This is a genomic window from Streptomyces sp. NPDC034086 (assembly GCF_055575515.1).
Window position 1 is genome coordinate 1 of the sequence record NZ_JBVISM010000018.1, and the last position, 56,891, is coordinate 56,891.

A 56,891-nucleotide genomic window follows, 5' to 3' on the forward strand; every position below is an offset into this window, starting at 1 on the left:
GGTCACACCAGCGCCCACCGCGCAGACCGGCGGCGGGCAGATGCGGCTCAAGCCGCACCCACTCCGCATTCGTCAGATCACCCCGCCCCATGCCCCACCTAACGACCGGACAAGCAGACAGTCACAAGATCCGCCGGACAGGACCTAGGGTGACGTGCTGATCTCAGCGAATCCAGAGCGGGCCTGCACAGTTCAGTAGCAGGCCCTGCTCCTGGAGCTGCCCGTAGCCGGGCAGGAGGGGGCTTCGCCTTGCACGGGCGAGGTCGAGCTGTGAGTCCACACCGTGGTGATGAGGTCAAGGTCGAGTCGAACCGGTAGGGGATTGCGATCTTGCCCGCGACGGTGGCTACACCGTGCAGAAACATCCGCAACGGAGGTGGGGTCAGCGGTGCTCAGTTGAGCTTCTTCAGCTGGGCCGCCACGACCTCGGACGGCCTTTCCGCCGTTCCGGAGGTGCTGCGCGCGGTGAAGGTCACGAGGGTCGTGCCCTTGCGTACAAGGGCCACCTCGATCGGCGTCTTCTTGCCGTTCAGGTCCTGTTCCGCACTGAAGGACGCGCTTTCGTCACCGGCAGTGGGGGCTGCGCCGGGCACGATGTTGGTGAGTGTCATCTTCTCGGCGCCGTTCACGACGTTGATGGCGCCCGTGCATGCCCGGCCGGCGCCCTTGATATCGGCGAGCAGGGTCGCTGCCTTCGTCCCGTACCAAGAGTGCAGCGACACCTTGGTCGTGGTCGTGCCCTTAGTGGCCTGGATATGCACCTGGCCGCCGGTGCCGGTCATGGCGCCGCCGAGGAGTGCGGTGGCCAGGTCCCGGCACTCGGGCCGATCCGTGGAGATGACCGGCCCCTGAAACCCTTCCTCGACCTTGTGGCCAGGAAGATCCTGCGGGGTCAAGGCCAGGTCGGTGAGCTGCTCTTCGCTCAGGGGCTTCGGCGCTGGCGCCGCAGTCGCAGGTGACGGCGGGGCGTCGCTGTGGGGAGTCTCTTCTCCGGCGCTGCACGAGGTGACCAGGAGGGCCGCGGAGACGGCTGCGACGGCATGGCGGACAAGACGTGGGGGCATGGGGGTTCTCCCTGGATGGAAGTGCTGTAGTTCGGGCCCCCGTGGAAGGGGCCCGAGGACGAGTGCCGGCCGGAGTTGTCCGGCCGGGCACTCGTTGGTGGAGCGGGTGCTGGGTCAGCCGATGGCGCGGGCGGTGGCCCAGTCGTCTTCTTCTACGCGCCAGCTGGTGGTGGCGGTGGTGCGGCCTCCGTGGATGAGGTGGAGGGTGCCGTCGTTGCGGGTGGCGTAGAAGTCGGGGATCTGGTCGTTGTTGACGTCGGGGGTGCCTCGCAGGAGGGGCCAGGTGGTGCTGTCCCATCCGGTGGTGGCGTAGGTGAGGTCCTTTCCGTCGGCGGAGTTGACAGCGAGGGCGAGGGAGTTGATGTCGGTGCCGCCGCCGGTGCCGGGCTTGCCCCGGCGCAGGGCCAGGCCGCGGTCGGGGGTGGTGTCGTCGCGGAAGAGGAGGTCGGGGACGTTGTCGCCGGTGATGTCGCGGATATCGATGATGTCGCGCCTGCTCCAGCTGGTGGCGGACAGCTGGCGGGCTTCGGTGACGGTGGCGCCGCTGTAGCCGGTGAGGATCCACAAGGCGTCGCCGGCGGTGGCGAAGACGTCCTCCATCTTGTCGCCGTTCATGTCGGGGACGACGACGATCTGGGAGAGCGTGGCGGGGTCGGGTGCACCGGGCGGGAGGAGGATTTCGGTGCGGCGGCTGATGTCGAAGCGGCCGTTGCCGTCGCCCTGGTAGACGTAGAGCCTGCCGTCGGGCATGCGGGCGATGAGGTCGGTGATGCCGTCGCCGGGGTACCAGTCGTGGGAGTGCGCGATCAGTGCGCTCTTGCCGGCGGCGTCCTTCCAGTAGCCGGCCGGGACGGGCTTGCCGTTGTCGGTGGCTGCCGGCATCCAGGCGTCGAGGTCACCGATCTGGTCGGCGGGGTAGACGCGCAGGTCGCCTGCCGCGTCGATGGCCAGGAGGTCGGCCTTGCCGTCACCGGTGGTGTCGCCGGGGCCGTCGAGGCCGGGGCGGGGGCGGACGTAGAAGGTATAGGTGACGGGGTTGGAGGGGTTGCCGGCCTTGTTGACGACGCGGACGTAGAAGAGGTTGGGTCCGGCGTTGTCGGGGTTGACGTCGACGGTCACCGTGTCCGACCCGGCGGCGGGGACGGCCTTCTTGTCGTAGACCGGGTGGTTGAGGGACCACTGGAACTCGGTGATGTCCGCGGGATTGGTTCCGCCCGCGATCACCGTGATCTTGCCGGGGCCGAGGGTGTTCTTGCTCCACTCGGCGCCATCGGGGCCGGGGGCCGGGAAGTCTTCGGAGCGGATGGTGGGCGGTGTGGGCTGGGTGTGGTCGACGGTGAAGCTGCACCAGCCGCCACCGCCGGAGTCCATCGGGCCACTGCCGGACCACTGTCCGTCCCAGTCGATGGCCTGGGCGAGCCAGTAGTACGTCTTGCCGGGGGTGAATTTCTCCCACGGGATCACCACGTTCGCGACGCCGTCACTGTTGGTGTCGCGGAGTTCGTCGGCCACGGGCTGGGAGCCGTCGGCGGCCCAGATCCGGAAGTTCAGCCGGCGCAGGTTGCCGTCGCCGTCCGAAGCCTTGGTACGGAAGTCCACATCCGTCTTGCCGATCTTGGTGAACGGCTGCCCGGTGACGCACGCACCGCCCGGGGAGGTGCTCATGTTCGCCATGACCGGGGTGTCGGGAACCTTGCTGTACTCGACCTCGATGTACGGGGCGCTTTCGCCGTTGGCGAGGAACTTCTTCCAATAGCTGGCGTCGTTCTCGTTCGGCGAGCGCAGGCCCAGCGTCAGGTTCTGCCAGGCGCCGCGGGCGCCTTCCTCGACCTTCGCCTTGATGTCGATGCCGACCCAGGCGTCAGGGCAGGAGCTGTTGTAGCCGTGACCGGTGGACGCGCCCGCGATCCGGTTGCTCCAGAACGCGCTGGTGTTGGTGTTGTTCCAGGTGCTGGAGCTGGTGATCAGCGGGGTGTGGTAGACGTCGAAGGCCCTGGCGTCACAGCCCCAGGAGTAGGTCTGCAGCATCCGCAGGTTCGCCGAACGGATCTGGCTGCCGTGGATCTGCGTGCCGAAGTCGAAGATGAACGCCGCCCGCGACGTGCCGTAGGTCGTCGTCTCATATCCGACACGGGCCTCGGGAGTACCCGATCCGCTGTTGTAGTTCTGCCCGTTCCAGAAGCTCGAGCCGCCCTCGGTCTTGTAGAACGCTGTCCAGTTCTGCTTGTGACCCTTGAACGAGGGGTCGATGAAGACCGGATAGACGGTGTCCGCGTCCTCCAGCAGCTGCCTGCTGGGCGTCACCGTCAGGATGTTCTCCGGTGAGAGGGCCGCACTGGCGACCTTCGCGTGGTTGCCTTCCGCACCGTTGAGCCCGGGCAGCGCAAGCGTCGGGTGGTCCTTCGCCTCCGGAGCCGGCGCCGGCTGCGCCTCGCCCTCGGTCACGGCCACCTTGCCCGCCGAATCCCACATGTAGGGGGTCGGCGAACCGGCGATCTCCACGCCCTTGGAGTCCTTCGCGCTCACCGAACGCGAAGCCTCGTCCAGGTGGAAGGTCAGATCCGGGGAGGAAAGGCGATAGTTCAGCTGCCCCAGCAGCGGGTCGGCAGCGGCCTGCTTGTCCTTCACGACCAGGACGTGCGTGTAACCGGCATCCTGCGCCGTCATCACCAGGTCGATGCCCGGGCGGACGTTCTCGTACAGGGCACGCGGACCGGAGATGACCGGGGCGGGCAGCTGTCCCGGCCAGGCCACGACCACGTCGTGCCCCTCCGTCGTGAGCCGTACCAGCTCGCTCCACACAGGGGCGGGACCGTCCACCGTCACTGCGGCGGGGCGGGCCAGGGCCACACGGGAAATGCCACGCGAGGCTCGCTCACCGCCCCCACCGTCGGCGGGCTGTGGCTTCGAGCCCGCGCTGAACACCACGCGACCGTTGACGGCCTTCGGTGCGAAGCCGCCCTCTACCCGTTCCAGCGTCGTGTCGACCGGCTTCCAATCGTTGCCGACCTTGGCCCGGGTCGCCAGGCTGGAGACCCTCAGCTTGAAGGTACCGCTCGGCTGCGCCCACGTGGTGGTGTGCGCCGTCGTCTCAGCGGTGACCTCTACCTCTTTCCTGAGCTCGGCGGCTTCCCGGCGCGCCTCGGCCGCAGTCACGGGCGCGCCCGCCTTGCGCGTCGGCTTGGCTTCCACATGCGGCTGACGGTCGTCCCCCGTGAGACTCACCCCGACAGGGAGCGCGACGGCCACGGCCAGCAGCGCGGCCAAGCCGCCCACGTTCCGGCGGCGTTGGAACCAGCGGCGCGGTGGGTCACCAGCGTCTGCCAGCAGCGTTCTTTCGGCTACCGCTGGCGAATTCTCTCCGGCGGGTTGATTTTCGGACACAGCGAATTCTCCCCCCTCGGGCATGCGCTATCCGCCACCCCTGGGTGTTCTCAAGTAATAGGCCCGCCTGACGGGCAGCACGAAGGGGCCGGCTTCCCCTCCGGCGTTCGCGTAAGAAATGTGCGAGCTGAGCATGCCGCATTCGGTGGCGGAGGTCACCTGCGAAGTCCCTGAGATGGCGCCCGATTTGCAACGATTGCACCAACCTACGCATTACGTAAGTGATTAATTCCACACCGGATAACGGTCTATGGATTTCATCCCCGTCAGGCCGCAGAATCAGCGCACTATTTGTCAGTTCCCTGCCACACGTGTATCTCACATCGTGGGCAGATCGTGGGGGGTCCACATGTCGCCGTTCTCGGCGCATAATTTCCGCCTGCCCGGAAACAGAAGGGCGCGAGCGAGACGCACGCGCCTGGCCGGGCGTACCGGCATCACGCTGTCCGTGGCTCTTATGGCGACTTTGCTTCCTGTCCAGGCCTGGGCGGCACCACCGGGTTCCCGGGACGGCGTGCAGCTGCCGGGTCTGCAGCAGGACATCAAGGCCAAGCTCGACCAAGTCGAAGCGGCCAAACTCGAAGGATGGGCGGGCGCACCGGTCCCGTCTCCGCCTGAGTACGAACCGTCGAAGGTGGCGCCGCCGGCCGGGGGTGCCGCCAGCGTTGCACTGTCTGGTGACCAGATGGTGCAGGCCGGCAGCCTTCCGGTGAGTATCGGCAAGGCATCTCCGACGGAGGCCAACCCAACCCCACCCGCCCCCTCGGGCACGTGGTCGGTGGCGGTTGAGACGCGCTCGGCGACGGAAGCGGCCCAGGTCGACGGAGCCCTCATCAAGGTCACTCCGCCGGCCGAGGGGTCGACCCCCGTGGATGTCCAGCTGGACTACAAGAAGTTCAAGGACCTCTACGGTACCGAGTGGGCAACGCGCCTGGAGCTCAAGCAGCTGCCGGAGTGCTTCCTGACCACGCCGGAACTGCCGGAGTGCTCCGTCGCCCAAGACGTCCTGAGCACCAACGACCCGGCCACGGGCACCGTCCGCGCCACCATCGACCCGGCCACCGCGCCCGGTCAGGGGATGCGCACCATGGCCGGCGGCAGCGGCGGACCGACCGTCCTCGCAGCCACCGACGGCGCATCCGGCGCGGGCGGCACGTACAAGGCCACCTCCCTGTCCCCCACCGGTTCCTGGACCGCAGGCGGCAGCGGCGGCGGCTTCTCATGGTCGTACCCGCTGACCGTGCCCGCGCCGCCGGCAGGCCCCGCGCCCCAGATCGGCTTCTCCTATTCCTCCCAGGCTGTCGACGGCAAGACGTCGGTGGCCAACGGTCAGGCGTCCTGGATCGGTGACGGCTGGGGGTACGAGCCCGGCTTCATCGAGCGCCGCTACCGCTCTTGCTCGGAAGACCGCAAGGCGAGTCCGTCGGCTCCGAACAATGACAACGCCTCCGACAAGAAGAAAAGCGACCTGTGCTGGGCCGGCGACAGCCTCGTCATGTCGCTGGGCGGATCGACAGCCGAGCTCGTTCACGACGCTGCCACCGGGCAGTGGATTCCGGCCTCGGACAACGGCTCCCGTATCGAGCGCAAGACGGACTCGGCGGTCGCGAACGGAGCGAAGGACGGCGAGTACTGGGTCGTCACCACGCGCGACGGCACGCGCTACTTCTTCGGCCGCCATGATGTCGACGGCGCGGGCAGCCGGCCCGTGACCAACTCGGTCCTGACCGTCCCGGTCTTCGGCAACCATCCTGGCGAGCCCTGCTATCAGAGCTCCTACGCGGCTTCGTCGTGTCAGCAGGCGTGGCGTTGGAACCTCGACTATGTCGAGGACGTCCACGGCAACGCCATGATCATTGACTGGGCCAAGGAGACCAACCGCTACGCGAAGAACCGGAAGTTCCAGGAAGCGGTCTCCTACGACCGTGCCGGCTACCCCACCCAGATCACCTACGGTCTGCGCAGCGACAACCTCTCCGGGCCTCCGGCCGCCAAGGTCGAGTTCACCGTTGCCGAACGCTGCATCAAGGAAGGCACCACCCAGTGCTCGGACACGGAGTTCGAGGGCAACAACTACGGTGACAAGCAGCCCTGGTGGGACACTCCGTCCACCCTGCACTGCAAGACGGGCGCCAAGGACTGCTATGTCCCCTCGCCGACCTTCTGGACGCGTAAGCGCCTGACCGCGGTCACCACCTCCAGCCAGCGCGCCGAGGGATCCACCGCTCTGTCCCTGGTGGACCGGTGGACGCTGGCGCAGTCCTTCCCCAGGCAGCGCACGGACACCCACCCGCCGCTGTGGCTGGAGTCGATCACCCGCACCGGGTACGGCACGGCCAAGGACGAGGCGGGAAACCAGCAGAGCATCTCGCTCCCGCCGGTCTCCTTCGTGGCCAACGTCCAGGACATGCCCAACCGCGTCGCCACGAGCGCCACCGACGCCACGCCCGACTTCGACCGTCTGCGTGTAGAGACCATACGCACCGAGACGGGCGGTGAGATCTCGGTCGGCTACTCCGCTCCCTGCTCCGTTGGCGGGACGCACCCGAAGCCGGAAGAGAACACGACCCGCTGCTTCCCTGTCCACTGGTCTCCGGACAGCGAGCTGGAGAAGCCCCCGCTTGAGTGGTTCAACAAGTACGTGGTCGACAAGGTCACCGAGAAGGACCGCGTCTCCCGCCAGCCCGACGTCACCACCTCCTACACCTACGAAGGCGACGCCGCCTGGGCCAAGGACAGCGACGAGTTCTCCAAGCCTGAGCTGCGCACCTACAGCCAGTGGCGCGGTTACGCCAGCGTCCTGGTGAACAAGGGTGTCACCGCCAACACGGGCAAGCCCGACGCCACCGAGCAGTCCCAGACCCGCACCCGCTTCTTCCGCGGCATGTCCGGCGACGCCGGCCGCCCCAGGATCACGGTCAAGGACTCCACCGGCACGGAGGACCTGGGTGAGGACGTCCTCCAGCTCCAGGGCCAAGCGGCGGAAACCATCACGTACACCAAGGCCGGGGGTGCGGTCTTCTCACGGGTGCTGAACTGGCCGTGGCTGCAGAAGACAGCCTCCCGGCCCCGGGACGGCACCACACCCCTGGAGGCCTTCCGCACCGGCACAGCCCGTACCGATTCCTTGCAGACGGTCAGCGGCGGCCGCCTTCAGATGCTCCGCACCCAGCACACGTTCGACCCGACGTACGGGCTTCCGCAGACAGCACAGGCAGAGGTCCTGACGCCGAACGGCACCGGGTGGACTTCGTCGAGCCAGCAGTGTGTGACCACCGCGTACGTACACAACACCGCCAAGCACCTCATCGGATTGACGCAGCGCACCCGTACTACTGCGGGAGATTGCACCAAGACAGCGACCGGCCAGGTCCTGTCCGATACGCGCGCCTCCTACGATGCCCTGAACGCCTTCGGCGCGACACCGGACAAGGGTCTCCCCGTTCAGGGCGACACCCTTGACGCCACGGGTACGGGCTGGGTCACCCAGACGCGCACCGAGTACGACGCGCTCGGCCGCCCGACCAAGAACTACGATGCGGCCGGCAACGCCACGGCGACGAGTTACAGCCCCGGCACGGGTGCGGTCTTCGCCACGACGGTCACCAACGCGCTCGGCCATGCAGTGACGGCCAAGTCCGATCCGGGCCGCGGGAGTGTCCTGGAGAGTGTCGACGCCAACAGCCGCAAGGTTTCGATGGCCTACGACGCCCTCGGTCGTACGACCGGAGTGTGGACCCCTTCGCGGAAGCAGGGCACCGACAAGGCCGCCTACACCTTCGCCTACCAGATCGCGGAGCATGAGCCTTCGACCGTCACCAGCAACACGCTCAAGGACGACGGCACCTACAGCCAGGCCGTAACGATCTATGACGGCCTGCTGCGTCCGCGCCAGACCCAGGGCGAGGCCCTGGGTGGGGGGCGTCTGATCACCGACACCCTGTACAACGCGAACGGCACTGTCCGCCAGAGCAACAACAGCTACTACGCCGAGGGCACACCGGCGAAGAAGATCTTCGTTCCGGAGAGCGTCTTCCACGTCCCGAACTCCACCAAGACCGCGTACGACGGCCTCGGTCGGACCATCCAGTCCACGACCTTCTACGCGGACGTTGCGCAGCACTCCTCCACCACCCAGTACGGGGGTGACTACACCCTCACCCGCTCGGCCATGTCCGTTGACGGAAGCACCCCCCTCAAGGGCAGCCGCGCCGCCAAGACGTGGACCGACCCCCTGGGACGGACCTCGGCGGTCGAGCACGCCACCTCGAGCGACCTCACCACCTGGAACCGCACCTCCTACACCTACGACGCACGCAACCTCCTGGCCTCCGTCACCGACGCGGCCAGCAACAAGTGGTCCTACGGCTACGACGCACGCGGGCGGAAGACCTACTCCGAGGACCCCGACACCGGGCGCACTGAGTTCGGCTACAACAACCTCGACCAGCAGATCTGGAGCAAGGACTCCAGCGGCCGTACCCAGTACACGACCTACGACGCCCTCGGCCGCACGACCGAGCTGCGCGACAACGCCGCCAACGGACCGCTGATCGCCTCGTGGTCGTTCGACTCCCTCCTGGGCGCGAAGGGCCAGCCTGTCGCCTCGACCCGATACGAAGGCGGAGCCGCCTACACCAGCGAGGTCATCGGCTACGACGTCGAGTACCGGCCGACCGGATCGAAGATCACGATCCCGGACGTACCAGCCGCGAAGGGCCTGGCCGGAACCTACGCGTACAGCACGACGTACACCCCCACCGGCAAGGTTCAGTCCAGCACCCTGCCTGCCACCCCGGGCGGCCTGGCCCCGGAGAAGCTGGTCACCCGCTACGACGGCGACGGCATGCCCAAGAGCATGTCCGGCCTTGCCTGGTACACCGCCGACATCAAGTACAGCCCCTTCGGCGATGTCCTGCGCACCGCGTCCGGCAACGCCCCGAACCGGGTCTGGACCACCACGCAGTACAACCCGAACACCGGGCAGGTCACCAACCAGATCAGCGACCGCGAAACCGGACCGAACCGGATCAGCGACGTCTCCTACGCCTACGACCCCGCAGGCAACATCACCTCCATCACCGACACCCGCCCGGGCGGCCTGGAAGACCGCACCTGTTACACCTACGACCACATCGGCCAGCTCACCAAGGCCTGGACCGGCAAGACCGCAGCCTGCACCGGCCCGACTCTGGCGGACGTCACCCTGGGTCCGGATGGTGACGGCTTCTGGCAGGAATACCAGTTCGACGCCCTCGGCAACCGGACCAAGCTGGTCAACCGCGACCTGACCAACAGCGCGCTGGACGACGAAACCACCTACGCCTACGGCGTCACCCTCGCCGGCGGCGCCCAGCCGCCGGTCAAGACCCAGCCCCACGCCCTCGCCAAGACCGAAAAAACCACCCGTACCCCGGGCTCCACGGTCACCTCGCTCACCGACTACACCTACGACGCCTCCGGCAACACCACCAGCCGGCGCATCGACGGAGACACCCAGACCCTGAACTGGGACCGCCGTGGCAAGCTCACCTCCGCCACCAGCCCGGGTCTCGGAGCCGTGTCCGTCATCGGAGCCTCGGGCAAGTGCATCGACGTCGAAAGCGGCGGCACCGCCGACGGCACCCCGGTGCAGATCTACCCCTGCAACGAAACCAAGGCGCAGCAGTGGCGCCTGACCGGCAACACCGTCCGTGCCCTGGACAAGTGCCTCACCACCAGCGGCACCAAGCTGGTCCTCGCCACCTGCGACGGCAGCGACAAGCAGAAGTTCGTCTACCGCGCCGGCGACAAGTCCCTGAACAACCCGGCCACCAACCAGTGCGTCGACGTCCCCAACAACGCCGCCGACGGCACCGACCTCCAGCTGTGGTCCTGCAACGCCACCGGACCCCAGCAGTTCACCTTCGACAACACCACCACCTACATCTACGACGCCGGCGGCAACCGCCTCATCGAGGAAACCGGCAGCAGCCGCACCCTCTACCTCGGCGAAGCCGAGATCACCGTCAACAAGGCCGGCCAGGCCCTCGACGCCGTCCGCTACTACAGCGGCGCCGACACCACCACCCTCCGCCGCACCAGCGGCAAGGCAACCAACCACCAGCTGACCGTCCAGCTCGCCGACCACCACGGCACCGCCACCACCACCATCGACCTCGCGGCCGGCCAGAACATCACCCGCCGCAAGTCCGACCCCTACGGCAACCCCCGCGGCACCCAGCCCGGCAACTGGCCCGGCAACCGCGGCTTCCTCGGCAGCGGCATCGACGACACCAACACAGGCCTGACCCACATAGGCGCCCGCGAGTACGAGCCCACGACCGGCCGGTTCATCTCCGTCGACCCCATCATCGACATCACCAACCCGCTCCAGATGAACGGGTACACCTACGCCAACGGCAACCCCATCGGCGGATCCGACCCCTCCGGCCTCTTCTGCGACGGCTGCAGCGTCAACAACCCCGACAGCGTCTGGAGCCCAGACCACCTCGGCCAGACCCGCGACTGGGACTTCACAGACACGACATGGGACTACGGAAGCAAGGGTGCCAAGCCCAGAGACAAGAGCAACAACAAGTACTTCTACACCGGCAGCCGCGGCGACGGACCCAAGGCACCCAAGGACACCAACGGCACCGTCAAAATCTACCTGATCAATCGATACGTTCCGACTCAAGACGAACTGGTCGCACGGAACGTCTTGCATTACTCACCCAAGAAGAGCTACGAGCAGAACCTCAGCCTTTGGATAAACGATTTTTGCCAGACGGGATACATCGGCACCGATAAGCAATTCTGCCAAGGAGCTAAGGCTGTTGGGCTTATCAACCCGAGCGGCGATTGGATGGAAGTCCTAGGAATCCGCAACATCTACGAATGCAGCAAAGACTTCGGCTGGAACAAGAGCTGCGGCATGGCTGCAGTCGACATCGTCATCACGGTCGCCGGGGGAGCTATCGGAAGAGCCGCAAAGGGCACCAGGGCCGCAAAGGTTGCCATAGCGGAGGAAGGAACAGCCGCTAAACTCATCGCCCACTGCGACAGCTTTACCGCCGGCACGCTCATATTGATGTCCAATGGAACTGTAAAGAATATCGAGGACGTCAGGACCGGAGAAGAAGTTGTAGCCACAGATCCAGAGAGCGGCGAAACCGCATCGAAGACGGTTACGTCGGAGATCTTCACTGAAGACGACAAAGATTACATAGATCTGAAGGTGGAGGGCGAAAATCGCCCCATTACAACCACAGCACATCACCCGTTCTGGTCCACCTCTGCCGAATCGTGGGTTGACGCCGGCGAGCTGAAGCCTGGGGCGACGCTTCGCACAGACGAAGGCACCCTCGCCCTGGTCGCCAGTGTTCACCGCTTTAGAGCCGATCGGCAGACGTACAATCTGACGGTCTCCGACCTCCACACGTACTATGTGCTGGCGGGGCAGACTCCGGTCCTTGTCCATAACTGCAACAAGAATCAGGGTGTGTACGAGTTTCCCGATCAGTGGAACCCCGGGAAGACATACGTCGGCAAGACGCTGAACTTCAAGAACAGGCTCAAGGATCACCTTGACAGTGGGCGGTTGAAGAGCCTCGATGACGTCAAGTGCACGCACGTATGCGGCACAGAGGACGACGTTTTCATCGCTGAGCACCTCCGCATGGAGGAGTTGAAGCGCCAAGGGGTTCAGTTGGGTAACGACATAACTTCGCCTGGTAAGAAGAAGCTGCAACAAAGAGGGTTCCAGCAATTGGAGCTCTGGTGAGGGTGGATCGCGTGACCGACTTCTGGAGCATCATCGGGTCGAATCCTGCTCAGTCGGGAGACGATGTGCGATCAGCTCTCGATCGGGTCTCTGGGCGACTTGATGGGCTGGATGCGACCGATTTGGTCAAGTTTTCCGAAGAGCTGCGCGAGGCTCTTTATAGGATTGACAGGCGGGAGCTAGCGGAGATCCCGGTGGTGTTGGCGGTTGGCTTGGAGCTGCCGCAAACAAGTGACCACTTCCTGTATGCGCGTTGCGCGTGCATCTTGGGTGGCAGGGATGCGTACGATGCTGTCTTGGGGTCGACCTCAGAGTTTACGTGTTTCGTCAGGCCATTCTTCCAGGCCGCCGAGGGGCTTCTCTATCTCGCTCCTAGCGTTTACAAGAAGAAATTCGGCAGTGAAATGGGGGCGGTCGGCGGATTCCCCATTGAATCAATGTCGAATACGCAGGGCTGGGCGGAATAGGCCTACTGTGAACAGCGTGCTACGCAAACGCGCCAGTGGTCTTCTGGCATTGCGCCAGCGGTCCTCTGAGCTGCTTTGACGGCAACGCTGACGGCAACGCAGCCGGACGTCGACGGCCCCACGAGTTTTCTCGTGGGGCCGTCGGCCGTTCTGGATGAGTTCAGTGCTACTGGCTGGCAGCCTTGCTACCGAGGACGCTGCCCAAGGTGTCGATGGCTTGGCGTTGGAGGCGGAGTCGGACGTGGGCGTAGACGGCAGCGGTAACGCCAATGTGGGCGTGGCCGAGGAGTTCCTTGATGACGACGAGGTCGACGCCTTGCTCCAGGAGCAGGGTGGCGGTCGAGTGGCGGAGGTCGTGGAAGCGGATGCGGCGGAGTCCGGCCCGGTTGAGGAAGCTGCGGAAGCGGCGGGTGAGGTTAGCCGGGTCGAGAGGCCCGCCGGTCGGGGTGGTGAAGACGAGGATGCTGTCCTGCCAGGTTGACCCAGCGGTCTCCCGCTCCCTGTCCTGCCGTTCCTTGTGCTCCTTGAGGGAGTGGAGGCATTCGGTCGGGAGGGCGATGCGGCGTTCGGACGCCCGGGTTTTGGTGGGTAGGTGGGTGAGGCCGCCGGTTCGGGTGCGCTGGAGCGAGCGGCGGATGCTGGCCGTTCCGGTGCTGAGGTCGAGGTCTTCCCAGTGGAGGCTGAGGAGTTCGCCCTTGCGGAGTCCGGTGCGGAGGGCGAGTTCGTACAGCGCGTGGAGCCGATCGGTGCGGGCCGCGTCGAGGAACTGACGGGCCTCTGCCGCAGTGAGCGGACGGAAGCGCCTGGGCTGGTGCGTGGTGGTCTTGACGTCGCGAGCGACGTTGCGCGGCAGCTCGTCTTCGCGGACGGCGTGTTCCAGTGCCGACTTGAGTACCGAGTGCACGTAGGTCACGGTCAAAGCGGACAGCTGCTTCTGGCAGCACTCGCCGATGGCGCAGCACCTCTTCCGTTCGGTGTCCAGGCCTTGGGCACAGCACTGGCAGGTGGTGTGGAGCCGGTCGAGGAAGGTGCGGACGTCCTTGGCTGTGAGGCGGGCGACCTTCTTGGTGCCGAGGCCGGGGATGAGGTGGAGGCGGACGCAGGCGGCGTATCGGGTGTGGGTGTTTTCGCGGAGCCGGTGGACGGCGACGCCGTTCAGCCAGTAGGTGAGGTAGTCACCGACGGTGCTGTCTGCAGTGGCGACGGGCAGGCCGCGGTTGCTGTCGGCGATCTTCTCGGCGAGTTTGTCGGCGGCTTCTCTCCGGGTGCTGCCGTAGACGCGGACGCGTTTGCGGTTGCTGTCAGCGGCGAGGACGTAGCCGGCGGCTTCCCAGCGGCCGTCCTTGCGCTGGTAGAGGGTGCCTTCGCCGTTGGCGCGGGCCTTCTTGCGCTTGGGGGCGGTCATCGGGCGGTCTCTTCCAGGTGGCGCTGAACGTAGTCAGCGAGGGCGAGGGCGTGGGCGGGGATGCGGCGGGCGCGGCCGATGGTCAGGGAGGCGAGGCGGCGGGTGCGTAGGAGGTCGTAGAGGGCGGAGCGGCCGATCTTGAGGCGGGTCATGGCCTCGGGGACGGTGAGGAGTTCGTCGTCACGCACCGGCTGTCACCGCCTGTTCGCGTGTCGGGCCGCCGTGTATGAGTGCGGCGAGGCGTTCGAGGTCGGGGGTGAGGCCGGTGCCGTCGTAGGCCCAATGGGCGAGGACGAGGGTGGTCGGGGAGGGCGGAGGGGTGTGGCGGCGGTGCCAGGCGGCTCGGGCGTTGCGGAGTGCGCCGAGGGTGGTGGAGTAGGTGCGGGTCTTGGTGGAGAAGTGGCCGCGGAAGCCGAGCATGTGGGCCCACTTGCGCAGGTTCAGGTGCTTGAGGTCGTCGCGGGCGCCGAGGGTCCAGGCGGTGCGGATCATGCGGGCGGCGTGCTCGGGTACGGACTCGAACCAGAGGTCGGTGATTCTCTTCAGCCGGTGGTCGAGGGTGCCGGTGGCGGCTTCGGTGCCCTTGGTGGCGTACTTGGCGACGTATCCGGCGACCTTGCCCTCGGTGATCGTGGTCCCGGCCTGGAAGGCTGTGGATCGGATGATCCGGGTGTCGATCTGCTGGCCGAAGGCGAAGGAGTGGGCTCGGCCGTTGGCCTCCGGCCCGTCGATGCGGGCGCGGGTGGCCGAGATTCGGATGGCATCGGCCAGCAGGTCGGGTGTGGCCCAGGCGGGTGGCGGGGTGTAGGGGCCTGTGGGGCGGTCGAGGCGGATGACAGCGTGGAAGTGGATCAGCCCGCGCTGCTGGTACTCCGCGACCTTCGCGTACGAGACCCGGACGACCTTGGAGAGCAGGCGTTGCGGGACGCCGGCAACGGCGGCGATGGTGCGACGCAGGTGGAGCATGAAGCGGGCCCACAGGGCGGGGGCGTGGGCGTTCCACAGCACGGCGCCGGTGTAGTCGTACCGCTCCGGGTCGAGAGGGGTGCCGAGGAGCGGGTCGCTCTTGGTGTGGGTGCGTCCGCAGCGGCAGCGGGCAGAGCCGCCCACGCGTCGCCCGTGGACGGGGCCGTACGAGGGTGCGGTGAGGGTGGCGAAGACGCGGGGGTGGGTGGCGACCTGGTCTGGGATGGTCTTGCCGCCGCGCAGGCCGGCGGCGATGAGGTGGTAGGTGTCCTGGCGGTAGAGCTCGGCGCAGGAGGGGCAGCGGGTGGTGCGGCGGTTGCCGCAGCGGACCAGGAGGTGCCCGGCGGGAAGTTCCTTGGACTTCAGTTCACGCAGGATCTCGCCGGTGAAGGCGTCGACATCGATGCGCTGGACTTCGAGGCGGACCGGCTGCGCGCAGCTACCCAGGGAGGACAGCTGCCGTACCAGGCCGAACGGCGTACCGCCGAAGCGGGATGCGTCCAAACTTTCTCTACGTCTTCAAGGCGACCCGCTGACGCGGGTCGCGCGCGGCACGGCCGCCCACCCGGCCCGCTCTCGGCTCCGCCACCGCGGGCCGGCCAGCGACCAGGCCGCGCAGAAACGCGTAGCCGACCACCGGAAGCGCTGAAGAAGCCGGACGCGCCCGCACGCGAACGCCAGGCCGACGGCGAGGCGACGGCGGGGAGTTGGCGGGGCGAAGGCCCGGAGATGGGGCCGGACGGCTCCGTGGGCTTTACCCACCTCCCCGGGCCGGGGCCCGCGTCGGGCAAGGCCAGGGGGCCACTCGTTCAAATTCCGGGCAGGATCACGACCTGCCCGAGTTGCCGGGCCAGCGTACGGCCCCCTGACCATGCCCGACCCCAACCCGGGCAGGACACCGGCCAAAGCCCACTCCACCGCCCTCACGCGCGCAGCCGTCTGACGGCAACGCCGACGGCAACAGGGGCGCACAGCACGGCACTTCCACGCACACCTACGGACCGGCCGGAATTCGCTGACCAGTGAAAATGCAGGTGACGGCCGCCCGGCGAGCACACGTACTATGTGCTCGCAGGTGCTACACCGGTCCTGGTTCACAACTGCAATACTGGCGATCCGTTGGTGGACCACGCCAATCAGATTCGCAATCAAACTGGTGTGAAGTTCGTATCGGAGTACACGTCTCCTTCGGGTCAGAAGTACTACGGACGCAACAAGCATGGTCAGCAGGCGAGCGGCCCCCTGAAGACGGCTCTGGACGAGGTAGGCCATCATGGAGGTTGCGCCGAGGTTCATTGCCTAATTCAGGCTCAGGCAGCTGAGGGTCCTGCTGCTATCAGGGGAGGTACAATGCGTACAGTGCAGTCGAGAAACAACTCCATGCCGACGTCAAATACGACTGGACACGGTGAACCAGCCAGCCCTTGTGGTCGCTGCGGGCGACTGCTGGATTACCTTGGTATTGGATAGCCGTCGTGATCAGATTTGATTCGTTGCGGCCCGATCTGCTGCAAGCTCTTCGTGACGCTGGCTGGCACCCTCGAAGGAGGGTTAGCGTCAGCCCTTGGCTCGACTCCTTGCAGCAGGAAGGGTACCTGCCGAATCCGCAGGCCGAAGAAATCCTTGCCGCGCTGGGTGGGCTAGTCATTGAGCCAATAAATCAGTCTGGCCCAAACTTCAGCAACGACGAACCGTTCAATTTCGATCCCATCTCGGCTGGGTCGGGCCAGCGGGGCCTGGCGTCGGAGATTGAGGGAGTCCTGGGTGGGCAGTACTTTCCGATCGGCGAATGGCTCAGTTATTCGAGCGTTTTCATTGAAGCCGATGGGAAGGTGGTAGCCGCCGGGCTCGGATGGATCTGGGAAATGGGCTCCACCTTCGAAGATGCTTTGGAGTTGGCGATCTGTGCAGATCGCCCCCTAGTGTGCCTGTACTCCGACCCGGGGCTAGAACCGTGGCCTCACTGACTTCACGTCAGTAAATCGAAGCCCCGCCAGGCGCGTGCTGGCGGGGCTTCTGCGTTGGGTGACGGCAGCAGTTGACGGCAACGTCAGCGGATGAAGGTGTGACAGGGTGGCGGTTCGTCGTCGCCGCCGTTGGGCGTCTCGATGGTCTCCGGGCTTCCGAGGGCGGTGCTGAGGGCGTCGATGGCGTCGCGCTGGAGACGGAGCCTTACGTGGGCGTAAACGGTGGCGGTGACGACGATGTGGGCGTGGCCGAGGAGTTCCTTGATCACGACGAGTTCGATGCCCTGTTCCAGGAGCAGGGTGGCGGTCGAGTGGCGGAGGTCGTGGAAGCGGATGCGGCGGAGGCCGGCCTTGCGGAGGAGCGTGAGGAAGGCGCGGGTGAGGTTGGTCGGGTCGATCGGTCGGCCCTGCGCAGTGGTGAACACGTGCCCGTCGTGCCGCCACGTGGTGCCCGCGGCCTCTTGCTCGCGCTGCTGCTGTTCGTGGTGGAGCTTCAGCGACTGGACGCAGCGGGTGGGAAGGGCGATGCGGCGCTCGGAGGCCCGCGTCTTGGTGGGCAGCGTGGTGAGCCCGCCTGCGGCGGTTCGCTGAAGGGTGCGGCGGACGGCGGCGGTGCCCGCGCGAGTTCGAACATCGCGTGCAGCCGGTGATCCTGGGCGGCGGTGAGAAACTGCCGGGCTTCTTCGGCGGTGAGGGGTTCGAAGCGTCGGGGCCGTGGGGTGCCGATGCGGACGTTACGGGCGACGTTGCGCGGGATCTCTTCCTCCCGTACGGCGTGCTCCAGGGCGGACTTGAGCACGGAGTGGATGTAGGTGAGCGTCAGCGGGGAAAGCAGCTTGTGGCAGCACCGGCCGGCGGCACAGCAGCGGGGCTCATTGCGCCGGGCGTCGAGGCCGCGCGTGCAGCACTGGCAGGTGGTGCGGAGCTGGTTGAGCCAGGTACGGACGTCCTTGGCGGTGAGCTTGGCGAGCTTCTTCTTGACCAGGCCGGGGACGAGGTACCGGTTGACGCAGGCGGTGTAGCGGGGTGTGGGTGGTTTCGCGCAGGTGGTGGAGGGCGACGTTCTCCAGCCAGTACGTCAGGTACGCGGCCACGCTGCCCGCCGCGGACGGGACGGGGACGCCGCGGTTGCTGGCGGCGATCTTCTTGGTGAGCTTGGCCAGAGCTTCCTTGCGAGTGGTGCCGTAGACGCGCACGCGCTTGCGGGTGTTGCCGGGGGCGAGGACGTATCCGGCGGCTTCCCAGCGGCCGTCCTCGCGCTGGTAGACGGTGCCGTCGCCGTTGGCGCGGACGCGGCGGGAGGCGGGAATGTCTCGGGGTGTGGTCATCAGGCGGCGGCTTCCTGTTCGAGGCGGGTGCGGATGAAGTCGGTCAGCGCCTGGGCGGGGATGCGGCGGGCGCGGCCGAGGGTGACCGAGGCGAGCTGGCGGCTGCGGAGCAGGTCGTAGACGGCGGAACGACCGAGCTGGAGGTGGGCCATGACCTGCGGCACCGTCAACAGGTCATCCGGCGTGCTGGGACCCTGGAGGGGCGCGGCGGGTGCCTGCGCCGTCATCAGCAGCCCCCTTCCGCGATGAACCGGCGTTTCAGCTCTCTGCGATGCCAGACGGCGGCGGCGAGGAGTCCGGCGGCACCGGGGCTGTAGCGGCAGACACCACGGCCGGCCACCACCGGGCCCGTTCCCACCCCGCTCCCGCACCACCCTCACCAGCTTCACGAACCGGTCCATCCGCAAGCCCGTGAACGTCTCCACCCACACCGGCTCAGCCCTCAACACCCCACCCATACAGAAAAAATTCCCGGCGATGAGCCTTCTGCAACACCCTTTAGACGCTGCCCGGCCCAGTCACTCGCAACTCGCCACCTGGCAGCACTACGTAAACGAACCTGCCCGTCGCCTCGTGCAGATCCGAGGAGCCAGACCGGCGGCATCACTCACGCCATCGCCGCCATGAACGCCCTCCCGCCGTACAAGGACAGCGTCACCCTGCGCATGCTGGTCAACGGGTCAACGTCTGACTCCACCACCCGCTTCCAGCACGAGTGCGGCAGTGGCGGAGGATGGTGCAGGAGATCAGGCTCGCGCGGCAGAGCGGGCCCTTCGATACCGGTGGCAGGAGCGTCCAGACCAGTGCCCGCACATCCCATACGGCCCGATCGCACCGGCTCCGCGTCCGACGTGGGGGTAGGGGTGCTGATGTTCAAGCCTGCCCTCGTCAGGGCGGTGTTCAGGGACGTCACCACGCTTCACCTCTCGCGGTCGGCCGCCCATGCTGCCTCGTCGGTGACGCAGACCGTACTGACGGGCATCATCGACGGCGCGCTGGAAGGAGCCCGCGAAGGGGGACGCAAGAAGCTGCTTCCTGAGGACCTCGTGACGGCCATCGGCCGCGATGTCGAGTTGGAGGTGGGCGGCAGGTGGTATGAACACAGTCCTACGTTCAAGGGGTTGAGCGGGGTCGTGTACGACGCTTCGGGTACCGCCGTAACCGCTCCCAGGCGCAGCAGGTCGCGTAAGGCGAGTGCGGTGGTGGGCGCCCACAGGTTCGAGGCCGGGGTCAGGAGGCTGCTGCGCAGCCGGGACGCGGCGGCTGGGTTGGGGGTGGTCCGCGATCTGGACGGGCTCGCGAGCGGGTTCCTGACGGACCTCGCGCGGGACGCGGCCATGATCGTCCGGGAAGGCGGGATCAAGCGGTTCGGCACGGTCAGCGTGATGACGCCGGGCTGTCCGGTTGGTGCGCCTGCGCCCCTGCCGGAGTCCGCCCTGGCCCTGTCCACCAGGTCGGGGGACAGGCGGACCATCGGCGGGGACGACGTGCTGGCCGCCACCACGATCCAGCTGTTCGGCGAAGTCAGGCGGCGGGCCCTCGCCACGGCGCGCGAGGCGGCCGAAGGCGGTCAGGGCGGCTGAGCGGGGACCGGTCGCCACCGGGCCTGGACGCCGACGACCAGTGCGTGCGCCTGTGGCTGGTCGACGAAGACGGCCGGAGGGGAGAGCCGCTGCTGTTGTGGCCGAGTGGGACCAGGGCCCGGGGGGACCCCGCCTTCACCGGCTTCGCGGACTTCCGGAATCCCTTGCCGTCCGGGCCGCAGGCCGGCCCCTGCGAGAGCGGCGCTCGCCGCCGGCGCCGCGGGGCGGCTATTGTCCCGGGCCTGCGGAGTCGGGGCTGACGGCCGCCTGGCTGCCGGCGGTCAGCTCGGTGAAGGCAGCCGCCGCGCCGGTCAGCGGGACGCGGGAGAACACCGCCAGAGGGCGGTGCCACGGCGGGTCGAGGGAGAGCAGAAGACAGTCCTCGCCGACCGCGCCCCGGACCATGTGAGCGGGGGCCATGACGGTGCCCACCCCGGCGGCCGCCATCCGCACGGCCGTGGAGGTGTGTTCCGTACGCAGCACCGTGCGCGGGGTGAAACCCGCCGCCCCGCAGGCCCGGTCCAGGACCGGCTGCCCCTCCACCAGCGGTTCCATCGCGCAGCGGATCCAGTCGCGGTCGGCGAGCTCGGCGAGGCGGACGGCCCGGCGCCCCGCGAGGGGGTCGTCGAAGGGGACGACGATGACCAGCTCCTCGCGGCCCACCCGCACCAGGGGGCCCGTCCAGTCCTTGGGTTCGGGGCCCACGGCGAGGTCGGCGGCCCCGCGCTCCAGCTGCTCCTCCAGGTCGTCCGTGGAACCGTACTCGCGCAGCACCAGGGAGACCCCGGGGTGCAGGGCCCGCCAGCGGGCGGTGATGCCCGGGAGCATCCCGACGGCGACGGCGTGCACGGTGGCGATGTGCAGTTCGCCGCCGGCCACCCCGGCCGCCGCCCGGGCGGCCCGCTCCGCCTGGCGGGCGCTGCGCACGGCGAGCTGCGCGTGCGGCAGGAAGGCGCGACCCATGGCGGTGAGTCGGATCCCCCGCGGCATGCGCTCCAGCAGCGCGCCGCCCACGGCCGTCTCCAGCGCCTTGACCTGGTGGGAGAGGGCGGGCTGGGTGACGTGCAGGGTGTCGGCGGCCCGGGTGAAGGAGGACTCCTCCACGACGGCGAGGAAGTACTCCATCTGACGCAGACTCATGATCGGCAAGCATAAGGAACCTGCATGGAGTCCAGAACATCTTTGCCTTGGACTGCGGGGAACGGCCGGTACAGGCTCGGTACATGAGCAACGACAGCAACAGCTTCGGCGACGGCACGGCGGACGTGATCGTGATCGGTGGTGGCACCGGGGGCTACAGCACCGCCCTGCGCGCCTCGGCCCTCGGACTGACCGTGCTGCTCGCGGAGCGCGACAAGGTGGGCGGGACCTGTCTGCACCGCGGCTGCATCCCCAGCAAGGCCATGTTGCACGCGGCCGAACTCGTCGACGGCATGACCGAGGCGCGAGAGCGCTGGGGCGTACGGGCGAGCGTGGAGTCGGTGGACTGGGCGGCACTCCGCGCGACCCGGGACGACATCGTCGGTCGCAACCACAAGGGGGTGGAAGGCCACTTGGAGCACGCCGGGGTGCGGGTGCTGCGCAGCGGCGCCCGGCTGACCGGCCCGCGGTCCATCCGGACCGAGGACGGGCGGGAGTACACCGCCACCCGGGGGCTCGTGCTGGCCACCGGGTCCCGGCCGCGCACGCTGCCCGGGCTGGAGCCCGACGGGCAGACGGTGGTCACCAGCGACGACGCCCTGTTCGCGCCCGGACTGCCGGCTTCGGTAGTCGTGCTGGGCGGTGGGGCCATCGGCGTGGAGTACGCCTCCTTCCACCGTTCCATGGGGGCCGAGGTCACCTTGGTCGAAGCGGCGGACCGGCTGGTGCCGCTGGAGGACGCGGACGTGTCCCGGCACCTGGCGCGGGGCCTGAAGAAGCGCGGCGTCGACGTGCAGACGGGCGCCCGTCTGGAGGGTGCGGTGGTGGCGGACGGGGTCGTCCGGGCCACCGTGCGGACCGCGCGCGGGGAGCTGTGCGAGCTGAAGGCGGAGCGGTTGCTCGTGGCGGTCGGCCGGGTCCCGGTCACCGAAGGGCTCGGCCTCGCGGCGGCCGGGCTGTCCACCGACGAACGGGGGTTCGTGGCGCCGGCCGACTGGTCCCGGCTGGAGACGGCCGTCCCCGGCGTCCACGTGGTCGGCGACCTCCTGCCGCCGCCCTCCCTGGGACTGGCCCACGCGTCCTTCGCGGAGGGGCTGCTCGTCGCCGAGACACTGGCCGGGGTGGCGAGTGCGCCGGTGGACTACGCGGCGGTGCCGCGGGTCACCTACTCGGCGCCGCAGACCGCCGCCGTGGGGCTGACGGAGGCGCAGGCGCGCGAGGCGGCGTACGACGTGGTGGTGAACACGATGCCGCTGACCGCGGTGGCGAAGGGGATGGTGCACGGGCAGGGCGGGACGGTGAAGGTCGTCGCGGAGCGGGGCGGACGGGTGCTGGGGGTGCACATGGTCGGGCCGCACGTGTCGGAGATGATCGCGGAGAGCCAGCTGATCGTGGGGTGGGACGCCGAGCCGTCCGACGTGGCCCGCCACGTCCATCCCCACCCGACGCTGTCGGAGGCGGTGGGCGAAGCCTTCCTCACGCTCGCCGGCCGAGGGCTCCACCAGCAGTGACCGCCCGCCCAGCCGGCGGGCCAACGCCGTCATGGCCCGCCGGCAGGCGAGGGACAACGGGCTCGCCACCACCGGTGAGCGCATGAGCCGCACGCCGGTGATCGGGCTGGCCACGCGTCCACTTCGCCGTCGGATCCGAGCTGGTCACCCGGATCCTCACGACCGCAGGCGTCCCGCAGGAAGGTCCGGCCCCGCCGGCCGCCGACCAACGGCGGGCCGCCCCTCGGCCGCGTCAACGGCCCTGCGGGTCGATTGACCTAGAGCCAGCCGCGCTTCGTGGCGTTCACGCCGGCCTGGAATCTGCTGGCGGCGTCCAGTCTTTCCATCAGGCTCGACATCATGCGGCTGACGGTGCGGGCCGAGATGCCGAGGTTGCGGGCCGCGGCCTCGTCGGTGTCGCCCGCGGCGACCATGTCCAGCAGGGCGCGTTCGATCGGGGTGCAGCCGTTGTCGTTGGCGGCGGGTTGTTCGCCGAAGGAGGTGCCGGCCGACCAGCACAGCTCGAACAGGGCGCACAGGGCGGTGATGACACCGGCGCTGCGTACCTCGATGGCGCCCTTGCGGGGGTCCTGCGGGTCCAGGGGCAGGATCGCGGCCCGCCGGTCGACGATGATCATCTGGATGGGCACGGTGGGTACGGTGCGCATCTGGCCGCCGTGCTCGATGAGCCAGCGGGCGTAGGCGAGGGTGTCGGGGTCGTTGCGGAAGCTGTCGCGGCAGACGGCCCGGATGTTCACGCCGCGTTGCAGGGCCGCCTCGTTGAGGGGGGTGGCGGCGTTGCGGGCGTCGGGGCGGTGGGCTCCGCCGGGGTTGAGGGAGAGGCATTCGGTCTCGGTGGTCCGCTGGAGTTCCTCCAGCCGGATGCGGACGGCGTCGAGGCCTTCGAGTCGTGTGGCGCTGTCGGACGTGCGCGTGTCGAGGTGTTCGGCGGTGATCGCCGCGATCTCGGCGCGGGCGGTCTCCACTTGGGCCAGGCGGGTGGCGATGTCGGCTTCGGCGGAGGCCAGCAGGGTGGTGAGGCCGACTTCCGGGCTGACGGGGCGCAGTCTTCCTCCGCGCTGGTCGGAGGGCTTGAGGAGGGCGAGGGCGGCGAGTTCGTCGAAGGCGGCGCGGATCGCCTTCTCCTGGAGTCCGGTGTCCGCCATCAGGTCGGTGATGCCGTGGTCGGGGTGGAGCAGGGTGGCCCTGTAGACGGTCTCGGCGTGGGGTGAGAGTCCGAGTAACTGCAGCATGCGGTCTGCCTTCGGTCAGGTCCTGGTCTGGGGGGGGCGGGATCGGTCATGGGTGCAACCTCCCTCATGACCGGGCGGGGTTCAAGGCCGCGGGGGGTGGAGGTGGCGTCTCCCCGCCTGGCGTGTTGGCGCCCGTCTGCGGCTAGTGACACCGCTGTGGTTGTGGGACAGGCTTGTGCCATCGAACGCAACACCCCATAGAACGGGGTGAACGCGACAAGCAAGGCAGAGAAGCTGATTCTGAAGGGTGGAGCCTCCATGTCCCGGGTCGCCGCAGTCCTGCTCGCATCCGCCGCTCTCGTCGTGGCCGTCGGAACCTCCGCAGCCGTCTCCCAGGAGGCTCCGGCCGCCGGGCGGACCTCCGCCGGTGACGGGTTCGGCTGGGGCAAGGGGCGGCAGGTCGTGGCCGACGACGGGTTCGGCTGGCGCGGTCCGCGCAGCGGCGCCCGCCTGCCGGTCGCCTGACGCGGGTCCCTTGCGGAGGCCGACGGTGCCGGTTCACACGAGGGCTCCATGTACATGATCACCATGCGGCTGGTCGGTTCCCCCGGGACGTGTGCGGCGCCCGACGACCTCAGGGAACTCCTGACCGCCCACTTCGACCCCGCGGACCGGATCGAGCACCTGTGGACACGCGCGGACGGGGAACGGATCGACCTGGTCCTGTTCGTCCTGGCCGCGTGCGAGGCCGAGGCCCTGCTCACCGCCCGCGCCGCGTGCCTGCGGGCCGTCGCCCGCACGCCGCCGCTGGTGGCCTGGCGGCTGTCCGACACCGCGGACGCCGGTGACGCCGGTGGCGGCCGCGAGTACCGCTGACGGCACCGGACACCGGCCCGTCCGACGACCCGTCCGTGCGGGGGTCCGTCCGTGAGCGGCTCTCCCCCGCCGTTCCCCTCACGCCCCCCGGCCCGCGCGTCGGCCACCACCACGAAGGCAAGAGAGAGGAATCCACCATGCTCGAAACCGCTGGCGCAGGGCCGCGCACGGCGCTCGACCGCACCACCGAACGCCGCCACATCGGTACCTTCCGGGTGCCCGACGACGTCACCTCGATGGAGTTCCGCCTGCCGGGAGCGCGGCTGGAGACCACGAACGTGACCGAGGGCGACGGCACGAACGGTGTCGTGCGGGTGACCCGCATCTCCAACGGGCCGGGCATCACCGACTACGTCACCCACGAGAAGGACTTCGCCTACTCCGCCTACGGCATCCACGTCGGCCAGGACGACCGGCTCACCTTCTTCGGCGAGGGCCAGCGCATCACCGTGCACCTGATCGACTGCCGTGAGGACTCGCCGCAGCTCGGCGACGAGATCACCATCGAGATGGCCGTCTCGCCCTACCGGGTCCTGATCATCCCCAAGGGCGTCGCCCACACCCTCGACGGTCTGGGCGGAGTGGTGACCCGCGACGAGCCGGTCTGGTACGCCGACCAGAACCCCGACTGGGAACCCGACAACGACCTGGTCTCCTTCCTGCGCTCCTCGCAGCAGGCGCCCGTGGTGCGCACCAACCGCCACGAACTGCCCGTCGCCGCGCACCTGCTGCTCTCCCGGATGTCGCAGCAGACCAACGCCCAGGACCAGGGCGCCTACGCCGCCCGGTACCGCGTCTCCATCGGCGGCAGCACCACCTACGCCACGCTCAGGCCGGCGTGGCGGGCCGCGGAGACCGGCGCGGACGCCCACCCGTGGTCCTCCCGCAACAACTTCGTGCTGACGGGCCCGGAGTCCTTCACCGTCGTGCCCTCCACCGACAGCTGCACCTCCGACGTCCTCGAAGTGGACCTCGACGGCAGCCGCGCGGAAGAGCCCGACGGGGCCGGCAGCGGCACCGGCCGGTTCGTCCGCCACGCATACTCCCGCCGCCGCCTGACGTGGCTGGCGGGCAGCACGGACGCGCGGATCGAGGTGGTGACCGCGGACGGCGAGCACTGCGTGATCCGCCTCGGGGACCCCACCATCGGGGTCCGCGTCCCCCCTGGTACCTGGTACCGGTTCACCGGAAGCGGCCGTGTCTGGCTCCGCTCCGAGATGGAGCTCCTGGACCTCGAACCCTGGGCCCTGGACCACCCCCTCGGCCGCGACGTCACCACCTCCGCCCTCTCCGGGGCCGTCACCAGCAGGCCCGAGCAGGACGGCGACCGCTACCTGCCCGGACCGGCTCTCCACGCGCTGGCGCGCATGGAGGCCAAGGCAATATCGCTCACCCGCTGAAATCCGACCGCAGAACCCACCGAAGGGAACTCATCATGTCGATCACCAGTGCCGAGACCGCCGCCTGGAAGACCGAGCTCGCCGCCATGTCCGGTGACGTCACCGACCCCGCCGCCCGCGCCGCGCTGGAGAGCCTGAGCTCCGCGCTGGAGCCGTACTTCGAGACCCCGGAGTACTTCCGCAGCATCCTCGGCAAGATCGCCTCGCGGATGATCGACGCCGACACCGAGGAGCAGATCACCTCGCGTTCCTTCGGTGACCTGGCGGAGTTCAAGGCGGCCCTGCCCGAGGGCGTCGTGGTCACCACCGTCTGATCGGCCGGCAGTCGTTGGGGGCGGGTGCACCGGTCCGGTGCACCCGCCCCAGGCGCTTGCGGCTGCTTCCCCGCCCGCTCCGCAGAGAGGAACGCCGTCCATGTCCGCCCTCCCCAAGCCGCACCTGATCATGACCAAGACCCGTACGACGGGTGAGGAATCCGGTCTCCCGGGAGCGCGGCACATCCGGTCCTCCCGCAACGACCGGCCGTACCACTACATGGTGCACAGCCCGCACTTCGCGTACGAGGAGTACGCGGTGCACCTCGGGCAGTACGACCGGCTGTCCTTCTACGGGCCGGCGGGCACCGGGCCCGTCACCGTCCACATGTACGACTGCCGGGAGGACTCGCCGGAGTACGACCGCAAGCTGGTGATCGACGTCCCGGCGGACGGGTCGTGCGTGCTGGCGGTCCCGCCCGGCTACGCGCACTGGTTCGAACGGCTGGAGAACGTGACCACCCGCAACGACTACTCCCTGCACGCCCCGCGGGACCCCGCCCCGCAGGGTCCCGCCTCGCGGTGGTCCCCGTTCGACGACAACGCCACGTACTCCGTCGCCGACATGGACCGTGCGCGGCCGCGGGCCGTCGCCAACACCGTCGAGCTGCCGACGGCCGCCCAGTTCCTGATCTCCAAGGTGGTCTCCCGCAGCTGGCTCGGCGGCGCGACCGAACAGGGCGTCGTGGCCTCCGCGGAGATCGGCGGCGAGCTGCACCGCTACTTCATCGACCGGGACCTCGCCGGGCAGCAGCCCGTCCTGCCCGTGTCCGAACTCGCCACCGTCACCGCCGGGGTGGGCTCCTACCAGTCCATCCGGGACGACTCGTACGGCATCGGCTCCAACGTCGAGAACGGGCTCGCCGACACGATGGTCCACGACCTTCCGGACACCTGGCCGGGGTATTTCAGCGCCCATCCGCACCTGACGCTGAAGCTGTCCCCGCTGCTGTACGACAATCCCGAGATGGAACTGCAACTCATTGACCGCCGCACGGACTCGCCCACCTTCGGGGCCTGCCAGGTCCTCCCCTTCCCGCGGGACCCGCGGGTCGTCCTGACGATCGAGCCGGGGGTGCTCATGCGGGCCCGGGGCAGCGGGACGCTCCACTACCGGGTGGAGTACGAGGTCCACGACTCGCGCGGCGCGGACCTGCCCGAGCTGTTCGTGGCCGTGCCCGCCGACGGGTTACGGCCCGCTTTCGACGCGCCCGGTTCCGCGCTCGCGGGCGACGTCGTACGAGAGCTGGCGTACCGGTGAGCGCGACCGAGGAGAAGCCGCGGACGGGCCGTGCCGTGCTGAACTCCGCGCCGCGGTGGCTGACGCTGCTCCTGGTGGTCTTCGCGGTGCTGGTGCTGTCGCGTTCCCTGAGCGAGGGCATCTACGACATCGCGTTCGCCAACCTCGCCCTGGACCTGTCCGGGCTGGTCAGCACGGTCGGCCTGGTGTACTGCGTGGGATACGGGGTGGAGGTCGTCGCCTCGGTCGCGGCCGGACCGCTGCTGGACCGGGGCAACCCGAGGGCCGTCCTGGTCGCGGCGTACCTCGTCAAGATCGGTGTGTTCGTCCTCATCGGCATCGGCTCGTCGTTCCTGTCGTCGCACCTGTGGGCGATCGTCGTCGCGGCGGCCACGGTGGACCTCGTCCATCACATCGGGGAGATGGCGCTGTTCGTGCTCCTGCCGCGGATCCTCGACGCCAAGACCCTCGTACGGGTCCAGGGCATCGGCGGGACCATCCGCTCGGCCTGCGAGCTGCTCTCCCCCGTCGTCGCGGGCCTGGTCATCGCGCTGATGCCCGGGTCCCGGGCCCTGCTGGTCGCCGCGGGGCTGCAGGTGATCGCCCTCGCCGTGTTCGCCGCGTTCGTCGCCGTCGTGGCCCGCCGGCCGCGGTCCGCGGATCCGGCGTCCGCCCGGGAGCAGGACTCGGGCGAGGAGGCTTCCGGGGGCGCGGCACCGGAGGGGCCGAAGGGGCCGGCCGTCCTGCCGTCGCGTCGCGTGGTGGCCAGGACGCTGGCCGCCAGCCCGGCCTGGCGCCGCTTCCTGACCTTCCACGCCCTGACCGTGCTCGCCCTCTCCACCGTCATCCTCTCCCTGCTGTCGCTGATGAGGGAGACCTTCGAGATGTCGCCGGCCCGCGCCGGCTCCTTCCTGGCGTTCTCCACCATCGGGGCCGTCATCGGCGGCCTGGTCGTCGCCAAGGCCGGCCCGGAGGGCATCTACTCCAGCCTGCGCTGGGCCACCGCCCTCGCGGGCGCCGGCACGCTGGCGGCGGCGCTGCTCGGCGGAACGCAGTGGATCCTCGCGGCCGCGCTGGTCCTCTTCGGCCTGGGCTTCACCGTGTACCTCAGGTCCGCGGGCCTCCTGGTCCAGCTCCGGGCGCCCGCCGCGCTGCTGGGCACCTGGCACGGGCTCCTCGACGCCGTCATCCGCATCGTCAGCGCCGGGGCGATCCTCGCCACCGGCTTCCTCTTCGACCGCTTCGGGGGCAGGCCGGTCTACCTCTTCTTCGGTGCGCTCCTGCTGCTGACGGCGGTCCTGTGGTCCACCTTCGGCGCCCGGGACCGCCAGGGCCTCGGCAGCACCGCCCTGCACCCCGCACCGGCCGACGCGGCCTCCTGAGAACCGGCCGCCGGGCGCGGAACGGGGAACGGGGACGGGGCGCCGGCCCCGGCGGTCCTCACGCGTCCGGTGCCGGGACTGCTTCCGCGCGCCGCGGCCAGGGCGGCCCGGGTGACCGCCGGCGCGGAGCGGGCGGACCCCCGTGCCGGGTCAGTCCAGGATCGTGGCGGCACCACGGCGCCGAAGGTCGGCCAGCGCATCCTGCATGGCCTTGATCTGCTCGGCGGAATGACCGGTCCAGCCTTTGAGTTCCGACACGACGCGGACAGGATCGCTCGTGCGATAGGAGCGGGTCGGATTGCCCGGGAACTTCTTGTCGGTGACGTTGGGATCGTCTTCCACAGCGCCGGTCGGCTCGACCACGTAGATCCGCCCCGGTCCGTCACCGGCTGCGAGCTCCGCGCCCCAGACGGCGGCATCCAGGGTCTCGGAGAAGTAGACGTTGCGGGACACCCGTCCGTCCTCGAAGTTGGACGCGTAGCCGGGGACGAGCAGATCTCCCGGAACGAGGTCCGCCTTCGTGCCGTGCAGGTACGTTCCTGCCTCATACACCTGGAAGGGAACAGGGGCGCTGCTGGTCATGGACTGCTCCTTCGGCTCGGGCGTTCGACTACAGACTACGTACCACCGCCGGGGTGGACCGGGATCGGAGAAGAGACCCGGTCTGCCGGTCATCTCGTGGAACCTGCCGGGACGGCGCCTCTTAGGATGCGGGAAAGTCCGCTGATCAGCTCGGAGACGTCATGCCCTTGCAGATGAAGTTGAGCGCGATAACGCTGGATTGCCCTGATCCACTCGCGCTGGCGTCGTTCTATCAGCAGGCCACCGGGCTTGAGCCCCACCCGAAGTCGGACGCCGACTTTGCCGGTCTCCACCGTGAGGACGGACTCCTCATCGGCTTTCAACGGGTCGACGACCACCGGCCGCCGAGCTGGCCCGGTCAGGCCGTTCCCCAGCAGCTTCACCTCTGCTTTGACGTAGCGGACCTGGACGAGGCGGAGGCCCGGCTGCTGGAGCTGGGCGCGGGCAAGACGGACCACCAGCCGCACGAGGACACATGGCGGGTCCTCACCGACCCAGCTGGGCATCCCTTCTGCATCGTCAGGAGCTGACTCCCTTCCCCTTGGCCGGTGTTTTCGGCCGGACGGGCTGACGTCCCCCGAGGGGTGCAGTCCCGGCGACCGCGACGTGCGTGGCGGTGCGGACCGCCCGGGAGAAGCCGGGTCAGGGCGGGCCGCCACACCGTCGGGTGACGTGACTCGGCCGGGCGAGTGACTGCGGGGACCTCCGGCTGCTGACGGGCCGACCGGTGTTCCAGGATCGGTGCCGTCGCCGGCATCGGCGAATGGGGTGCCGACCGTGTCCGTGCCGGCTGTTCGAGGAGTTCCGTCCCATGCGTTCACGAGTCATCGCCCTCATGGCCGCCGCCGTCGCGGCCACCACGGCGTTCGCACAGCCCGCCCAGGCCGCGCCGCTCCTCGACGGGGTCTACCGGTTCGCGGCGCTCGCGGACGGCAAGTGCCTGGTCTGGCCCAAGATGAACGCACCCATCGGCACCGTGTCACTGGGCGACTGCGCGGACAGCGCCCACACCTCCGCGAACTGGCACGTACAGCAACGGCCCAACGGGACGATGAACGTCTCCGTGCCGGACTCGGCCCCCACCGGCTGCCTCAGGCTGACCGACGACCACAAGGTGGGGATCAGCGACCGCTGCGACAAGTACGCCGAGTGGACCGTCTCCTACGGTTCCGCCGGGCCCGGCGCGACCGTGTGGGCCGACATCCAACACACCCCCGGCGACCGGTCCACCTCGTGGGGGAACCTCATCGACGATCCCGGCGTCACCGCCCGACTCGTCGTCAGGCCGGTCCCCATCGAACCGCACTACTGGGCCCTCCAGCCGGCCGGCTAGGGGGATGGACGCGCCTTCGGCGTGGACTCCCCGCCCGTGACGGCCGCGCGGGGCTCCGGCCCGCGGGTCAGTCCTGCGGGGCGGGCGGTTCCTCCGCCGCGTACAGTCCCGTGAGCTCGGCGGCGATCCGGGCCAGCCACTGGCGTACCTCCGGCGGCTCCAGCACCTCGATGCCGGCTCCCAGGCCGGCCAGGTGCCCGGCCAGGGCCTTGGCGGCCGGGCCGTCGACCCGTACTTCGGTCCAGCCGTCGGGCAGCGGACGGCCGACACGGACGCGGCCGCCGAGGAGCCGTTGCAGCAGGGGCAGCGTGTCGGGGCGGACGCGGGCCCGGGCGGTCACCGCGTACATGCCGTCCTGGAAAGCCCCGGACAGTGTCCGCCACGCCGCGGCGAGGTCGAAGTCGGGCGGCCGGACCACCGGTTCGCCGGTCGGCTCGACGGAGGTGACCCGGCTGAGCCGGAAGGTGCGCAGGCCCTTGTCCGTACCGGCGACCAGGTAGTCCACGCCCGCCTTGGCCACCAGACCGAGGGGGTCGACGGTGCGTTCGCCGGCTGGTTTGCCGACGCCGGCGTACCCGAGGCGGACGCGGGTCCCATCCACGACGGCGTCCTGGAGCGCGGAGCGGTGGGCAGCGTCGGCGGTGACGGCGTTGCGGGACCAGTCGGTGGCGTCGACGACTCCCGCGCGGGCCGCGGCTCGGGCCTGGACGCGCAGGGCCGGTGGCAGGGCCCGGACCAGCTTGCGCAGGGTGGTGCGCAGTTCGGGGGTGGCCGACAGGGGGCCGGTGACGAGGAAGAGCGCCCGGATCTCGTCGGCGGTCAGCCCGGTGAGGTCGGTGCGGGCCCCGCCGACGAGGGACCAGCCGCCGCCGCGGCCGCGCTGTGAGTAGACGGGGATGCCGGCCGCGGCCAGGGCCTCCAGGTCCCGGCGTGCGGTGCGCTCGGACACCTCCAGTTCGGCGGCCACTTCGGGGACGGTGGCGCGGCCGCGTTCTTGGAGGAAGAGCAGGGTGGCCACCAGCCGGTCGGCTCTCATGGGCTCTTGTCCTCCTTCGGGGGTGCGGTGCTGGGGTGCGGTGCCGTCGTCTTTGCATTCTCTCCGGAGAACTGGCCAGGAGATGGCCACTTTCACTTGCAGGATGAACCCATGAACCAGACCGAGAAGTCGACCGGGAGCCCGTCGGACTCCACCGGTGCCGTCGCCGCGCCCTCTTCGTTCGATCCGCGGAGCGACCTCGCCGCGGCCGTCGAGCTGGCGGGCCGTACGCTGGCCGCCGTCCGGCCCGAGCAGTACGACGCCCCGACCCCCTGCGAGGAGTTCGACGTACGGCGGCTGTCGAGCCACCTCGTCGCCGTCGTGCGCCGGATCTCCGTGATCGGGCGCGGTGAGGATCCGTTCAGCGTCCCGTCCTTCGCCGATGAGGTCGCCGACGGCGCCTGGGCGGCGGCCTGGGGGCCGGGCGCCCGTGAGGTCGCCGAGGTGTGGGCGGATCCGGGCATCCTCGGCCGGCAGCTGCGCCTGCCGATGGGCGTCCTGCCGGGCGCGGCGGCCGCGGCCGTCTACACGCACGAACTCACCGTGCACACCTGGGACCTGGCCAGGGCGACCGGACAGGACCCGGACTGGGACCCGGCCCTCATCGAGCGGGTGATCGGCGTCGTGCGCCGCGCGTTGCCGGCCGAGACCCGGGGCGGACGGATCCCCTTCGCAGAGGTGGTGGCCGTGGACCCCGGGGCTCCGGCCATCGACCGGCTGGTGGCCTGGGCCGGACGCCGGCCCTGAGGGCCCGGGCGGCGGCGGGCCCGGGCCTCGGGCCCGCCGCCCGCTACGGCGTCGGGCGAGTGCTACGCCCGGCCGGGGCACCGCTCAGGCGTTCCACCACCCGTCGGTGCCGCATCCGGCCTCGCAGTGCCACCATCCCTGGGACTTTTCCTGTGCCAGGAGTCTCTTGAGCCCGGCGAGATCCGTGCCTGCCGGCACGGTGGAGGACCCCAGGGGGAAGTCTCGCCGAAGACCTCGCCTCCGAGCCCCAAGGGCGAGGGGCGTTGACGGACCGCTCGGGGGCTTCTCCCGAGCTGGCCCGCGGGGAGGGGCACGGCCCGCCCCGGCGCTGAGCGGCAGGCTGCTGGGGAGGGCCTCGGCGCGGTCAGCCGGCGACGTTCGCGCAGACGATGTAGAAGGTCACGGTCTCCGTCTGGTCCCCCTCGTTGTCCACGGCGACCTCCCAGCGCGTTCCGTCAGCGTTCGGACCGGACCAGTCCACTTCCAGGCCGGAGGTGCCGCTCGTGGTGGGGACGACACCGCCGCTCAGGGCGCGCTTGCCGGTGGGGCAGGTGGCCCCCCGAGCCGCCGACGAGTTGGGCTCCAGCGTGACCGTGTCGATGGGGATCACCTCGTACCCGGTGATCCCGCCGCCGTTGGGGGGTGCCGGCGTCCCGGTCTGTTCGCAGGTCCCCCCTTGGGCGACCTGGTTGTCGTTGCCGTTCACGTTGGTCTGGAGGCCGCACACCACGGGCGACAGGACGCCGGACAGGAGCCCCCCGTCGGCGTGCGCGGTGCTGACGCTCGCGCCGCCGATCGCGACTGAGGCCGCCAGTGCCGCCATGAACCGCACAGTCCGCATCACACACTCCCGCGTTCGCTCCAGGTCAACCGATTCGTCCCGAATGTAGGGGTCGGGGGTGGCGGGAGGTGAGACCGACACCGCCCGCTCAGTCTTTCGGCTCGCTCGGCGGGAGACCCGCGAGGAGGCGGTCCCGCCGCCGCGTGGTCGCGGCACGCGAGGGCGTCCGGTCTTCTGACCGTCACGGCGCGCCGGGCGGTCCGGGCTTCTCCGGGTGGGGGCGTGGTCCTCGGGCGAGGGCGCCGGGCCACCAGCTGCGCGGGCCGATGTCGAGCACCAGTGCCGGGACCAGGAGGGACCGTACGACGAGGGTGTCGAGGAGGACGCCGAAGGCGACGATGAAGGCGATCTGCACGAGGAAGGCGAGCGGGATGACCATGAGCGCCGCGAAGGTGGCCGCGAGGACCACGCCGGCCGAGGTGATGACGCCGCCGGTGGTGGTCAGGCCGCGCAGCACCCCGCGGCGCACTCCGTGGACGAGGGACTCCTCGCGGACGCGGGACATGAGGAAGATGTTGTAGTCGACGCCGAGCGCCACGAGGAAGACGAAGCCGTACAGGGGGACGGAGGCGTCCGTGCCGCTGAAGCCGAGCAGGTGCTCGAAGACGAGTGCGGAGACGCCCAGGGTGGCCAGGAAGTTCAGGGCCACGGTGGTGACGAGCAGCAGCGGGACCAGGAGGGAGCGCAGGAGGAGGACGAGGATCAGCAGGATGATGCCGAGGACGACGGGGACGATGAGCGTGCGGTCGCGGGCCGCGGTCCGTTCGGTGTCGTGCTTCTGGGCGGTGTAGCCGCCGACGAGGGCGTGCGCGGCCGGTACCGCGTGCAGGCGTGAGCGCAGCTCGGTGACCGTCTTCTTCGCGGCGTCGCTGTCGGCGGCGGCCCGGAGGGTGGCGTCGATGCGGACGCGGCCGTCGACGACCGCGGGCTCGCCGCCGGGCCGCCCCGAGGCGGTCACGGGTGCCGCGGAGGCGACGCCGTCCGTGGCCCGGGCCGCCGCCTGGACCTCGGTCGCCTTCGCGGCGTCCGCGATGATCACCGCGGGCTGGCCCGCTCCGCCGGGGAAGTGCCGGCTGAGGGTGTGCTGGGCGGCGACGGAGGGGGCGTCCTTGACGAAGATCTCGTCCAGCGGCACGCCCTTGGAGGACAGGCCCGGCGAGAACGCGGCCAGGGCGAGCAGGAGCAGCGTGGTCGACACCCAGACCCGGCGGGGTGACCGGTCGATGACGGCGGCGACGCGGTGCCACAGCCGGTGGCCTTCCGCCGTGGCGTCGTCGGCCTTGGGCGTGGCGGGCCAGAACGCGGCCCGGCCGAGCAGGACGAGCACGGCGGGCAGGAAGGTGAGGGTGGCGAGGACGGAGCAGACGATGCCGATGGCGCCGACCGGGCCGAGGGCCCGGTTGTTGGTCAGGTCGCCGGCGAGCAGGGCGAGCAGGCCGAGGGCCACGGTGGCCGCGCTGGCGGTGATCGCGCCTGCCGAGCGTCGGACGGCGGCCAGCGCCGCGGCCGTCCGGTCGCCGCGCGCCGCCAGTTCCTCCCTGAACCGTGCGGCCAGCAGCAGCGCGTAGTCGGTCGCCGCGCCGATGACCAGGATGGACAGGATGCCCTGCACCTGTCCGTCGACGCGCAGGGTGCCGCGGTCGGCCAGGGCGTAGACGACGGCGCAGGCCAGGCCGAGGGCGAAGACCGCGCTGATGATGATCACGAGGGGGAGCAGCAGGCTCCGGTAGACCAGCAGCAGGATCAGGAGCACGGCGCCGAGTGCCACGCCCAGCAGCAGGCCGTCGATGCCGGAGAAGGCGTCCGCGAGGTCGGCCTGTGTGGCCGCCGGCCCCGCGACGCGTGCGCTCAGGGCGGGTACGGAGTCCGCCGCCGCGCGCACCTCCTCCATGACGGCCGGCAGCTCGTCGCCCAGGTCGGGGGCGAGCGGGACGACGGCCTGCAGGGCCCGGCCGTCGTCGGAGCGCAGGGCGGGCGACGGTGGGCCGGTGATGCCGTGGCGTCCTGTCAGGGCGGTGACGGCGCGTGTCGCGTCCTGCTGCTGGGTGTCGGTGACGCGGCCGCCGTCCCGCGCCTGCCAGACGACGATCGCGGGCACCGACGGGGACCGCTCGAAGGCCTTCCGCTCCTCGAGGACCCGGGTGGATTCCGCGCTCCGGGGCAGGAAGGCGGCCTGGTCGTTGGTGGCGACTTCGCCGAGCCGTCCCGCGTAGGGGCCGAGCGTTCCTCCGATGCCCAGCCAGAGCGCCAGCAGGACCACGGGCACCAGCCACCTGGCCCACCGCGACGTGTTCCTCATCGACAGAACCCCTCTATTACTCAACCGTAAAGTATCTCAATGATCGAGAGATCATATGCTGGGGGGATGCCCAGCGCCGACACCCCTCCCCCCGTACTTCCGTGCGACGACCCGATCGGGTTGCAGTCCTTCGCCGTGCTGCTGCGCGCGATGAACGCGGAGTTCAACCGGATCGCCGCGGAGTTCGCCCGGGAGCAGGGCCTGCACCTGACCGACGTGCAGGCGCTGATCGCCGTGCTGGACGCCGAACGGGACGAGGACGCCGGCCCCATGACCCCCGGGCGGCTGGGCTCCCGCATGAACCTCACCTCGGGGGCGGTCACCGCCTGCCTGGACCGGCTGGAGAGGGCCGGCCACATCGTCCGGGTGAGGGCGGCGGACGACCGGCGCGTGGTCCACGTCCATTACGCCCAGGCGGGCCGCGAGGCCGCGCGCGAGTACTTCCGTCCGCTCGCCCGCTCCACCGACGCCGCGCGGGCCCGGTTCAGCCCGGACGAGCTGCACACCGTGGTGCGTTTCCTCGCCGAGATGAACGACCAGCTCGCGCGCGTGCGCCGCTGAGGAGCACCTGCCGCGCCTCCGCGGTGGGGGGTTCGGTGTCGTTCTCACCGGTACGGGCGGCGGGTGTGATGGCGTTCGGGGTGTTTTGGTTCACGTCCTCAAGGGCCGTCTTCCGGCGCGCGGTTGCCCCCGGGGCTGCCCTCGCGGGCATTCTGCGGACCGGTGGTGTCGGGGAGTCTTGATCTCGGAAGGGCCCCCCGGGAAGCCACCGCGACCCGGCGGGAACACCGCCCTTCCGTTCGCACATCACTTCACTCACCGAGGAGTAGTCATGGGTAGCTTCGACTGGGGCCGTAACTGGAAGAAGACCGTTCTGCCGGGCACCGAGCTCACGGACGTGACCGAGGCGGAGCAGGGCGCGATCGCCGAGCTGCTCGACATCGCCGAGAGCACCGTGGTCATCAACAAGTAAGGCGTTGTACCAGCAGGCGGGCACGGGATCGCATCCGGTGCCCGCCTGCGACGTCGCGCCGCGCGGACCGACGCCGCGGCGCCCCGGCGGGCAGAACACGAGCGGACATGGGTGGGAAGATGCTGCACCAGTACGGCGAACGAGAGATTCCGCTGGCGGAGTCCTGGAAGCGCGGCACGGAGGCCCTCGCCGCGCTGGGGCTGACGGCCGCGTACACCGACCTGGGCGGGGACCCGGGGGCGTGGCACTGCCAGCTGCACGAGGCGGACGGGACGCCGGTCCCCAGCCTCGCCGGGTGCGGCAAGGGATACGGCATGGCCGCCAAGGTGGGGGCGCTCTACGAGGCGCTGGAACACCACCTCGCCGCCACGGTCACCATAGAACCCGCGGACGTCGTCCTCCGCTCCGCGCACGAGATCTCCAGCGGCCCCTTCGCGCCGGACGTCTCCTCGCTCCTCCTCTCCGCCGGCCCGGACGGGCAGGTGGCCTGCCGCAGTCATCGCGCCGTGCACGGGGACGCCACCTGCGACGTGCCGGTGTTCGTCAACTGCCCCTGGTACCTGGAGGACGAGGCCCAGGACCTGCGGTCGCGGCTGGGGGACCACTACCCCTACGGCGCCCTCGGCCGCTACAGCGTCAACAGCGGCTGCGCCACCGGCGCCTCCGTCACCGAGGCCACGGTGCACGCCGTCAACGAAGTGGTCGAGCGCGACGCGTTCTCCCTGCTGCTGATCCGCACGTTCCTCGCCCCGCGGCCCGCGCCGCTGACCGTCGTCGACCCGGACACCCTGCCCGAGCGGCTCGCCTCGCTCCTGAAGGCGACCGAGGAGCGCGTGGGCGCGCCGGTCGTCCTCATCGACATGACGAGCGACATCGGCATCCCGAGCTTCATGGCCTGGTCGGCCCCGCAGCGGTCCGGCATGATCCGGCGCGGCTGCGGCACGTCCCTGGTCTCCGCGTACGCGGCGGAGCGGGCGCTCACCGAGCTGATCCAGTGCATCGCCGTCACCTCCCGCCCCGGCTACGACCATCCCGAGCGCAGCTCCCTCGAGGGCTACCCGGCGCTGATGCGCTGCTCGGAGATGGACCTGCGTCCGGCCCTCGGCACCGCCCGGACCGTCGCGTTCACGCAGACGCCGACGTGCGGCGAGCCGGAGCAGTACCTCGCGGCCCTGGTGGAGCAGCTGGCGCGGCGGGGACACACCCCCTACGCCCGCCCGCTGCACACGTTCGCCAACGGGGTGTCCGTCGTCAGCGTCGTGATCCCCGGCCTGGAGCGGTTCGCGCTCATCACGGACGGGCGGGTCGTCGTCCCCGGGAGCCGCGGGCGGCAGGCGCAGCGCGCGGTTCCCCAGCCGGCCGGTCCGCACGCCGATGCCGCCTGACGCCCCCTCCGGCAGCGGCGCGCGCTTCCTGCTGCGCTCACTGGCCCCCGTCAAGGCCGTCTTCGGCGCGGGTGCCGCCCTGAGCCTGGCGGGCGGGGTCGCCGGGCTCTTCCAGCCCCTCATGGCGAAGGACGTGATCAGCTCGCTCGGCGAGGACGGCCCCTCGCCGGCGCCGTTCGTCCTGCTGGCGCTGCTGGTCGTGGCCGCGGCCCTGCTGACCGCGTGCGGCGATTTCCTGCTGGAGCGCACCGCCGAGACGATCGTGCTCGGGACCCGCACCAGGCTGATCCGCCGCGTCCTGTGCCTGAAGGTCGACGCGGCCGCCCGGCTGCAGCCGGGCGACCTGCTCACCCGGGTCACCAGTGACGCGGCGGTGCTGCGCCAGACGGTGTCGCACGCCGTCACCCAGATCTTCTCCAGCAGCCTGCTGATCGTCGGCTGCGTGACCCTGATGGCGTTCACGGCTCCCCTGCTGATGGCCGTCACCGCGGGCGCGCTGCTGCTCGTCGCCCTGTCGGCGGGGGTGGCGCTGCCCCGGATGCGCGCGTCCGCCGAGCAGGTGCAGCAGTCGGTGGGCGCTCTGGGCGCCGTGCTGGAACCCGCCCTGAACGCGCTGCGGACCGTCAAGGCGTTCGGTGCGGAAGGCCGGGAGGCGGCCGCCGCCGAACGAGCCGCGGAGCGGGCCTGGCGGTACGGCGTCAAGGCGGCCGGCTGGCGGGCCGTCGCGGGCACCGCCATGACCATGTCGGTGCAGACGGCCTTCCTGGCGGTCCTGGGAGTGGGCGGCGCGCAGGTCGCGTCCGGGGACCTCTCGTCGGCCGGGCTGGTGGCCTTCCTGCTGTACCTCTTCTACGTCATGCAGCCGCTGGACGCCCTGGTGCAGGCGCTCGGCACCGTCCAGGTGGGGCTCGCCGCCGTGCAGCGCCTGGAGGAGCTGGACGGCCTCCCGGCCGAGGACCCCGGACCCGCGCGGACCCCGGCGGCGCCGCTGCCCGTGCCGCGTCCCGCCGCTCCCCTGCTGGCCCTGGACGACGTCTCGTTCCGCTACGACGCCGGGCACCCGGTCCTGAGCCGGGTCAGCCTGCGGGTCCCGCACCGCGGGCTGACGGCCCTCGTCGGCCCGTCCGGGTCCGGCAAGAGCACCGTCCTCGCGCTCCTGGAACGCTTCCACGAGCCGGTGTCCGGGCACATCCGCATCCACGGCCGGGACGTGGCCGGACTGCCCCTGCACGAGTTGCGCCGCCGCATCGGGTACGTGGAACAGGACAGTCCGCTGCTCTGCGGGACGCTGCTGGAGAACGTCTGCTACGGGCTGCCCGGCACCGACCGGGACAAGGCCCGGGAGGTCCTGGGCAGGGTCGGCCTGACCGGCCTGCTGGACCGCCTGCCCGAGGGCCTGGACACTCCCCTGGGCTCCGGCGGCACCGCGGTCTCGGGCGGTGAGCGGCAACGCATCGCCATCGCCCGGGCGCTGGCGCGCGACCCGGAGCTGCTGCTGCTGGACGAGGTGACCTCCGGTCTCGACGCCGCCAGCGAGAAGGTGGTCATGGAGACCGTCCGTGCGGTGAGCCGGAGCACGGCGGTGGTCCTCGTCTCCCACCGCATGTCCTCGGTCAAGGACGCCGACGCCATCGTGGTCCTCAACGACGGGCGGCTGCTGGCCACCGGCACCCACGACGAACTCCTGGGCGCCAGCCCCTTCTACCGCGAACTGGCCGGCGCCTCCGCGCCGGCCGGGTGAACGGCCGGCCGCGGCGGCGGGGCGCCGTCCGGCGGAGTCGGCGAGGCGGACCCGGATGGCGTCCGGCTCCGGGCGGGCCGTCGCGCGGAGGCGCCGGTAGTGGCTGCTCGGGTGGGTCAGACGGCGGGGGTGGCCGACTTCTCGTTGACGCCGATGACGTAGCCGTCGAGGTCGCGGAAGTAGAACAGGCGCATGCCGTTGTGTTCGGCGAGGGGCTTGACGATCTCGGCGTGCCGGGCGATCCGGTCGTACGCGGCCTGGAGGTCGTCGACGCCCAGGTAGTGCATGCCGGCGAAGCCGATGGGGGTGTCGGCGAGGACGGGCAGCCAGTTCTTCAGGTCGGCGTTGCTGTAGAGCATTCCGCAGAACTCGCCGTCGTGGAACAGCATGTGGATGTCGTCGCCGGGCCTGGCGCCGCTGGAGTCGGTGGTGAAGCCGAGCTTCTCGTAGAAGGCGATGCTGGCCGCGGTGTCCTTGACGCTGAAGCAGGGTGCGTAGCCCATGGCGGGTTCCTCACTGTGGTGCCCTGGTGCGGGCGGGATGGGTGGGGTGCGGTGGGTGTTGTCATGCGTCGGGGGTGTGGGCGGCCTCGCTGACGCAGAAGGGCTGGCCGGAGGGGTCCAGCAGGACCGTCCAGTGCCCGCCGCCGGGCTGGTGGCCCGGCCTGGTGGCGCCCAGCTCCAGGAGGCGCTGCTCGGCCGCGGCGACGTCGTCGAAGGCGAGGTCCAGGTGGAAGGGCAGCTCCTCCTCGGGCCAGTTCGGCGCCTTGAAGTCCCGGGCCGTGTAGAAGACGTACGCCGTGGCGCCGTCGGTGACGTAGAACGCGGTGGGCACGCCGTGCTCGTTCGGGAACTCCTGGGTGACCTTCCAGCCCAGGGCGGCGGCGTAGAACTCCGCGAGCACCCGGCCGTCGGGGCCCCAGAACGCGTACGAGGTCACGCGGCCGGTGGCAGGGGGGCGTGGGGCATGGCCGGGCTTCATCGAGATCACTCCAGGGGTACGGGACCGCGTCGTGGGGGGCGGGCCCCGCGCGTCGGCTTTTGAACAGTACATACGTACTGTACGCGCGTACTGGATGGTGCGCAATTCGGGCATATCGTTTTGACGTGTCGGGGATGCGGCGCCCGTCCGGAGCCACGAATGCCGTGGCGACCGCGCTGCTGCGGCTCACCGCGCACCGGAGGGGGAGTACAGTACGTACGTACTGGATCTTTTACCGGCCCCAGGAGTCGCCGCCGTGCCCCAGGACAGTGCCCCTCGCCGCCGTCGCGATCCCGAACGCCGTATCGCGGAGATCACCGCCGCGACCGGCCGCGTCATCGCCGACCGCGGCATCGAGGGGCTGACCCACCGGGCGGTCGCCGAGGAGGCCGGCGTCCCGCTGGGCGCCACCACCTACCACTTCAAGACCAAGGACGACCTCATCCAGGCCGCCCTCCAGCAGGCGTACGAGCGCTACGCCGCGATGCTCCACGACTGGGTCGCCCAGCGCCCCGACCTCACCGCCCACCAGCTGGTCGTGCTGCTCACCGACGCCCTCATGAGCTACTTCGGGGCCGACCGCGACCGCGCCCACGAGATCGTCGAGCTGGAGCTCTACCTCGCCGCGCTGCGCCGCCCGGCCCTGCGCCCCCTGGTCGACCAGTACACCGAGGCCACCGTCAACGCCCTGCTCCCCTATACCGACCCCGTCACCGCCCGCACCGCGGCCGCGGCCATGAACGGGCTCAGCCTGCAAGGCCTGGCCGCCTCCCGGCCCCCCACCCGCACCGAAGTCGAGGACGTCCTCGCCCGCATCCTCACCACCCCCAACCCGGCACTCCCCGCCTGACGGGCGGTCAGGGCCGGCGCGGGGCAGGCGGGGTGGGTGTGACGGGCCGCCGGGCGGTCCGCCGTGAGCGGGGCCGGGCGCGTTGGGTTAGGTTCCGGGCGTGACTCACGATCGCGGAGGGCTGCTGGGCGGCCGGTACCGGCTGGCGGAACTGCTCGGCCAGGGCGGCATGGGGACGGTCTGGCGGGCCCACGACGAGCAACTCGACCGCGAGGTCGCCCTCAAGGAGCTGCGGCTCCCCGACGACCTCGACGCCTCCGGGCGCAAGGCCTGGATCGGCCGCCTCGACCGCGAGGCACGGGCGGCAGCCCGGCTGAAACACCCGGGGGTCATCACCGTCCACGACCGGATAGCCGGCGATGACGGGCGTCCGTGGATCGTGATGGAACTCGTCCACGGCCGGTCCCTGGACGATCTGGTCAAGGAGGACGGTCCGCTTCCGCCGGCCCGGGTGGCGCAGATCGGTCTCCAGGTCCTGGACGCGCTGCGCGCCGTGCACGCCACGGGTGTCACCCACCGGGACATCAAACCCGCCAACGTGCTGCTCGAGGGCGACCGGGTGGTGCTGACCGACTTCGGGATCGCCGCCGTGGAGGGCGAGGCCGGTCTGACCCGGTCGGGGGCGCTCATGGGGACCCCCGTCTACATGGCCCCCGAGCAGGTGCGCGGGCTTCCCGCGACCGCCGCCTCCGATCTGTGGTCGCTGGGCGCGACGTTGTTCACCGCGGTGGAGGGGCATCCTCCGTTCGGCGGCTCCGGTTCCTGGGCCGTCTTCGTCGCCATCGCCACCGAGGAGCCCGCTCCCGCCGTGCGCGCGCAGGAGCTCGCGCCCGTGCTGGAGGGCCTGCTCCGCAAGGACCCGGCGCGGCGCCTCACCGCCGACGAGGCGCACGGCCTGCTCGCCGGGCCGGCGGGCGGGGCCGGGCCGTCCGGGCCGGCGGGCGGGGCGGCTGCGGGTGACGCGTCCACGCTGAGGCTGGGCGCGTCACCCGGAGCCGCCCCGGGGGCGGAACCGCTGGTCCCTCCGCCACCCGGCCCCGCCCGCCGCGCCCGCCGCGCCCGGCGGAGGTACGCGCCGGGGCTGGCGGTGGTCTTCGTGGCGGCCGCGTTCGCGATTCCCTGGTGGCTGCCGGCGTCCAGGTCCGGCGCCGACGACGGCCGCGGCCGCGCGACCGGTTCCACGACGTCCGCCCGCCCTTCCTCCTCCCCCTCTGCGACCCCGTCCTCGTCTCCCCCGCCCTCCTCGCCCACGCCCCCCGCCTCGCCCAGTCCGAGCCCCACTCCCACGCCCAAGCCGACGCCCGAGCCCGCGCACACCCCCCTCGACCGCCGGGCCATCGAGCGCGTGTTCGCGGTCTACATGAACGGCCTGGCCGACCACGACATGACCTCGCTGCGCCGGGGCACCTGCCCGCGGCTGCGCTCGACGCTGCTCGGATTCGCCCTCAACGGCTACTACGTGGACCGCTGGGAACTCCTGCCGTACGAGATCCCGCCGGACCGGGACGAGCTCAGCGTGGAAGCGAGGATCACCCGACGGGACCCCGTGACCGGGAAGCTCGCGGGCGACGTCCTCAACCAGTGGATCATCGAGCGGGACGCGGACCAGCAGTACTACGTGTGCGGCTGGCTCAACGAGGAGTGACCCACCCCAGCCCTTTGCCAGATTGGGCAACTTAGTTTGCCGTTGTTGACAAGTCGCTTTCCGTGCTGGGTTAATGAGGTGCCACACTGTTGCCCGAATTGGCAATGTCGGGCGCGGCTTCAGAGCACGAGGAAGGCAGCGCATGGAGAACGCAAGCCCCCACAGGATCCTGATCGTGGGCCTCGACCGCTACGGCATGCGGGCATGCGTCCGCCTCGGCCTGGAGGTCACCGTCGTCTGCGGCGCGGCCGCCTGGGACCAGGGGCACATCGCGATACCGGACGAGGTCACGGTCATCCGCGTCGACGACCACACCAGCGCCGAGGCCGTGCTCATGGCGCTCGCCCGCGCCGGGCTGACCTCCGGGTCCTTCGACGCCGTGTACACCACCACGGAGGACTCCCTGGTGATGGTCGGTCTGCTGGCCGCGCACCTCGGTCTGCCCGCCGTGCCGCCCGATGTCGCGGTGCGCTTCCGGGACAAGGCGGTGCAGAAGCGGGAGATCAGGGCGGCGGGCCTGGCCACGGCGGAGACCGTGGTCGTCGACGACGTCCACGACGTCGCCGGGATCAGCCGGCTCCCTTCTGACCGGGCCGTACTGAAGCCGGTCGCGGGAGCGGCCACCGAGCGGACGACCGTCGTGTCCTCGGTGGCGGAGCTGCGCGGCCGCAGCGAGGAGTACCGGCGGCAGGGCACCGCGCAGCGCACCTTCGTCCTGGAGGAGTTCGTCCGGGGTGAGGAGTGGATAGCCGACGGTGTGGTGTTCGAGGGCGAGCTGCTGTTCTGCGCCCTCGGCCGGTACGGCGACCCGTGCCTGACCGCCGTCGACAGCGGACGCCCGCTGAACTTCCGCCACTTCGACCCCGCCGAGGAGGGCTGGGCCTACGACCGGGCCCTTCCCGTGGTGTCGGCCTCGCTCGCGGCGCTGGGCCTGCGGGACGGGATGTTCCACATGGAGCTCTTCCACGACCCCGGGACCGGTGCGCTCACCTTCGGCGAGTGCGCGGCGCGCCGGGGCGGCGCCCTCGTCCAGGAGGTCGTGCACGCGAAGTTCGACGTCGACCTGGCCGCGTGCGCCATCCAGGTCGCGCTCGGACGGCGTCCCGAGATCGACGTCAAGATCCGCCCGGGAGCCATCGGCGGCGCGTATCTGACCGCCGGTGCGGGGCTGCTGCTCGACTGTCCCTCGGCGGACCAGGTCATGGCGCGGCCGGGGGTGGAGTTCGTCCGGATCGAGCGGCCCGTCGGCGCGCACACCCCGGCCGTCTCCGGTACGAACCACCGGATCGGCCAGTTCATGGTGGCGGCGGACACCCCCGAGGAGTTGCAGCGGCGGTTCGCGAAGGTGTGGGACTGGTTCGGGCCGCAGGTGAGGATCGTCCCGGACGGGCTCACGCCGCGCGAACTGCGCGCGCTCCAGCCCGCGCTGCGCCCCGGTGTCCGCTTCGGGGACGCGCTGTGGCGGTGACGGCGACCGTGCCCGGGCCCGCCCGGGGCGGCGGCCTGCGCAGGCTGCTCCCCGCATCGCCGGCGCAGCGCGTCCTGACCTTCGCCACCTTCGCCAACAGCTTCGGCGGCGGGATGTTCACCACGGCGAGCGCGCTGTACTTCACGCGCGTCGTGGGGCTGCCGGCCGGGCAGGTCGCCATCGGCCTGTTCGGCGGGGCGATGGCGGGCCTGGTCGCCGGGGTCCTGGTGGGACGGCTGGCGGACCAGTGGGGACCCAAACGGGTGCACGTCACGGTCATGCTCTGCGGCGGGGCGGTGATCTCCTGCTTCACCCTGGTCGGTTCCTTCTGGTCCTTCCTGGCGGTCTCCCTGGTCGCGGGAATGATCATTCCCGCGGACGTGGCCAGCAAGGCGCCGCTCATCCGCGGGGTGGCCGACGGGAACCCCACGGTGCTCATCGGCTACCTGCGGTCGGTGACGAACCTGGCCCTCGCGCTCGGCTCGGTCGCCGCCGGCTTCGCGATCCAGATCGACAGCCGGCCCGCGTACCTGGCCCTGGTGGTCTGCCGGGCCCTGGCGTACGTGAGCTGCGGCCTCATCCTGCTGCGGCTGCCGAGGATCGCGGCCGGCGCCGGGAAGCGCGAACGGGGCTGGGCCGCGCTGCGCGACCGCACGTACCTCAGCGCCACGCTCGTCAACGCGGTGCTGTCGCTGAACTACGCCGTGTCCGGGTTCCTGCTGCCGCTGTGGATCGTCGCGCACACGAGCGCGCCCCGGTGGGTGGTCTCGGCGGTCCTGGTGCTCAACATGGCCTTCGTGGTGCTGCTCCAGGTCAAGGTCAGCCGCGGGGTGCGGGACGTGCACGCGGCCGGCCGGCGCATGGCCTGGGCAGGTGCGGCCTTCGCCGCCGGGCTCACGCTCATGGCACTGGCCGACGGGCCCTCCCGCTGGACGGCGACGGCGCTGCTCATGGGCGGCATGGCCGTCTTCGCCCTCGGCGAGCTCTGGTACGCGGCCGCCTCGACCCAGTACTGCTTCGGGCTCGCGCCCGCCCGCCTGCAGGGGCAGTACGCCGGGGTGTTCGGGCTGGGCAGCGGGGCCGTGCAGGCGGTCGCCCCGGCGGTGATGAGTCTGTTGCCGCTCGGCATGGGGCTGCCGGGCTGGCTGGTGCTCGGCGGGCTCCTGCTGTGCGTCGGCCTGGGCAGCGGGCCGCTGGTGGCCCGGGCGGGCAGGACCGGGCCGGCGGCATCGGCCTGAACGGCCGCCCGCGGGGCGGGTGGGCGAACGGGCGCGGCGGACACGGCGGACACGGCGCGACGGGAGCCGGGCCGGAGGGAGGACCTCCGGCCCGGCTTCCGCGCGGGACGACCGCGGGCGGAGGCGGACGTCAGGAGCGGTGGTGGTCGGCGATGGCCTCGGCCGCCGCGCGGTGGCCGGTGCGTGCCAGGACGGGGTTGCGGCCGCCGCGGTAGTAGTGCTCCGCGGTGAGCCCGAAGCGCAGGGCCCAGCCCCGTCCCCGGGCCCACGTGGCGTCGTCCACGCCGGCCGCCTCGCGGAAGGCGTCCCGGGTATCGGCGGTCAGCAGGGTCCAGGCCGCCATCAGATCGCACGCGGGGTCACCGACGCCCACGAGCCCGAAGTCGATGACGGCCGTGAGCCGGCCCTGGCGGCCGAGCAGGTTTCCCGGCAGCAGGTCGCCGTGCAGCCACACGGGTGCGCCCCGCCACCCCGGTGCCCGTACGGCCGCCTCCCAGGCGGCGGTCGCCGCCCCGGCGTCGTGCGTGCCGTCGGCGCCGAGGTCCCGGATCGCCGCCCGGACCTCGTCGTCGGCGGTGTCCACCGGACCGCCGCGGAACGAGCGCGGTCCCCCGGCGGTGCCGACGCGGTGGAGCGCCGCGAGGAAGCGGCCCAGCGCGGCGGCCGCGTCCCGGAGTCCGTTTCCGTCGAGGGGCCGGTCGTACAGGTTCTCGCCGTCGAGCCAGCGGTACACCGACCAGGCGGACCCGTACCCCTCCCCCGGAGCCCCGTGCCCCAGCGGCTCGGGCACCTCCAGGGGCAGGTGCGGGGCGAGGTGCGGCAGCCAGCGCTGCTCGGCGGCAACCTGCCCCTCGGCGCCGGGGACGCGGGGGAGGCGTACGGTCATGTCCTCGCCCAGCCGGTACATGGCGTGGTCCGTGCCGGACGAAGCCACCTTCCGTACGGGCAGGCCCGCCCACCGCGGGAACTGCGCCGCGATCAGCCGCTCGACGAGCGACTCGTCGATCCCGGCCCCGTCGGCACGCTTCGTCACACCGGTCACCTCTGCTTCCCCGGGGTCGACGCCGGATCCGGCGCCGGATCCGGCGCCGCCTCCGGCATCCTCGTACAGGCCACGACGAACAGCACCCACCCGGCGAGCGAGGCGACCGCGAAGACCAGCAGCGAGTTCCACAGGCCCAGCCGCTCGCCCATGACGCCACCGAGGAACGCGCCGAGGGGGAACGGCCCGTACGTGAGCATCCGGTACGCGGCGGTCGCCCGGCCCAGGACGTCCGAGGGGATCACCGTCTGGCGGAACGCCACGACGTGGACGTTGTAGATGGTCAGGCCGAATCCGTAGACGGCGAACGTCAGCGTCGCCAGGGCGAAGTTCCAGCCGGTGCCGGCCCCGGTCGGCAGCAGCAGCACCGGCGCGACGGACGAGGCGCTGCTGGCCAGGATCAGGATCCTGGGGAATCCGAACCGGTTGCCGGCCCGCTTGGCCACCGCCGCGCCGGCGAGGGAGGCGACGCTGCCGAAGGCGAGGACGAAGCCGACCCCTCCGGCGTCCATGTGGAGTTCCTTGACCGCGTAGACCAGGAAGAGGGTGAGGATCGCCTGTTCGCACATGTTGAACCAGCCGGCCCGCAGACTGAGCATGCGCAGGATCCGGTTGCGCCACAGCAGCCCGAAGCTGGTGACGATGTCGGCCAGGCGCGGCCGGCCGGCCGCCTCCGGGTCGCGTGCCGCTTCCCGGTGCCGGATCAGGAGCATCGCCACGAACGCCGCCAGGTAGGCGATGACGTTGGCCAGGATCGCGAACCAGGCGCCCAGCACCTTGATCAGCAGGCCGCCGAAGCCGGAACCGCCGATCTGGGCGACCGCGTACGAGCCCTGGAGCTTGCTGTTGGCGTCCACGAGGTGCTGCTGCGGCACGAGCGCCGGAAGGTAGGCGAGGTAGCCGACGTCGAACACGGCGGTTCCGGAGCCCACCACGAACGCGACGGCGCACAGCGCCGGGACGCTCAGGCCGTCGGTGAGGTAGAGCACCGGCACCACGGCCAGGGCCACGGCCCGCACCGCGTTGGCCACCAGGATGACCAGCCGCCGGTCGAACATGTCGATCACGAGGCCGGCGAAGGGGGTCACGCACAGCGCGGGCAGGAACTGCATGGCCGTCACGAGGCCGACTTCCGCCGCGCTGCCTCCCAGGGCGCCCAGCACCAGCAACGGGAGTGCCAGCTGGGTCACCTGGGAGCCGAGCGCGGCGACGGTCTCCCCCGACCAGAGCTTGAGGAAGTCGTGGTTGTGCCACAGGCCCCGGCCGGGCCGGCCGGGGCCGGCCGGGGCGTTCGCCGTCCGGCTCCGGGGGCTAGTCACCGCGGTACTCCTCGGCTCCGTCGCCGAGGGCGGCCAGCGCCGCGGCGGTCTCCTCGCGGGTGCCGGCGAGGATCGCGTATCCCAGCCGGTCCTCGGGGCCGCGCGGTATCCGGGCCACGGTCCCCTCGCCCGCGAAGTAGCGCAGTTCGCGCAGGGTGTCCACGAGCGGCGGCAGGGCGGCGGTCTCCCAGGTCACGGGGTGGCGGAACGGCGTCTCGCCGTCGCCGACGAAGAACCGGATGGCGGAGCGTTCGGCGGCCGGTGTCCCCTGGGTCGTCCGCCCGCCCACCACCGCCGCGAGTTCGGCGGTGTTCAGGTTCCAGCCGGTGGCCAGCTCGACGAGCCGCGGGATCTGGCCGCCGGCCGGGCGCCCCGCGATCTCCATCAGGACGGGGCCCTCGTCGGTCATGCGGAACTCCGCGTGGGAGACGCCCGCCTCCATGCCGAGCGCGTCGAGCGCGCGGACCGTCGCCTCCGACAGCAGCTCGCGCTCCGTGTCCGAGACCGCCGCCGGGGAGACGTGGGCGACCTCGACGCAGTACGGCGGCCGGGTCAGGTACTTGTCGGTGATCGCGAGGACCTGGGTGTCACCGGGTGCCCAGGTCACCGCCTCGACGCTGTACTCCTTGCCGGTGACGTAGCGGTCCACGGCGACCCGCCCGCTCGCGGCCAGCGCGGCGGCGGCGCGGAAGGCCTCGGCGAGTCCGTCCGGACCGTCGACGACCTGGACGCCGCCGCTGCCGCCGTAGTCCGTCGGCTTGACCACGACCGGGAAGCGGCCGCCGGCGAGGGACACGCACTCCTCCACGGTGCGGGCCACGCCGAGCTGCGGCGAGGGGAGGCCCTGCTCCCGCAGCCGTCCGTGCATGACGCCCTTGTCCCGGAAGTGGCCCGCGGGCATCCGCGGCGCCGGTACGCCGAGCTTGCGGGCGACCTCCCGGGCGATGTCGGTGGACAGTTCCTCCCAGCAGAGGATCGCGTCCCACGCGAAGCCGGCCGAGCTCGCCGCTTCGAGCATGGAGTCGACGGAGAAGCGGTCACCCGCGCGCCACCAGTCGCACTGGTTGACGGGGACGCGGTGCGGCAGGTCGATGATCCCGACGAAGTGCCCCGCGTCGCGCAGCGACTTGAGTCCGAACTCCTTGTTGTCGCCGAGTCCGGCGATCAGCACCTTCATCGTGCTCCCGCCTTCCCGCCGAACACGGCGAAGCCCTGCTCAAGCTGCCGGAAGGCGGACTCGACCGAGCAGCGCAGCAGGCCCGCGGCGTCGAGCTCCTTCACCCAGCGCTTGCCCGCCTCCACGTCGCCGACGGTGGTGACCAGCTGCATCCGGTCGGTGTTGACGAAGCAGCGGTTGGTGGGCTTGCGCGCGGTCACCCGCATGACGTCGGCGCCCTCGGGGTGCTCGGGCACCTCGACGCCGGGGATCTCGGCCGACGGCAGCTCGATCGCCACCGCGCGGGTGCGCGCCCCGGGCAGCGGCTCGCCGAGCGCGGCCGCGGTGAACACCGCGTGCGGGTCGGTGCCGCTGCCCGTGGCGCCCAGGTCGGAGAGGCCGCCGAGGCGCGGGTTGATCTCGAGCACGACGATGTCGTCCTCGACGACCGCGAAGTCGATCTGCCACGGGCCGTACGGGGCGAAGTTGTCCTGGATGTCGGTGAGGAACGCCTCCAGACGCGCCGCGGCGCGCTCGGGGAGGGCGTACGGGGTGACCCGTGCCCGCTTCGAGGGGTCGAGCCCCGCGTCCAGCGGGCCCATGGAGACGACCGGCCAGCGCATCAGCTCGCCGTCCGCGCTGATCAGCTCGATGCCGGTCTCCTCACCGACCTTGAACGCCTGCACGATCGCGGGGAACGCCAGGCCGCCTTCGAGTACCGCGTCGAGTTCCTCGGCGGAGGCCGCGAAGAAGCGGCCGTCGCCCGCCTGGGCCTGGGCTTCCTTGATCACCAGCGGGAAGCCCAGCTCCCGGGCGGCGCCGGCGACCTCGGAGGCGTCCGCGCAGACCGCTCCCGCCGGGACCGGCCAGCCGCGCTCCACGCCCGTCTCGTGCAGCTTGACCTTGTCGCAGGCCACCTCCGCGAACTCGGCGGAGTGGGCGACGAACCGGCCGTCCCACCGCGCGGCGGCCCGGCCGTAGACGATCGGCAGCTGCTCCTGGCCGTGGGCGTAGGGGTTGGCGATGGCCACGTCGGGCCGCTCGGCGTCCAGTACGCGGACCACGTCGTCCGCGTCCCAGTCCAGGCTCAGCGGCTTGACCTCGACGCCGGTGGCGTCGAACTCGAGGGCCGGGTCGAACTCGACGGCCGAGTACACGACGAAGTCCGTGTAGCCGCGGTCGCGCAGGACCGGCAGGAACCTGGCGATCTTGTACTCGCCGAAGATCAGGGCCTTCTTCATGGGTGTGTCTCCATCTTGTGCGGAAAGCGGAAGCGGGAAGGGGGAGAGGGGGCTTGCTCAGACGGGCAGGGGCTTGCCGAGCACGGCCGTGGCGTCGGCGAGCTTCAGCAGGCGCGCGTCGATCTCGTCGATGCCGGAGCCGGTGGCGATGACGTATCCGGCGCGGCCCAGGAACTGCCGCGGCGGCAGCCGCAGCTCGGTGCCCGGGTCGCTGACCCGCCGCACCTCGCGCACCCAGGGCTCGCCGGCGAGCGCGGCCGGGACCTCGATGTCCTCGAACGTCAGGTCCTCGGCGGGGTACAGGAAGCGGATGCCGACCAGCTGCTCCGGTGCCGGGATCGGGCCGGGTTCGCGGCCGGTGGCGACCGCGCCGAGGAGCGCCCCGACGGACAGGCCGGGGATCGCGATCTCGGCGAGGCGCGGGATGAGTTCCCCGCCGAGGCGGCCGTTGACCTCGACCACCTTGGGTCCGTCGGCGGTGAGCATCAGCTCGGTGTGGGTGACCGTACGGTCGATGCCCAGCGCCTGGTTGGAGCGGATCACCACCTCGCGGACCGCGGCCTCGGTCTCGCTGTCGAGGACGGTGCCGACGACGTGCGCCACCTCCTCGAAGAACGGTGCGTAGCCGGTGCGCTTCAGCGCGATCGCGTAGGGCTCGACCCTGCCGTCGAGCACCCAGCAGTCCACGCTGATCTCCGGGCCGACGAGGAACTCCTCGATGAGGACGAGCCCGTCCTCGATGGCCGCGTTCTCCGAGCTGCGGGCGAAGTCGAACGCCGCGCGCAGCTCTGCCTCGGAGCGGACGATCTGCACCGCGACGCTCGCGGCCCGGCCGCGGGGCTTGACCACCACCGGGTAGCCGATGGCGCCGGCGGCGTCGACCGCCTCGGCGAGGGAGCCCGCGAGGTGGAACCGCGCCGACGGTACGCCCGCCTCCTGGAAGCGCTTGCGCTGCTCGGCCTTGTCGCGGCACGCCCGCGCCGCGTCGACCGGCATGGTGGGCACGCCCAGCCGGGCGCCGACCGCGGCGGCCCGCGCGATCAGCATCTCCTCCCAGGTGATGACACCGGTGATGCGGTGGTCCGCGGCGAGTTCCTCGGCGGCCGCGAGGACCGCCGCCTCGTCCTGGAGGTCGGCCTCCCGGTGGTCGGCCGCGTACGGCAGCTGCCAGTCCAGCGGGCGCTGTCCGATGAGGACGACCCGGTAGTGCTCGGCCAGTCCGCGCAGCGCGTACTCCCGGAAGTGCAGGTAGCCCGAGCCGATGACGAGAACGCTGTCCAGCATGTGCTCACTCCTCATGAGGTCGTGGGGGGCGCGTGCGTCCGCCCGGCGCGTCACCGGGAGGCCCGTTGCGCGTCGACGATGCGCCGGCCGCTGTCGTCCGGGGCGCCCCGCCCCTGGAGCCGGGCGGCCACGGCCGGGAACTGCACCGACAGGGCGCAGCGCAGCCGCAGCTTGAGCGGCGCGATGTTGATCTCGCCGCGGTCGTGCGTGATGGCCCGGAGCACCGCCGACGCCACCTGGTCCGGTGTGACCGCCCGCGCGCCGCGGGGCAGGGGCGCCCCGGTGCGGGCGAACATGCCCGCCTCCGCGACGAAGCCGGGCTGGACGAGCGACACCCCGACGCCCGCGGGGCGCAGGTCGAGCCGCAGGGCGTGGGCGAAGCCGCGGAGTGCGAACTTCGACGCCGTGTACAGCGACGAGTCCGGGGTGGCGGCCTTGCCCGACATCGACCCCACGAACACGAGGTGGCCGCGGCCCGCGCCGGTCATCGCCGGTGCGAGGAGCCGGGCCAGGACGACCGCCGAGCGCAGGTTCACGGCCAGGGCGCGGTCGATCTGCTCGGGGGTGTACTCGAGCAGGTCGCCGCTGGCCGGCAGGGCGGCGTTGGCCACGAGGATGCCGGTGCCCCCGCAGGACGCCGCGAGGTGTTCCACGTCGTACGGGTCGGCGAGGTCGGCGGCCACCCACCGGGCGCCGAGCGGGCCGGCGAGGGCGCGCAGCGCGTCCGGGTCGCGGCCGGTCAGGATCAGGTCGGCGCCCGCCCCGGCGAGTCGGGCGGCGAGCGCCCGGCCTATGCCTCCGGTCGCACCGGTGAGGAGGACGGTCTCTCCGGCGATCTTCATCCTGCGGCTCCTGGGAAGGGGTGGGCGGGGACGGGTGGGGCGGGTGGGCGGTCCGCGGTCACCAGAGGTGGTGCACCTGGGCGCGGATCCGGCGGTCGTACAGCTCGCGCAGCCGTTCGAGGGTCTCCCCGGGCAGCGCTTCCATGGAGCCGACCGCGGCGTTGGACCGGGCCTGGGCCACGGAGGTGGCGCCGGGGATGACGGTGGTGACGCCGTCCTGCTGGGTGACCCAGCGGAGGGCGAGCTGTGCGGGTGTGGCGCCCACGGGCACCATGCCGGTGAATTCACCCGCGGCGGCGAGGCCGGTCTCGTAGTCGACGCCGGAGAAGGTCTCGCCGACGTCGAACTGCTCGCCGTGCCGGTTGTAGGTGCGGTGGTCGTCCTCGGCGAAGACGGTGTCGCGCCGGAACTTCCCGGAGAGCAGGCCGGAGGCCAGCGGCACGCGGGCGATGACGCCGACGCCCGCGGCCCGGGCGGCCGGCAGGACCTGTTCGAGCGGCTTGCGCCGGAACACGTTCAGGATGATCTGCACGGAGGCGACGTTCGGCCGGGCGAGGGCGGTCATGGCCTGGGCGCAGGTCTCCACGCTGACGCCGTACGCCGTGACCCGGCCCTCGTCGACCAGTACGTCCAGGGCGTCGAAGACCGCGTCGGACTCGAACACGGCGTCCGGCGGGGTGTGGAGCTGTACGAGGTCGAGCGTGTCCACCCCGAGGTTCTCCCGGGAGCGGTCGGTCCAGGCGCGGAAGTTGTCGAGGGTGAACGCGCCGAGTTCCTGTGCGCCGCGGCGTCCCAGTTTGGTCGCCACGGTGGGCCGTTCGCCCCGCGAGGTGCGGAACTCCCGCAGGAACCGTCCGATCAGCCGCTCGCTGCGGCCGTCGCCGTAGACGTCGGCGGTGTCGATGAAGTCGACGCCGGCCTCGACGGCCGCGTCGAGGATGGCCCGGACGTCGTGCTCGCGCACATGGGCCCATCCGTCGCCGAACTGCCACGTGCCGAGCCCGATGACGGAGACCTTCCGCCCGGTCTTGGTCAGTAGTCGCTTTTCCACGCGCGTGCCTTCCGCGATCGCTGGGACAAGGGGGTCACCGGGACCCGGGGGAGAACAACCCGTCGACGAACTCGTTGGCGAACTTGCCGTCGGGGTCGGACTTCGCCAGCAGCTCCGCGAAATCGGAGGCGCGGCGGTAGCAGGAGCGGATGTCGGCCCCGGTCATGGCCGTGAGCTTCGCCCAGTGGGGCCGTGCTCCCAGCGGTGCCAGGAGTCCTTCCACGGCGTCGATCACCGGCCGTACGCGGGCGGCGTCCCTGATCCAGGTGAAGTGGAAGGCCACCGAGTCCCGTTCGTACGCCGGGCTCAGCCACAGGTCGTCGCCGCGCACGGTCCGGACCTCGGCCACGTGCAGGACGGGTCCCAGGAGCGCACCGATCCCGCGCAGCGCGTCGCACGCGGCCGGGGCGGCGGCGCGCGGCAGGAAGTACTCCGACTGCAGTTCGTCGCCGGTGTCCGGGGTGGCGCCGGGGCGGAAGTGCGGCAGCCGCAGGTGCCAGGGGCCCGGGACGCCCAGTTGGACCGTGCAGGGGGCCGGGTCGGCCCCGGGGACCGGGTGCAGCGGTCCCGGCGCGGGGGTCCCGAGGTCCAGCTCGGTGACGGCGCGGTCGGTGCGGCGCTTGAGCCACACGGACGCGTCGTCCCCCCACGTGGTGAACACGCTGACGCTGTACGCGGCGCCGGCGACTTCGTCGAAGCGGTCGCGGATCTCGTCGAGCGGAACCGCCGTCCGTACCGACTGGGCCACTTCGAACGCCGGCTCGATCTCCAGGGTGATCCGGGTGGCGACGCCCAGCGCCCCGAGGGAGACCACCGATCCGGTGAAGGTGTCCCGGTCCACGTCGCGGCGCAGCTCGACCAGGTCGCCCTCGGGGCCGACCAGTTCCAGCCCGGCGACGGCCGCCGACAGGCTGCGCCGGCCGTCGCCGGAGCCGTGGGTGCCGGTGGCGGTCGCCCCCGCGACGGAGAGGTCCGGCAGGGAGGCGAGGTTCGCCAGTGCGTGGCCTGCCCGGTGCAGTGCGGCGGCCACGTCGGCGTACCGCATTCCGGCGGTCACCGTGGCGGTGCCGGCCGCGGTGTCGATGTCCACGGCCGGGGGCAGCCCGTCGAGCCGGACGAGGCCGCCCGCGGTCGCCAGGACCCCGCTGAAGGAGTGGCCGGCCCCGAGCGCGCGGACCCGTTCGCTGCCGGCGACGATACGGCGCAGTTCGTCGACGGAGCCGGGCCGCGCGATCGGGGCCGTACCGAAGTCGAGGTTGCCCGCCCAGTTCCTCATGGCGCCGCCACCAGCCCGGGCCGGGTCCGCGCGATCATGTCGTCGGCCCGTACGAACGTGTAGCCGCGCTCCAGGAGTCCTTCGATGATCGGCGGGAGCGAGGCCACGGTGGGCGAGCGGTCGCCGCCGCCGTCGTGGAGGAGGATCACGGAGCCCGGCCGGACCCCGGCCAGTACGTCGCGCGCGATGGCGTCGGCCTGCCGCAGGGCCCAGTCGTCGGGCGCGACGTCCCACAGCACGGTGGTGGCGCCGATGTCCGTGAGCCAGTCCAGCACCTGTGGTGTCCGCGATCCGTACGGGGGCCGGAACAGCCGGGGTGCCTCGCCGCCGCTCGCGCCGGCGATCGCCTCCGCGGTGCGGTTGATCTGTTCGGCCAGCTGGGGCCGGGTCAGCTCGGGCAGGAAGGGGTGCGACCACGTGTGGTTGCCGATGGCGTGGCCCTGTTCGCGCATCCGGGCCAGGTCCTCGGAGAAACCGCCCGCGTTGATCCCGACGCAGAAGAAGGTCGCCGGGACTCCGTAGCGCTCCAGGACGTCGAGGACCTGTCCGGTCCAGGGCGGCAGCGGTCCGTCGTCGAAGGTGAGCGCGACCTCGCGGCGTTCGCGGCTGCCGTGGCTGAAGAGGCGGCCCGCCAGGTGCTGCTCGCGGTCCGCGCCGGCGGAGGAGGCGATCTGGGCGGCCAGTTCCTCCTCGCGGCCGGTCTGGGTGCCGCGGTGGGGCTCCAGCCGTACCAGGCCGCGGCCGCCGCGCAGGCTCGCGAGGGCCAGTTCCTCCGCCGGGACGGAACCCCACAGCGGCCGGTCCGGCAGCAGCCAGGGGTCGGCCCGGTGCACGCGCAGTCCGGCCGCCATCATGCGGCCGTCCAGGGTGCCGTTGGTGCTCTCCACGACGATCCCGAGCCGGTCGCCGAGCTCGCGCAGCCGCGCGATCAGCTCGTCCGCCCGGTGCGGGGGGTAGTCGCCGGGCACGGGGACGCGGCGGCCGTCGGGGCCGACCACGGCGAGGCGGTACCCGCCCGCGTGCCATGAGATTCCCGCGTGCAGCATCTGGTCCTCCCTCACTCGGGCCGGGTGTATTCGCCGAAGTGGTGCTCGGCGAAGAGGTCGGGCCAGTCCGCGCCGGCGAGCCCGAGCCGGCGCGCCCGCCGCAGCATCTCCCGCCAGTACGGCTTGACCGGCGGCCACGGCACGCCGGCCTCGCAGTAGGAGGCGTCCACGAAGTAGCGGGGGCGGCCCGGGAACTGGGGCTTCGCCCGGCGGGCGTGGAAGAGGGCGGAGTGCAGCAGCACGGTCGAGCCGGCCGGCAGCTCCTCGAGGTACACCTCGCCGGGCAGCACGTCGGTGCCCAGGTGGGCGCGCGCCGTCTTGGGTGCCGCCTCGAGGTGCGATCCGGGCAGGACGGCCAGTCCGGCCATGTCCGGGTCGATGCCGTCGAGGTAGTGCAGTGCGTGGACCATCGTGTGGGTCCGGCGCGCGGCGGAGCGCTGCTCGTAGTCGTGGTGCCACGCCTTGCCGGGGAGGTCGGGGGCGTGCCGGTCGCTGTGCATGTGGTGGAAGCCGAACCCAGGGCCGAGCAGCTGCCCGACCACGTGCAGCAG

Annotated in this window: 46 protein-coding genes and 2 pseudogenes (1 of these 48 running past the window's edge); 22 read left to right on the forward strand and 26 right to left on the reverse strand. The window is 71.1% G+C overall.

The window, feature by feature from the left end:
* Window positions 1-392: 392 nt before the first annotated feature.
* Both ACZ514_RS28435 and ACZ514_RS28440 read right to left on the reverse strand, forming a co-directional pair.
* Window positions 393-1,064 (reverse strand): hypothetical protein, encoded by a 672-nt coding sequence (locus ACZ514_RS28435; RefSeq protein WP_469126000.1) that lies wholly within the window; start codon window positions 1,062-1,064, stop codon window positions 393-395.
* Between the two features lie 114 nt (window positions 1,065-1,178).
* On the reverse strand, window positions 1,179-4,220 hold the full coding sequence (locus tag ACZ514_RS28440; RefSeq protein ID WP_469126001.1) for a DNRLRE domain-containing protein: 3,042 nt from the start codon (window positions 4,218-4,220) through the stop codon (window positions 1,179-1,181).
* A 577-nt stretch (window positions 4,221-4,797) separates the two neighbouring features.
* Between ACZ514_RS28440 and ACZ514_RS28445 the strand changes: the two genes are divergently transcribed.
* A complete protein-coding gene (locus ACZ514_RS28445) occupies window positions 4,798-12,213 on the forward strand; it encodes a ricin-type beta-trefoil lectin domain protein (RefSeq protein ID WP_469126002.1) in 7,416 nt (2,471 codons plus the stop codon).
* Window positions 12,214-12,224: 11 nt separating this feature from the next.
* A complete protein-coding gene (locus tag ACZ514_RS28450; RefSeq protein ID WP_469126003.1) occupies window positions 12,225-12,680 on the forward strand; it encodes a DUF4240 domain-containing protein in 456 nt (151 codons plus the stop codon).
* Window positions 12,681-12,846: 166 nt separating this feature from the next.
* Here ACZ514_RS28450 and ACZ514_RS28455 read toward each other — a convergent pair whose 3' ends face one another.
* The 3 genes from ACZ514_RS28455 to ACZ514_RS28465 are packed head-to-tail and all read right to left on the reverse strand — an operon-like array spanning window position 12,847 to window position 15,555.
* Window positions 12,847-14,085 (reverse strand): tyrosine-type recombinase/integrase, encoded by a 1,239-nt coding sequence (locus tag ACZ514_RS28455; protein ID WP_469126004.1) that lies wholly within the window; start codon window positions 14,083-14,085, stop codon window positions 12,847-12,849.
* Entirely contained in the window at window positions 14,082-14,273 is a 192-nt protein-coding gene (locus ACZ514_RS28460; protein ID WP_469126005.1) for a helix-turn-helix domain-containing protein, read from the reverse strand. The genes ACZ514_RS28455 and ACZ514_RS28460 overlap by 4 nt, the downstream gene beginning before the upstream one ends.
* On the reverse strand, window positions 14,266-15,555 hold the full coding sequence (locus ACZ514_RS28465; RefSeq protein ID WP_469126006.1) for a replication initiator: 1,290 nt from the start codon (window positions 15,553-15,555) through the stop codon (window positions 14,266-14,268). Before ACZ514_RS28465 ends, ACZ514_RS28460 begins: the two co-directional genes overlap by 8 nt.
* 971 nt (window positions 15,556-16,526) lie before the next feature.
* Here ACZ514_RS28465 and ACZ514_RS28470 point away from each other — a divergent pair.
* Window positions 16,527-17,018, forward strand: a complete 492-nt coding sequence (locus ACZ514_RS28470; protein WP_469126007.1) for an SUKH-3 domain-containing protein — start codon at window positions 16,527-16,529, stop codon at window positions 17,016-17,018.
* An 83-nt stretch (window positions 17,019-17,101) separates the two neighbouring features.
* Here ACZ514_RS28470 and ACZ514_RS28475 read toward each other — a convergent pair.
* The 3 genes and pseudogenes from ACZ514_RS28475 to ACZ514_RS28485 all read right to left on the reverse strand — a co-directional run.
* Window positions 17,102-18,346 (reverse strand): annotated as a pseudogene (locus ACZ514_RS28475) (tyrosine-type recombinase/integrase).
* Window positions 18,346-18,573 (reverse strand): helix-turn-helix domain-containing protein, encoded by a 228-nt coding sequence (locus tag ACZ514_RS28480; RefSeq protein WP_469126042.1) that lies wholly within the window; start codon window positions 18,571-18,573, stop codon window positions 18,346-18,348. The pseudogene ACZ514_RS28475 and the gene ACZ514_RS28480 overlap by 1 nt, the downstream one beginning before the upstream one ends.
* A 78-nt stretch (window positions 18,574-18,651) precedes the next feature.
* Window positions 18,652-18,804 (reverse strand): annotated as a pseudogene (locus ACZ514_RS28485) (IS5/IS1182 family transposase); the annotation flags it as partial.
* A 411-nt stretch (window positions 18,805-19,215) separates the two neighbouring features.
* Here ACZ514_RS28485 and ACZ514_RS28490 point away from each other — a divergent pair.
* Window positions 19,216-19,929, forward strand: a complete 714-nt coding sequence (locus ACZ514_RS28490; protein ID WP_469126043.1) for a hypothetical protein — start codon at window positions 19,216-19,218, stop codon at window positions 19,927-19,929.
* Window positions 19,930-20,157: 228 nt separating this feature from the next.
* On the opposite strand, the gene ACZ514_RS28495 is transcribed toward ACZ514_RS28490, so the two are convergent.
* A complete protein-coding gene (locus ACZ514_RS28495; protein ID WP_469126008.1) occupies window positions 20,158-21,069 on the reverse strand; it encodes a LysR family transcriptional regulator in 912 nt (303 codons plus the stop codon).
* Between the two features lie 83 nt (window positions 21,070-21,152).
* Between ACZ514_RS28495 and lpdA the strand changes: the two genes are divergently transcribed.
* A complete protein-coding gene (gene lpdA / locus ACZ514_RS28500; protein WP_469126009.1) occupies window positions 21,153-22,580 on the forward strand; it encodes a dihydrolipoyl dehydrogenase in 1,428 nt (475 codons plus the stop codon).
* 257 nt (window positions 22,581-22,837) lie between these two features.
* Here lpdA and ACZ514_RS28505 read toward each other — a convergent pair whose 3' ends face one another.
* Window positions 22,838-23,812 carry a LuxR C-terminal-related transcriptional regulator gene (locus ACZ514_RS28505; protein ID WP_469126010.1) on the reverse strand — a complete coding sequence of 325 codons (975 nt, stop codon included), beginning with the start codon at window positions 23,810-23,812 and terminating at the stop codon, window positions 22,838-22,840.
* A gap of 258 nt (window positions 23,813-24,070) precedes the next feature.
* On the opposite strand from ACZ514_RS28505, the gene ACZ514_RS28510 reads away from it, so the two are divergent.
* The 6 genes from ACZ514_RS28510 (at window position 24,071) to ACZ514_RS28535 (ending at window position 28,964) form a co-directional block, all read left to right on the forward strand.
* Window positions 24,071-24,277, forward strand: coding sequence for a hypothetical protein (locus ACZ514_RS28510; RefSeq protein WP_468701153.1), 207 nt, complete (start codon window positions 24,071-24,073; stop codon window positions 24,275-24,277).
* Between the two features lie 48 nt (window positions 24,278-24,325).
* Window positions 24,326-24,628, forward strand: coding sequence for a hypothetical protein (locus ACZ514_RS28515; RefSeq protein WP_469126011.1), 303 nt, complete (start codon window positions 24,326-24,328; stop codon window positions 24,626-24,628).
* Between the two features lie 137 nt (window positions 24,629-24,765).
* Complete coding sequence (locus ACZ514_RS28520) at window positions 24,766-26,028, forward strand: hypothetical protein (RefSeq protein ID WP_469126012.1); 1,263 nt, start codon at window positions 24,766-24,768, stop codon at window positions 26,026-26,028.
* Window positions 26,029-26,063: 35 nt separating this feature from the next.
* Complete coding sequence (locus ACZ514_RS28525; RefSeq protein ID WP_361600420.1) at window positions 26,064-26,342, forward strand: hypothetical protein; 279 nt, start codon at window positions 26,064-26,066, stop codon at window positions 26,340-26,342.
* A gap of 100 nt (window positions 26,343-26,442) precedes the next feature.
* Window positions 26,443-27,603: a hypothetical protein gene (locus ACZ514_RS28530; RefSeq protein WP_469126013.1), complete on the forward strand. Its 1,161-nt coding sequence runs from the start codon at window positions 26,443-26,445 to the stop codon at window positions 27,601-27,603.
* Complete coding sequence (locus tag ACZ514_RS28535) at window positions 27,600-28,964, forward strand: MFS transporter (protein WP_469126014.1); 1,365 nt, start codon at window positions 27,600-27,602, stop codon at window positions 28,962-28,964. The genes ACZ514_RS28530 and ACZ514_RS28535 overlap by 4 nt, the downstream gene beginning before the upstream one ends.
* Before the next feature lie 150 nt (window positions 28,965-29,114).
* Here ACZ514_RS28535 and arr read toward each other — a convergent pair whose 3' ends face one another.
* A complete protein-coding gene (gene arr, locus ACZ514_RS28540; protein WP_468170212.1) occupies window positions 29,115-29,546 on the reverse strand; it encodes an NAD(+)--rifampin ADP-ribosyltransferase in 432 nt (143 codons plus the stop codon).
* Window positions 29,547-29,707: 161 nt separating this feature from the next.
* On the opposite strand from arr, the gene ACZ514_RS28545 reads away from it, so the two are divergent.
* Together ACZ514_RS28545 and ACZ514_RS28550 are read left to right on the forward strand one after the other, a co-directional pair.
* On the forward strand, window positions 29,708-30,076 hold the full coding sequence (locus ACZ514_RS28545; protein WP_469126015.1) for a VOC family protein: 369 nt from the start codon (window positions 29,708-29,710) through the stop codon (window positions 30,074-30,076).
* A gap of 281 nt (window positions 30,077-30,357) precedes the next feature.
* Window positions 30,358-30,879: a hypothetical protein gene (locus ACZ514_RS28550; RefSeq protein WP_468170218.1), complete on the forward strand. Its 522-nt coding sequence runs from the start codon at window positions 30,358-30,360 to the stop codon at window positions 30,877-30,879.
* Between the two features lie 67 nt (window positions 30,880-30,946).
* Here ACZ514_RS28550 and ACZ514_RS28555 read toward each other — a convergent pair whose 3' ends face one another.
* Window positions 30,947-31,915: a helix-turn-helix transcriptional regulator gene (locus ACZ514_RS28555; RefSeq protein ID WP_468170220.1), complete on the reverse strand. Its 969-nt coding sequence runs from the start codon at window positions 31,913-31,915 to the stop codon at window positions 30,947-30,949.
* Window positions 31,916-32,026: 111 nt separating this feature from the next.
* Between ACZ514_RS28555 and ACZ514_RS28560 the strand changes: the two genes are divergently transcribed.
* Window positions 32,027-32,662, forward strand: a complete 636-nt coding sequence (locus ACZ514_RS28560; RefSeq protein ID WP_468170223.1) for a TIGR03086 family metal-binding protein — start codon at window positions 32,027-32,029, stop codon at window positions 32,660-32,662.
* 364 nt (window positions 32,663-33,026) lie between these two features.
* On the opposite strand, the gene ACZ514_RS28565 is transcribed toward ACZ514_RS28560, so the two are convergent.
* Complete coding sequence (locus ACZ514_RS28565) at window positions 33,027-33,503, reverse strand: hypothetical protein (protein ID WP_468701169.1); 477 nt, start codon at window positions 33,501-33,503, stop codon at window positions 33,027-33,029.
* Window positions 33,504-33,684: 181 nt separating this feature from the next.
* Window positions 33,685-35,802: an MMPL family transporter gene (locus ACZ514_RS28570; RefSeq protein WP_468701171.1), complete on the reverse strand. Its 2,118-nt coding sequence runs from the start codon at window positions 35,800-35,802 to the stop codon at window positions 33,685-33,687.
* Window positions 35,803-35,868: 66 nt separating this feature from the next.
* Here ACZ514_RS28570 and ACZ514_RS28575 point away from each other — a divergent pair, with 66 nt between their 5' ends.
* The 4 genes from ACZ514_RS28575 to ACZ514_RS28590 all read left to right on the forward strand — a co-directional run bounded on the left by ACZ514_RS28575 (window position 35,869) and on the right by ACZ514_RS28590 (window position 39,901).
* A complete protein-coding gene (locus ACZ514_RS28575) occupies window positions 35,869-36,363 on the forward strand; it encodes a MarR family winged helix-turn-helix transcriptional regulator (protein ID WP_468170235.1) in 495 nt (164 codons plus the stop codon).
* 271 nt (window positions 36,364-36,634) lie between these two features.
* Window positions 36,635-36,775: a hypothetical protein gene (locus ACZ514_RS28580; RefSeq protein WP_467894193.1), complete on the forward strand. Its 141-nt coding sequence runs from the start codon at window positions 36,635-36,637 to the stop codon at window positions 36,773-36,775.
* Window positions 36,776-36,882: 107 nt separating this feature from the next.
* Window positions 36,883-38,160: a YcaO-like family protein gene (locus ACZ514_RS28585; protein ID WP_468701175.1), complete on the forward strand. Its 1,278-nt coding sequence runs from the start codon at window positions 36,883-36,885 to the stop codon at window positions 38,158-38,160.
* The gene (locus ACZ514_RS28590; RefSeq protein ID WP_469126016.1) at window positions 38,150-39,901 is read left to right on the forward strand and encodes an ABC transporter ATP-binding protein; all 1,752 of its coding nucleotides are present in this window, start codon (window positions 38,150-38,152) and stop codon (window positions 39,899-39,901) included. The genes ACZ514_RS28585 and ACZ514_RS28590 overlap by 11 nt, the downstream gene beginning before the upstream one ends.
* A 116-nt stretch (window positions 39,902-40,017) precedes the next feature.
* Here ACZ514_RS28590 and ACZ514_RS28595 read toward each other — a convergent pair whose 3' ends face one another.
* Window positions 40,018-40,404, reverse strand: a complete 387-nt coding sequence (locus ACZ514_RS28595) for a VOC family protein (protein WP_469126017.1) — start codon at window positions 40,402-40,404, stop codon at window positions 40,018-40,020.
* Window positions 40,405-40,465: 61 nt separating this feature from the next.
* Window positions 40,466-40,840 (reverse strand): VOC family protein, encoded by a 375-nt coding sequence (locus tag ACZ514_RS28600; protein ID WP_469126018.1) that lies wholly within the window; start codon window positions 40,838-40,840, stop codon window positions 40,466-40,468.
* 298 nt (window positions 40,841-41,138) lie between these two features.
* Here ACZ514_RS28600 and ACZ514_RS28605 point away from each other — a divergent pair, with 298 nt between their 5' ends.
* From ACZ514_RS28605 to ACZ514_RS28620, 4 genes are all read left to right on the forward strand, one after another.
* On the forward strand, window positions 41,139-41,732 hold the full coding sequence (locus ACZ514_RS28605; protein ID WP_469126019.1) for a TetR/AcrR family transcriptional regulator: 594 nt from the start codon (window positions 41,139-41,141) through the stop codon (window positions 41,730-41,732).
* 100 nt (window positions 41,733-41,832) lie between these two features.
* On the forward strand, window positions 41,833-43,377 hold the full coding sequence (locus tag ACZ514_RS28610) for a serine/threonine-protein kinase (protein ID WP_469126020.1): 1,545 nt from the start codon (window positions 41,833-41,835) through the stop codon (window positions 43,375-43,377).
* Between the two features lie 142 nt (window positions 43,378-43,519).
* Window positions 43,520-44,845 carry a hypothetical protein gene (locus ACZ514_RS28615; protein ID WP_469126021.1) on the forward strand — a complete coding sequence of 442 codons (1,326 nt, stop codon included), beginning with the start codon at window positions 43,520-43,522 and terminating at the stop codon, window positions 44,843-44,845.
* Window positions 44,842-46,083 (forward strand): MFS transporter, encoded by a 1,242-nt coding sequence (locus ACZ514_RS28620; RefSeq protein ID WP_469126022.1) that lies wholly within the window; start codon window positions 44,842-44,844, stop codon window positions 46,081-46,083. The genes ACZ514_RS28615 and ACZ514_RS28620 overlap by 4 nt, the downstream gene beginning before the upstream one ends.
* Before the next feature lie 130 nt (window positions 46,084-46,213).
* Here the strand turns inward: ACZ514_RS28620 and ACZ514_RS28625 are convergent, their stop codons facing one another.
* The 10 genes in view from ACZ514_RS28625 to ACZ514_RS28670 are tightly spaced (at most 58 nt apart) and all read right to left on the reverse strand, a layout consistent with a single transcriptional unit that may run on beyond the window.
* Entirely contained in the window at window positions 46,214-47,125 is a 912-nt protein-coding gene (locus ACZ514_RS28625; RefSeq protein WP_469126023.1) for an aminoglycoside phosphotransferase family protein, read from the reverse strand.
* Complete coding sequence (locus ACZ514_RS28630) at window positions 47,122-48,444, reverse strand: MFS transporter (protein WP_469126024.1); 1,323 nt, start codon at window positions 48,442-48,444, stop codon at window positions 47,122-47,124. Before ACZ514_RS28630 ends, ACZ514_RS28625 begins: the two co-directional genes overlap by 4 nt.
* Entirely contained in the window at window positions 48,437-49,621 is a 1,185-nt protein-coding gene (locus tag ACZ514_RS28635; protein WP_468701192.1) for an ATP-grasp domain-containing protein, read from the reverse strand. Before ACZ514_RS28635 ends, ACZ514_RS28630 begins: the two co-directional genes overlap by 8 nt.
* Complete coding sequence (locus ACZ514_RS28640) at window positions 49,618-50,841, reverse strand: ATP-grasp domain-containing protein (RefSeq protein WP_469126025.1); 1,224 nt, start codon at window positions 50,839-50,841, stop codon at window positions 49,618-49,620. The genes ACZ514_RS28635 and ACZ514_RS28640 overlap by 4 nt, the downstream gene beginning before the upstream one ends.
* 57 nt (window positions 50,842-50,898) lie before the next feature.
* A complete protein-coding gene (locus ACZ514_RS28645) occupies window positions 50,899-52,125 on the reverse strand; it encodes an ATP-grasp domain-containing protein (RefSeq protein WP_468701197.1) in 1,227 nt (408 codons plus the stop codon).
* A gap of 50 nt (window positions 52,126-52,175) precedes the next feature.
* On the reverse strand, window positions 52,176-52,967 hold the full coding sequence (locus tag ACZ514_RS28650; RefSeq protein WP_468701199.1) for an SDR family NAD(P)-dependent oxidoreductase: 792 nt from the start codon (window positions 52,965-52,967) through the stop codon (window positions 52,176-52,178).
* A gap of 58 nt (window positions 52,968-53,025) precedes the next feature.
* Window positions 53,026-54,018 carry an aldo/keto reductase gene (locus ACZ514_RS28655; protein ID WP_468170272.1) on the reverse strand — a complete coding sequence of 331 codons (993 nt, stop codon included), beginning with the start codon at window positions 54,016-54,018 and terminating at the stop codon, window positions 53,026-53,028.
* A gap of 34 nt (window positions 54,019-54,052) precedes the next feature.
* Window positions 54,053-55,294 (reverse strand): FAD-binding protein, encoded by a 1,242-nt coding sequence (locus ACZ514_RS28660; protein ID WP_468701201.1) that lies wholly within the window; start codon window positions 55,292-55,294, stop codon window positions 54,053-54,055.
* Complete coding sequence (locus tag ACZ514_RS28665) at window positions 55,291-56,340, reverse strand: polysaccharide deacetylase family protein (protein WP_468170276.1); 1,050 nt, start codon at window positions 56,338-56,340, stop codon at window positions 55,291-55,293. Before ACZ514_RS28665 ends, ACZ514_RS28660 begins: the two co-directional genes overlap by 4 nt.
* An 11-nt stretch (window positions 56,341-56,351) precedes the next feature.
* Window positions 56,352-56,891, reverse strand: the 3' portion of a protein-coding gene (locus ACZ514_RS28670; protein WP_468170278.1) for a phytanoyl-CoA dioxygenase family protein. The gene runs 270 nt beyond the window's last position; 540 of the gene's 810 nt are visible here — the last part of the coding sequence; its start codon lies off the right edge, out of view — the gene reads right to left on this strand; its stop codon occupies window positions 56,352-56,354.

What these genes read in the sequence shown, in the direction of transcription:
- ACZ514_RS28510 (WP_468701153.1), top strand. Translation starts at nt 24,071, where the DNA reads ATGTCCCGGGTCGCCGCAGTCCTGCTCGCATCCGCCGCTCTCGTCGTG.
- ACZ514_RS28660 (WP_468701201.1), bottom strand. Translation starts at nt 55,294, where the DNA reads ATGAGGAACTGGGCGGGCAACCTCGACTTCGGTACGGCCCCGATCGCG.
- ACZ514_RS28560 (WP_468170223.1), top strand. Translation starts at nt 32,027, where the DNA reads ATGAACCAGACCGAGAAGTCGACCGGGAGCCCGTCGGACTCCACCGGT.
- ACZ514_RS28615 (WP_469126021.1), top strand. Translation starts at nt 43,520, where the DNA reads ATGGAGAACGCAAGCCCCCACAGGATCCTGATCGTGGGCCTCGACCGC.
- arr (WP_468170212.1), bottom strand. Translation starts at nt 29,546, where the DNA reads ATGACCAGCAGCGCCCCTGTTCCCTTCCAGGTGTATGAGGCAGGAACG.
- ACZ514_RS28635 (WP_468701192.1), bottom strand. Translation starts at nt 49,621, where the DNA reads ATGAAGGTGCTGATCGCCGGACTCGGCGACAACAAGGAGTTCGGACTC.
- ACZ514_RS28480 (WP_469126042.1), bottom strand. Translation starts at nt 18,573, where the DNA reads ATGACGGCGCAGGCACCCGCCGCGCCCCTCCAGGGTCCCAGCACGCCG.
- ACZ514_RS28520 (WP_469126012.1), top strand. Translation starts at nt 24,766, where the DNA reads ATGCTCGAAACCGCTGGCGCAGGGCCGCGCACGGCGCTCGACCGCACC.
- ACZ514_RS28545 (WP_469126015.1), top strand. Translation starts at nt 29,708, where the DNA reads ATGCCCTTGCAGATGAAGTTGAGCGCGATAACGCTGGATTGCCCTGAT.
- ACZ514_RS28575 (WP_468170235.1), top strand. Translation starts at nt 35,869, where the DNA reads ATGCCCAGCGCCGACACCCCTCCCCCCGTACTTCCGTGCGACGACCCG.
- ACZ514_RS28495 (WP_469126008.1), bottom strand. Translation starts at nt 21,069, where the DNA reads ATGAGTCTGCGTCAGATGGAGTACTTCCTCGCCGTCGTGGAGGAGTCC.
- ACZ514_RS28565 (WP_468701169.1), bottom strand. Translation starts at nt 33,503, where the DNA reads ATGCGGACTGTGCGGTTCATGGCGGCACTGGCGGCCTCAGTCGCGATC.
- ACZ514_RS28590 (WP_469126016.1), top strand. Translation starts at nt 38,150, where the DNA reads ATGCCGCCTGACGCCCCCTCCGGCAGCGGCGCGCGCTTCCTGCTGCGC.
- ACZ514_RS28665 (WP_468170276.1), bottom strand. Translation starts at nt 56,340, where the DNA reads ATGCTGCACGCGGGAATCTCATGGCACGCGGGCGGGTACCGCCTCGCC.
- ACZ514_RS28445 (WP_469126002.1), top strand. Translation starts at nt 4,798, where the DNA reads ATGTCGCCGTTCTCGGCGCATAATTTCCGCCTGCCCGGAAACAGAAGG.
- ACZ514_RS28585 (WP_468701175.1), top strand. Translation starts at nt 36,883, where the DNA reads ATGGGTGGGAAGATGCTGCACCAGTACGGCGAACGAGAGATTCCGCTG.
- ACZ514_RS28550 (WP_468170218.1), top strand. Translation starts at nt 30,358, where the DNA reads ATGCGTTCACGAGTCATCGCCCTCATGGCCGCCGCCGTCGCGGCCACC.
- ACZ514_RS28555 (WP_468170220.1), bottom strand. Translation starts at nt 31,915, where the DNA reads ATGAGAGCCGACCGGCTGGTGGCCACCCTGCTCTTCCTCCAAGAACGC.
- ACZ514_RS28650 (WP_468701199.1), bottom strand. Translation starts at nt 52,967, where the DNA reads ATGAAGATCGCCGGAGAGACCGTCCTCCTCACCGGTGCGACCGGAGGC.
- ACZ514_RS28530 (WP_469126013.1), top strand. Translation starts at nt 26,443, where the DNA reads ATGTCCGCCCTCCCCAAGCCGCACCTGATCATGACCAAGACCCGTACG.
- lpdA (WP_469126009.1), top strand. Translation starts at nt 21,153, where the DNA reads ATGAGCAACGACAGCAACAGCTTCGGCGACGGCACGGCGGACGTGATC.
- ACZ514_RS28515 (WP_469126011.1), top strand. Translation starts at nt 24,326, where the DNA reads ATGTACATGATCACCATGCGGCTGGTCGGTTCCCCCGGGACGTGTGCG.
- ACZ514_RS28580 (WP_467894193.1), top strand. Translation starts at nt 36,635, where the DNA reads ATGGGTAGCTTCGACTGGGGCCGTAACTGGAAGAAGACCGTTCTGCCG.
- ACZ514_RS28640 (WP_469126025.1), bottom strand. Translation starts at nt 50,841, where the DNA reads ATGAAGAAGGCCCTGATCTTCGGCGAGTACAAGATCGCCAGGTTCCTG.
- ACZ514_RS28570 (WP_468701171.1), bottom strand. Translation starts at nt 35,802, where the DNA reads ATGAGGAACACGTCGCGGTGGGCCAGGTGGCTGGTGCCCGTGGTCCTG.
- ACZ514_RS28595 (WP_469126017.1), bottom strand. Translation starts at nt 40,404, where the DNA reads ATGGGCTACGCACCCTGCTTCAGCGTCAAGGACACCGCGGCCAGCATC.
- ACZ514_RS28525 (WP_361600420.1), top strand. Translation starts at nt 26,064, where the DNA reads ATGTCGATCACCAGTGCCGAGACCGCCGCCTGGAAGACCGAGCTCGCC.
- ACZ514_RS28490 (WP_469126043.1), top strand. Translation starts at nt 19,216, where the DNA reads ATGTTCAAGCCTGCCCTCGTCAGGGCGGTGTTCAGGGACGTCACCACG.
- ACZ514_RS28435 (WP_469126000.1), bottom strand. Translation starts at nt 1,064, where the DNA reads ATGCCCCCACGTCTTGTCCGCCATGCCGTCGCAGCCGTCTCCGCGGCC.
- ACZ514_RS28645 (WP_468701197.1), bottom strand. Translation starts at nt 52,125, where the DNA reads ATGCTGGACAGCGTTCTCGTCATCGGCTCGGGCTACCTGCACTTCCGG.
- ACZ514_RS28455 (WP_469126004.1), bottom strand. Translation starts at nt 14,085, where the DNA reads ATGACCGCCCCCAAGCGCAAGAAGGCCCGCGCCAACGGCGAAGGCACC.
- ACZ514_RS28505 (WP_469126010.1), bottom strand. Translation starts at nt 23,812, where the DNA reads ATGCTGCAGTTACTCGGACTCTCACCCCACGCCGAGACCGTCTACAGG.